Raw genomic sequence first — 53883 nt, forward strand, 5'->3', positions numbered from 1 at the left:
GCCGGGGGCGAAAGCTTCCTGTGCCAAGGCAATAGCTTTCGACCTCTGCCATATTGCCGAGGTCGAGATTACGCGTGTTGCAAGCGCATCATAACACGAAAAATTCATCTGCGGGTCGCCCGTTTCGCGAGCCGTCTCGAGCGCCGCGGAACAGTGGGTCGCCTCATCCGTGGGGCGACGCAGCGGCGAAACCGATTTTTCCTCCAGACGGGCGTCCTTGGTCGACTTGGGCCCTTGCGCTTTTTAGAGGCGCAGCGAATGGCGCGACTGCGCGCATTGCGTGGTCCACTTCATCAGATGCGGCGCAAGTCAGTATCAGGTGCGGAACGCGATCTTGCGCTGTTCAATCTTGCCATCGACAGCAAGCTGCGGGGTTGCGACCTGGTCACGATCACCGTCGGAGACGTCGCCCTTTCCGGCAGCGTGCGTGATCAGGCGATGATCGCGCAGAAGACAGGGAGCGGCGCTTTCACAAGGCGTCGCTCCGTGACCCGATTACAGACAACCAGACGGGTATCCTGGACATCCGCTCTTGCCCACATAACCAACAGATCATTCGGCAGGCACAGTCGTTCGGTCTGGTGCGGCTTCGCGGTATTCGCTCCAGGCCTGCCGCAGGATTTGCACCGATGAGGTTAGAAAGATACCGGCCATAAGTGCGGCGACGGCCAGATCCGGCCATGCGCTTGACGTACTCCAGACGCCGAGAGCTGCGGCCATCACCACCATGTTGCCGATCGCGTCGTTGCGCGAGCACAGCCAAACCGAGCGGACATTCGCGTCACCATCCTTGTAGGGCATCAGAAAACCAACGGAAGCAAGATTGGCGGCAAGGGCCAGAAAGCCGATGATGCCCATGACTTCCGCGCTGGGTACGCCGAGGATCAGCGTCTGATAGACGGTCGAGCCGGAAACCCAAAGCGCCATCAGGCTGAGCGACAGACCCTTGAGCAGCGCAGCCGTTGCGCGCGTCCTCAAGCTCGCGCCGATGACCGCAAGGCTCAGCCCATAGGTGAGGGTGTCGGCGAGGAAATCCAGCGCGTCGGCCTTCAGCGCCTGAGAACCGGCAAGTGAGCCGGCAGTCATTTCGGTCAGGAACATGGCCGCATTAATAGCGATGACCGTCCACAGCACACGCCTGTAGCGCGGGTTCATGCCGTCAAAGACCGGCACGCCGCCCGAACAGCATGAGGCTTCCGCTGCACGATCATGCGAATGACCGTGCAGCTTCGCCGGCAGAACCAGCGGCGGCGGTCCCGCACAGCTTTTGGTTTTATGATCGCAGCAAGCTTCAGACATGGGGCGACTCCTCAGTGAAGACACTGTAGGATCTCTAGTGGCTAGAGGTTCAAGAGGCTTTTTATGGATTTGTCGATCGGTGAATTGTCTCGTCGCGCGGAGGTGAAAATACCGACGATCCGCTACTACGAGCAAATTGGGCTGTTGCCCGAAACGGGTCGAACCGAAGGAAAGCAGCGACGCTATGGAAGGAGGGCAGTAGCGCGGCTTGCCTTCATCCGGCACGCGCGAGAACTCGGCTTCGAGGTTGATGCGATCCGTACGCTGCTTTCGCTGCAGGATGATCCGGATCAATCATGCGCCCGCGCCGACGAGATCGCGAAGGCGCGGCTGGTCGAGGTGGAGAAGCGCATCGCCGGTCTTAAGGCTCCGCGCAGGGAATTGCGGAAGATGGTCGAGGAATGCGCCTGCGGGCGGGTCGGCGAGTGTCGCGTGATCGAAACGCTCGCCGACCGAACGCATGCGCATGGGAAGTTGGCGGCAAGTTGATCGGAGAACCGGCGCACCTTCACAGAATGTCAACCCCGACTCGAAGCATTCAGGCGTCAGCTAGAAGCGATAACGCACTCCGACTTGCGCGAGCACAGGCCAATTTAGACAGCGCGCGGCAGGCTCACCGGGAAGCTGGGTCCGGGGGGCAGGGCGTTGCCGGGCAATGTTCGATCGCGGCGACATGGCGTTGCCTGTGGATTCTTGTATACGAGCATCCCAGTATAGCCGGCTGCCGGCTGTCCGCGGAAGGGAACTGCTCGCCACTTGCATCGATCACGGCGGCTGCGAGGACTTGCATGAAAACAGCCGTTCGCCTTTGCCTGCTGCTCGCCTTTCTGCCGACGTCGCTGGCGCATGCCGGCTGGCAGGCGGTCGAGAAGGTCGAGACCTACGCCATCTCGGGGCAGTCCGGCCCGGAGCTCTATGCCTCGATCGGCGGGCGCGGGCCGCTGCTCGGCGAGCGCCGCGTCATCGCGCATACCAATTTCAAGTTGACCTGGGTGAGGGACTACCAGCCGCAAGGCGACGCCTGCGTACTGGTGTCGGCGCGGCCGAAGCTGATCATCACCTACACCTTGCCGAAACCGGCCGCGCGGCTGCCGGGCGCAATCCAGAAGAACTGGGAGATCTTCTCAGCCGGCCTTGCCGCCCACGAGAAGGTGCATGGCGCCAGCATCATCGACATGGTGCATAAGATCGAGGCGGCCACCATCGGCCTGACCGTCGCCGATGACCGTGGCTGCAGCAAGATCAGGACCGAAGTTACGAGACGTCTCGCCGGAATTTCGCAGGCACAGCGGCAGGCGAGCCGCGATTTCGACCGGGTCGAATTCGGCCCGGGCGGCAAGCTGCGGCAGCTTGTGTTCACGCTGATGACCGGCGGATGATACTGCAGGGCTGCGGGGGGCGGCAGGGTACCACCTTTGCGGCCCTCACGCCTGCTCGGTCGGATAGAGGGTCAGGATGTTGACGTTGACCCGTGGCGGCTGGGTCACCGCGTATAAGATGGCGGCGGCGATGTCCTCGCTTTCTAGTTGCTGCATGTCGCCCAGCCTTTGCTCGACCGCCTGGCGCACATCCGCGCGCATATTCTGGGTGAACTCGGTCTTGACGGCGCCGGGCTCGATGCAGGTGACGCGGATACCGTCCTTGCCGATCTCGCGGCGCAGCGATTCCGCCATCGCGCTCACCGCGTGCTTGGTGCCGGAATAGACCACCGAAGGGTGGATATAACGGCCGGTGCCGGATGAGACGACGACGATGTGGCCGGCGCCTTGCCGCTGCATCGAGGGCAGTGCCGCATGGATCGGATAAAGCAGCCCGAGAATGTTGACGTCGACCATCCGGCGGTACTCTTCCGGCGTCGTGTTGCGGAACGGCGCGGCGACGCCGACGCCTGCAACCGCAAGCAGAATGTCGAGCCGGCCGTACTCCTGCTGGACCCGTTCGACCATCGCCGTGGCTTGCGTTTCGTCGGTGACGTCGACGACAATCGGCAGCGCCGCACTGCCGGTCTCACGGATCCGCCTCGCCAGATTGTCCAGGCGCTCGGCGCGCCGCGCAGCAATCACCAGCGTGGCGCCCTCGGCCGCCAGCGCCAAGGCGGTGGCCTCGCCAATGCCTGAGGAGGCACCAGTCACCAAGGCGATCTTGCCGCTCAGTTTTCCTGTCTGCATCTTTTTCTCCCGAGGTTTTGGATACGCCCTGAAGCTAGGTGCGGATGCTCTGAAAGCAATGCTTATGGGCGACTGAAGGACCGGACGGCTTGCGGGACAGAAGGGCCGGGACAGCGCCCTCCGGCAAGCCCATGTCTGCGCAATTTTCTTTGGGCGAACGAGCGGGCCTTGACGTGACTGGAGCTGTTGCGTCTTGATACGGGCTGCGGGGCTTCGCATGAAAACAGCTGATCGACTATGTCTGCGGGTGGCTTGTTTGCATGCGACGCGCCTGCAGGCACCACCGCGATCCTCTCGTGACCGACCGGGCTGAGCGCAAGATGAAGGTCCTCGTCGTCTATTGCCATCCCTGCACGGACAGCTTCAATGGCGCCGTCCGCGATATGGTGCTGGAGACGCTTGCCGATCGCGGCCATCAGGTCCACCTGCTCGACCTCTATGCGACCGGCTTCGATCCAGTCATGCGCACGCAGGAGTGGCGCGGCTACCACGACAAGGCGGCGAACCTGCAACCCGTGCACGAACATGCGCAGGAGCTGCTCTGGGCGGAGGCGGTCGTCTTCATTTACCCGACCTGGTGGTATGGCGTGCCGGCGATGCTGAAAGGCTGGCTGGAGCGCGTGCTGGTGCCGGGCTTCGCTTTCGAGATGCCGACCGCACGACGCGGTCCGCGGCCCAAATTGCGGCACATACGCCGGGTGATGGCGATGACCACATGCGGTGCCACGCCGCTGATGTCGTGGATCATGGGGCAGCCCGGCCGGCGAACCCTGCTGCGCGGCTTCCGCTCCGTCTGCCATCCGCTGTGCCGGACCAAATTCCTGGCGCTCTACCGGATGGACAGCGTCTCGGCCGCCGGTCGCCAGGCGCATCTGCAGCGGGTCAGGAAAGCGGTTGCAAGCCTTGGTCGCGCTGATGCGGTCGCCGCCACAGTGCCTGGCTGATAAGCTAGGCGAGCCGCCACCGGAACAGGCGCGTTGACTCTATTCCCCATTTCTGGAAATCTGGAAATATGGACAAGACGCTCGCCCTTTCCGCACTTGCCGCGCTCGGCCAGGAGACCCGGCTGGACGTTTTTCGCCTTTTGGTGCGGGCCGGCGCCGAGGGCGTAGCTGCGGGCGAGATCGCCTCACGGCTCGCCGCGTTGCCGAATACGATGTCGGCCCATCTCAAGATACTGTCCCATGCCGGCCTGGTGCGGACCGAACGAGAGGGCCGCAGCGTGCGCTACTTCGCCGATATGACCGGCTTTCGCGATCTGCTGGCCTACCTCATGGAGGATTGCTGCAATGGCGCGCCGGAACTTTGCCAACCTGTCATCCAGGCTGTGACCTGCAACTGCTAGGGGGAGGAGGTTCGTCTTGGTCAATCTTTCCCGCCGCCTTGCCGCCGAAGCCCTCGGCACAGCTCTGCTGGTCGCCACCGTGGTCGGTTCCGGCATCATGGCTGACAGGCTGAGCAATGATGTCGCCGTCTCCCTGCTCGGCAACACCTTGCCGACCGGGGCGATCCTGGTCGTGCTCATCACCATATTCGGGCCGATATCCGGAGCGCACTTCAACCCGGCGGTGACGCTGGTATTTGCGCTTCGACGCGAGATCGAAACGAACGCGGCGCTTGCTTACGTCGCCGCCCAGATTGCCGGCGGCATCGCCGGAACGTTGCTCGCGCATGCGATGTTCGAACTGCCGATCCTGCAAGTGTCGGCGACGGTGCGAACCGGAAGCGGGCAATGGATTGCGGAGCTGGTTGCCGCCTTCGGGCTGGTCTTCACCATCCTCGCCGGCCTGCGCTCACGTCCGGATTCGATCCCCTGGCTGGTCGGGCTCTATATCACCGCCGCCTATTGGTTCACCGCGTCGACATCCTTCGCCAATCCGGCCGTCGCCATCGCCCGTGCGTTCTCCAACACGTTTGCCGGGATCCGCCCCGCCGATCTGGCGGGGTTCATCGCCGCCGAGCTTTTGGGCGCGTTGCTGGCCATGGCATTGGCAGGGTGGCTGCTCGTCCAACCGAAACCAGTCCGACAGATGAAAGCTGCGCAATGACCATCACCATCTACCACAACCCCGATTGCGGCACCTCGCGCAACACGCTGGCCATGATCAGGCAGTCCGGCGAGGAGCCGGAGGTGATCGAATATCTGAAGAACCCGCCATCGCGGCAAAAACTCGTCGAGCTGATCGCGGCGATGGGCATGACGCCGCGCCAATTGCTACGAGAGAAGGGCACGCCCTATGGCGAACTCGGCCTGGGCGACCCCAAGTGGAGCGACGACGAGATCCTCGATTTCATGCTGGCGCATCCGATCCTGATCAACCGGCCTATCGTGGTGACGCCGCTCGGCACCATGCTCGCCCGACCCTCCGAAGCGGTGCTCGATATCCTGCCCAATCCGGATATCGGCCCGTTCACCAAGGAGGACGGCGAGGTCGTCATCGACGCCAGCGGTAAGCGCGTCGGCTAGATATCGTCTTATTTCGATCTTTGTCGAAATTCTCTTGACGTGCAGCGATTCTGGAAATAGCTTATTTCCATGAAACTCGAAAAAGCAGCCGCGCAACTTGAAGCCCTCGGCAACCCGACGCGGTTGCAGCTCTATCGGACGCTGGTGCGAGCCGGCGATGAGGGGCTGCCGGTCGGGCGCATCCAGGACAGGCTCGGCATCGCCGCCTCGACGCTGTCGCATCACCTCAAGCGGCTGGTCGACACCGGCCTGGTAACGCAGGAGCGCCAGGCGACCACGCTGATCTGCCGGGCCAACTATCCCGCCATGAACGGGCTCATCGGATACCTCGCGGACGAATGCTGCGCCGACGGCACCTGTGCGCCGGCATCGGCGGAAGCGGTCGCCAAAACGGCGGCGTGATTTTTTTGGCATTATAATTCGAAATTACCGGAAGGATGGAAGATATGGATACGATCGAAAAACTCCCTGTGGCGGTGATCGGCGCCGGGCCGGTCGGTCTGGCGGCAGCGGTCCACCTCATCGCGCAGGGCGTTCCTGTCAAAGTCTATGAAGCCGGCAATGCGGTTGCATCCAATCTCAGGGATTGGGGCCATGTCCGGGTGTTCACGCCTTGGCGCTATTGCGTCGATCAGGCGGCCAGAGACCTGCTCGAGGCGCATGGCTGGCGGATGCCCGAGCCCGAGGCATTCCCGACCGCGGACGACCTCGTCGCGGACTATCTCGAGCCGCTTGCAAAGCTTCCGCAATTGTCGCCGTCGATCGAAACCGGCGTCCGCGTCTTCGGCATTTCGCGCTGGGGCGCCGACAAGGTGCTGAGCAAGGGACGCGGGAACCGGCCATTCATGCTGGTGGTCGAAACCGCCACCGGCACCAGGCGCGACAGCGCCCGCGCCGTCATCGATGCGTCGGGAACCTGGCAGATGCCGAACCCGCTCGGCGCCGGCGGAATTCCTGCAGAAGGCGAAGCCGAATTTGCCGACCGCATCGCCTACGGCATACCCGATATTCTCGGCCGCGACCGCAGCCTTTATGCGGGGAAGACGACGCTGGTCGCCGGCTCCGGCCATTCGGCCGCCAATGCGGTGCTGGATCTCGCCAGCCTGGCAAATGTGGAGGCCGGCACGGCTTTCATCTGGACAACGCGCGGCACCGATCTGGTGCGCATCTATGGCGGCGGCGATGCCGACCAATTGCCGGCACGGGGCGAACTCGGCGCCGAAGTGCGCGAACTCGCCGAGAGCGGCGGCGTCAGGCTGGTGACGGGCTTTGCGGCTGTTTCGATCCGCGATGCCGACGGACGGCTGGTCGTCGAAGGCCAGACCAGGGACGGCTTGCAGGCGCTTGGCCCGGTCGACCGCATCATCGCCGCGACCGGACAACGCCCGGATCTGTCGCTGACGCGCGAGCTTCGGCTCGAGCTCGATCCGTGGCTGGAAAGCGTCAAGGCACTGGGGCCGCTGATCGATCCCAACGAGCACTCCTGCGGCGACGTGCCGCCGCACGGCCACCGCGAGCTCAGCCATCCAGAGCAACGGTTCTATACGGTCGGCATCAAGAGCTATGGCCGCGCGCCGACCTTCCTGCTGCTGACCGGCTATGAGCAGGTCCGCTCCGTCGCCGCAGCGATCGCCGGCGACATGGTGGCGGCCGACAATGTACAGCTCGTGCTGCCGGAGACCGGCGTCTGCACCGTGCCGACCATCGGTACTGCCGACAAGGGGTGCTGCGGCGGTCCGGCGCCCGCCGCTTCGGATGCCTGCTGTGTCGCCGATGTCGAGGCGAAGACGATCGGCAAAAGCGGTTGCGGCTGCAGCGTCGCGGCATGAGCCTTTCGCCGCCTTCGACGGCCATCCTGCGCAGCCGCGGCGTGATCATAACCACGCTTGGCCTGACGCAGATCATGGCGTGGGGATCGTCCTACTATCTTCCCGCGGTCATTGCACCGGCGGTCTCCTCCGATACCGGCTGGCCGCTGGCATGGGTTGTCGGCGGGCTGTCTCTCGGCTTGCTCATGGCGGGATTGATTTCTCCGCGCGTCGGTTCATCGATCGAGCGGGATGGCGGCCGCAACGTCCTGGCATTCAGCGCCGGATGCATCGGGGTCGGCCAGATCGGGCTAGCCCTTGCTCCCAACCTTGCGGCCTATATCGCTGCCTGGCTGATCATCGGACTGGGCATGGGTGCGGGGCTCTACGATGCCGCTTTCGCCACGCTTGGCCGCCACTACGGCCACGGCGCGCGCTCCGCAATCACCGCGCTGACGCTGTTCGGCGGTCTTGCGAGCACGATCTGCTGGCCGATCTCAGCCTTGCTGCTGGGGGAGGTCGGCTGGCGCGGCACCTGCCTGGTTTACGCCGCCTTTCAGCTGGCAATTGCGCTTCCGCTCTATCTGGTGATCCTGCCCCGCGCGGCGCCGCAACCGGCAGTCAAACCAGAATTGAAGGAGGCGGCACCGGTCCTGGAAAACAATATGGATCCGTCGATCATGATCGTTCTGGCCGCGACCCTCACGCTTGCGGCGGTAATCTCCTCGACGCTGTCGGTGCATCTGCTCACCATCCTGCAGGGCAGCGGCATGGCGCTGGCCGCAGCCGTCGGGCTCGGCGCTCTGGTCGGCCCGTCCCAGGTGGCGGCGCGCGCGATCGAGATGATGATTGCGCGCTACCACCATCCGATCCTGACCAAGTTCGCCTCAGTTGCCTTTGTGGCGATCGGCGTTTCGGCGCTCTGGGCCGGCATGCCAATCATCCCGGTGGCGCTCGGTTTCTATGGCGCGGGCATCGGCCTCGAATCCATCGCACGGGGAACGCTGCCGCTCGCGCTGTTCGGCTCGAACGGCTATGCGAGACTAATGGGTCGCCTCGCCATGCCGAGCCTGATCGCCCAGGCGGCGGCACCCTCGGCCGGCGCATTGCTGCTGGAGCGCTTCGGCCCGCATGGGACGTTGGCCGCGCTTTCCGGTCTGGCGCTGGCCAACGTCCTCTTGGCATGCGGCTTGGGCTGGCGGATGCTCCGCCGGCGGGAATCGCAGGTTCAATCCCGATAGGATTTGACCAGCGTTCACCCCCTTCACCTGGGTAGCGGGAGATCTTCTAAGGGGTCGGCAAGGAAGGATGCGGCGATCAGATCGTCGGCATCCAGCCGCAGGGAGCCTTCGGCGCCTCCCATGATGGCGGCAACTTTCTGAAACGTCTTCATCTCGTGCTCGGTGATCTGGGCGCTTCGCATTCTGGCTTTGAGGTCAGCAACGCGCAGCCCCAAACTGTGGGACATTCCGATTTTACGGTTCGACATGGTAAGATGCTCCTCCCCGGCCCATGTTTGTTTTGCCACCCGCCCTTATTCGCATTTCCTCCGCCTGCCTAAATATGAGGCATCGCGAATACAGCGCCCGAACGCCCGATGCAAGGGAAGGTTCCGGCGCGCAGAGGTCACGAAATAATAATGCGAAGGAAGCACGGCCGATGGTCCGGCCGGAGGTAGGACTTAGGTACGACGCCCCGCCAGACAGAGGGTTCCGGAGGCTTATCGGCTGGCGAGGACCATGCGGTTGCCTTCGCTGTCGCGAAACTCCGCCACCGTGCGGCCCGGCTGCCACGGCGCCTCATGAGGTTCGGTGACGGTCTCGACGCCGCCCGCTTTCAACGCCGCGGTCATTGCTCCGACATTTTCGTCGACCAGCACCAATACCGGCTCCGCGGCGGGGGTGTCGTCGGCGCGCCTGATGAAATGCAGGTTCGTCACGGCATGCGGAAACGCCAGCTCGATCCAGCGCCAGCCGCCATCGCCCATCTTCTGGTCGGCCAGCACCTGACAGGCGAGATGCCTGGTGTAGAACGCCTTGGCACGGTCCTGGTCGAACACTGGAAGCTCGGCAAACTGGATATGCATGATCGTCTCTCCTGCTTGATGGCTGCCGCGCAGCCGCCCACGCGGAAAAGACGATGCGGGCAACCGAAAAGATTCTTCGGTAGTGAGAATCTTTTCGGCGCGGCCGGTCGTCCTTCGTTCATACCAACCAGTCAGGAGACGACGATGAACTATGCGCTTATTCGATATGGTGTGAACCAAGCCGACCTGGACAATAACCGCGCGCTGGTCGAAAAAGTGTTCGAAGCGCTGGGCGAGGCGGCACCGCCGACGGTGCGCTATCTCGTGCTCGAGCTGGACGATGGTTCGTTCGTCCACATCGTCGGTCAGGACGGCGATTCGTCGACGCTGACCGGGCTTGCGGCCTTCAAGGCGTTTACGGAAAACCACGCCCAGCGCCGCTCGACCCCGGCAATGCGATCGCCTGTCAAAGTCATCGGCAACTACCGTATGCTGGCGGATCAAAACGCCGGGTAGCGCCTGCCATGCCGCTCGCGCAGAAATGGGAAGCTACGCCGAAAATGAACAGGGCGACTTTGGAGGCGATGCTCGTCGGGTTGCGGCCAAGGCTGCATCGTTACTGCGCGCGCATGGCCGGCTCGGTGATCGACGGCGAGGATATCGTCCAGGAGGTGCTGATCAAGGCGCTGCAGGCGATCGACGGCGGCGCGATGGTCGAACGGCCGGAGCAATGGCTGTTTCGCATCGCCCACAATGCCGCGCAGGATCATCTGCGGCGGCGCAATCGGGAAAGGTCGCGCATGACCGAGGCCGACATGAGCGTCATCGAGGATCCCTCCGGCAGCGCCGACAGCCGGCTCGCCGCCCAGACCGGCCTGCGCTCCTTCATGCAGCTTTCGGTGCCGCAGCGCAGCGCCGTGATCCTGGTCGACGTGCTCGGCCTCAGCCTGCACGAGACCTGCGAAGTCACCGGCGCGACGCTCGCCGCCACCAAGGCCGCGCTGCATCGCGGGCGGGCGCAGCTCAAGCTGCTGGCGCTGCAGCCCGAGCAGGCGCTCGCGCCGAGGCTCGACGCCGATGACGAGCGCCGGCTGCGGCGCTATGTCGACCTGTTCAACGCGCGCGACTTCGACGCGGTCAGGGCTCTGATCGCCGAGGACGTCCGGCTCGATGTCGTCAACCGCGTCCGCCTGCGCGGCAAGGCCGAAGTGTCGACCTATTTCGGCAATTACGACCGCGCGACCGATTGGGCGCTGTCGCTGGGCTTTGTCGACGGCCGGCCGGCGATCCTCATCCGCAACCCTGGGGACCCGGACGGCGCCGTGCGCGGCTTCATGCTGGTCGAATGGGCGGGCGAGGAGGTCATCCAGATCCGGGATTTCCGCTACGCACCCTGGTGCTTGCCCGATGCGGAGATCAGTACGATAGAGCGGTGAGGGGCTTGCCGCGATGGCGCGCGGAGGCGACGGGGCCAAGGTTGCGCCACCGGACAAGTCTGCCATCGCCTCGGTCACCAAGCTGAAGGGTTCCGCTTCCGATTTCGGGGAGCGGTATCGTCGCGAAGAGGATCTACGGCCCACAGCCGTCATGCTCGATATAGAGCGGCGCCAGCTTTCGGATCAGGCAGCCTCTTCCTAGTTGACCCAAACGCAATTGCCAGATGGCCGCAAGTTCTTAGAGCGGTTCCGGCTCTCCTGGAACCGGTAACCCACTCTAACTATTTGTTTTGCCGCATTTATGCGGACGCAAAATGATTCCATTTGGCTGCAAAATGCTCTAGCCGACACGCACGCGGCGCGTCACCTGGCCATTGCTCTCCCAGTATGTGTGTTTCTTGGCAATCAAGGGATCGTCCATCGCCGGTTGAATTTGTCCCGTGGTGCTGACCGCGCGCGAGGTCACCGTGTGTTCTCCAGGAGAGGGATTTGCCCAAGCCAGGGACCAAATTTTCCAGGCGTGCTCTGCCTCCTCACTGTGGTCAATGGTCGCTGGTGCCCAAGGCCCCTGGTCGATTTGAACTTCGACCCGGTCGATCGGCGCCCCCCAGGCTGCGCCAACGATGCGGTAATCCGAGTCTTTCCGGGTAACCTTCGCAGGCGCGGACTTTATCAGCGCTCGCCCGACTGACGTCTCGGCCCATACGGTCTCGCCGTTGTGGTCCTCCTCCCGGATGGTGACATAGTCACGGGCCATCAGAAGGCTCATGAACCGCGTATCGCGAACCTCGATGCGCTTTAGCCACTTGACGTTGGCGATCCCGTACCAGCCTGGCGCAATGAGCCGTACCGGGAAGCCATTGGGCGCCGGCAAGACGGCTCCCATTCATTTCATAGCAGAGGAGATTATCGGGGTTCATCGCGTGGGCGAGCGACATGCTGCGAGCGAAGTTCTGCTGCATCTTGACGTCGCGTATTGCGACCTCGCCTTTGTCAGTACCGAAAAAGACGACCTCGATGCCCTTCTCCAGAACGCCGGCTTCCTCGAGGATCGGGGCGAGCGGCGTCCCAGCCCAGCGGGCATTGCCGATGCCGCCGGTGAAGAAGGGAAACCCGTGGTTGCCCGAGCATTCCACTGTGAAAACGACCTCCTGCCGCGGTCGTGCCCTGATGTCGGCGAGCGTCAATTTTAAGGGCTTGTTGACCAGGCCTCCGATCTCCATCGACCATGTCTTCTCGTCGATCGTTGGTCGGTTGAAATGCGAGATGCTGAAGAACTTGTCGTTTGGCGTTATCCAGCTATCCAAATCTTCCCAGACAAGCTGTTTCTGGATACCTACCGGATCGGGATTTTCGGTCGGCTGATCCAGCCATGGAATAACTTCCTCGCTCGGCCGTGTTGGAAAAGCGTAAGCCCGACGCGAGGTATAGAGAGCAGCAATTGCGGCAAGAGCCGCGCTTCCTTGAACAAGAAGTTCTCTGCGCTGAAAATCAGGCATGTTGTTTACCTCCCAGTTGATCGTTGATCCGGAACGGGCTGCAACGTGCCTTCGGCCGTAGCCTGATCACGGATAGGCGACACAATGTGAAGTCTGCCCATTCGGAAGTATCCGGATGGCTCAGACAATCACCGACGCAAGTCAGGCATGTGAAGCGTTGGACGAAACTCTGGCTCGCGTTTCGCATGCCAAGAGTGCGCCTTTGAGAAGGACGTGTCCACAACTTGGACGGGACATGATGATGATTGCGACATTCCATGCCGATTTTCGGTCCTGCCAAATCGTTGCTGCTCGGATCGCTGCCGAACGCCCGCTTCTGGGTCATTTCGGGACCTTCGTGGGTTCTCGTCGAACCGGTGTTTCCTGCCGGCCAGTGGGTTGGTCGGCCGGCCGGCATCGCCCTGGTCGCCTGGGGCGGCGCAACGCTTTGGTCTGACGACCAGGGCTGCCTCGAATGTCGCATTTGCAGGAAACGATCCCTCCTGACGCAAAGTGCATCGCACCGCCCAGCCAGGCCGGCTCACAACGCGTCGGGGCGGACCGGCGGTGACGTCAAGCTTACGCAGGCATTCAGGCGTCGAGGAACTTTGAATCTTGGCGTCCGTTTATCCGAATGTCGGGTATGAAGGGCTCCGCCAATGAATGTCAGCGATGAAAGGACTGTATCGCTTTGGGCGGCAACCGAAGTCGCGCCTGAGGCGGTTCCGCTCGAGCGGAGTGAACAGGTCGATGTCGTGGTCGTCGGATCTGGCATTGCCGGACTGTCGGTCGCCTACCAACTGGCCGTCGCCGGGCAAAAGGTGGCGGTGCTCGATCGCGGCCGGATCGGAAGCGGCATGACGGCACGCACCACCGCGCATCTGTCGTCGATCTGCGACGACTATTTTTCGGAACTGATCAAATTGCGCGGCGAGGAACTGGCGCGGATTTACTACCAAAGCCAGTCGGCGGCTATCGACCGTGTCCAATCGATCCAGGAAGCAGAGGGTATCGCGTGTGATTTCCGCCGCCTCGACGGCTTTCTGTTTCCGGCGTCAGGCAGAAGGGAATCCGTCATCGAGCGCGAACTGGGCGCCGCTCTGAAGATTGGTGTCGACGTCGAGAAAACCGCAGGCGTGTCGTTTGCAGGCTTTTCGGATACGCCCGTCCTTCGCTACGCCAATCAGGCGACATTTCACCCCCTCGAATATCTCCGCGGGCTGGCTGCGGGCATTCGCGCGCGCGGCGGCATGCTTTATGCGCAGACCATCGTCGACAAGGTCGCGGAGACCGACGGCGGCGTCCGCGTAAGCACGGTCTCGGGCTTTACCGTGTCTGCCAGATCGGCCGTTGTCGCCACTAATTCGCCGATCAACGATCGGGTCGCGCTCCACACCAAGCAAGCGCCGTATCGGACCTACGCGATGTCGTTCGAGATCGCGCGCGACGTTTTGCCGGATGCACTCTATTGGGACACGCTGGATCCCTATCACTACGTTCGCCTGCAGCCTGGTGAAGGCAAAACCGACTTTCTGATCGTCGGTGGTGAGGACCACAAGACAGGGCAGGCCGACGATGCCGACAACCGCTTCGCGGGCCTGGCGGACTGGATCAAAAAATTGGTGCCCGATATCGGCGCGGAAACCAATCGATGGTCCGGGCAGGTGATGGAGACCGTCGACTATGCCGGGTTCATCGGCCGCAATCCCGGCAACCGGCATGTCTTCGTGGTCACCGGCGATTCCGGTCAGGGCATCACCCATGGGGTTGTTGCCGGCCAATTGGTTTCCGACCTGATCCTGAAGGGGGAAAGCCCTTGGCGGGAACTTTACGAACCCTCCCGCAAGACGGTACGGGCGATCGGCGACTATTTGGCGGAGAATGCGACAGCGATCAGGAGTTTTGCCGAGTATGTCGCGCCTGGCGAAATCGATTCCGCCGATAAGCTGCGGCCGGGAGAGGGCGCCATCGTGCGCGAAGGGCTTACCAAAGTCGCGGCTTTTCGCGATGAGGACGGCACGCTCCACAAGCGCTCGGCCGCATGCACCCATGTCGGCTGCCACGTCCATTGGAACTCATTGGAACGCTGCTGGGACTGCCCCTGCCACGGCTCGCATTTTGCCGTCGACGGCACGGCTTTGAACGGGCCGGCCGTATCGCCCCTGGCTCCTGTCGGATAATTTTTTTTTCGCCCCCGCCGCGCAACTCACAATTCCTTCTCGGCCAGCTCCCGAAATGCGTCGGGAACCGACCGCTGTAGTCCGAGCGCGACCGAGGCGTAGCCGACCGCCTCCCAGCCGAAGCGGTCGCGGATCTTGTCGATGGCGCGATCCGCGATCCAGCGCGCCGCGTCCTTCCGGGTGCCGGGGCGGCGGCGGTCGTCGAGCCCGAGCGGCAGCTCCAGTTGCAGCCCGGCATGCTGCTCCAGATGCGATACGGCGATCGCCAGCAGCGAGATGGTCTTTTCGTGCGGATGGTCGATGAGCACCTTGCGCACCAGCGCCTCGGCGATTTCGGCCAGCATGGCGGTTGCCGAAATCGGCTGGTCGAGCGTGACCGAGCGCGTCACCGAGCGCAAATCGGCAAAGCGGACACGAACCGTCACCGTGCGGCCGGGCCGGGATTTCGCACGCAACCTGGTGGCGACCCTGTCGGCCAGATGCAGCAAAGCGGGGACGAAGACCTGCTCGTCGGCCGGTTTTCGGCCGAGCGCCGATTGCGCGCCGGCCGAGCGCGCCCGGCGCTGCGTCTCAAGCTTGCGCGGATCGCGGTTCCACGCCAGCGCATTCAGTTTCTCTCCCGCCGCCGGCCCGAGCAGGCGCTCCAGCGCGCCACTGTTGGTCTTCGCCAACTCGCCGATGGTGTTGACGCCGATACCGGCCAGCCGCTCCCTGGTGACGGGGCCGACGCCCCACATCAGCTCGACCGGCAGCTCATGGAGGAATTCCAGCTCGTGGCGCGGATCGACCACCACGAGCCCGTCGGGCTTGGCCACTTGTGAGGCGATCTTGGCCAGATGCTTGGTGCGGGCCACTCCGACCGAGATCGGCAGGCCGAGCTCGGCCCGCACGCGGCGGCGTATCTTGCCGGCGATCTCGGCCGGCGAGCCGAACAAATGGGTGCAGCCGGCGACGTCGGCAAAGGCCTCGTCGATCGAAATCCGCTCGACCACCGGCGTGAAATCGCCGAGCACCTTGATTGCCGCATCGCCCAGCCGCTGATAGTCCTTGAAATGGCCGCCGACGAAAATGAGTTGCGGGCAGAGTTCCCGCGCCCGCCGTCCCGGCATGCCGCCGCGCACGCCGAACGCCTTGGCCTCATAGGATGCGGCAAGCACTACCCCGCCGCCGACGGCAATCGGCTTGCCGCGCAAGGCCGGGTCGAGCAATTGTTCGACCGAGGCATAGAAGGCATCCAGATCCGCGTGGAGGATGTTGGCTTCCATCCGGCCCGTTCGCTCGCGGCGGCTCGAACGCCGCATTGTCTCGCGTTATGATAGGAACATAAAGAGAACATTGCGGGTGAATTGTCAAGCAGCGCGGAGGCCGCCGCCGCAACCTACAGCGCCATCTTGTAGCCGAGATGACTGGCGGTGAAACCGAGGCGCTCGTAAAAATCGTGCGCCTCCCGTCGACCTTTGTCCGTGGTGAGTTGGACGAAGTTGCAATTGCGCGAACGGCACGTTTCAATCGCCCATTCGACCATCAGTTTGCCGACGCCGCGCGAGCGCCATTGCCGGGCGACGCGAACGCCTTCGATCTGGCCGCGCCAGGCACCCTTCCTGGAGATACCCGGAAGGAAGGTGAGTTGCAGGGTCCCGACCACTTGCCCGGCCTCGACAGCCACGGCCAGCAACTGGTTGGGATCGGCATCGATTGCGCTGAAGGCATCGAGATAGGATGGCGCAAGCGGCGTGGATAGGTCTTCCCGGTCTGCGCCGAGCACATCGTCGGCAAGCATTGCAACGATCGCCGGCAGGTCGGGCGCCTGCGCGCGACGGAATTCGATCTCGCTCATCGCGCGAAGACATACGGTGCGACGTCGGCGATCGCAATATCCGTTTTGACTTGCAAGGGAAGGCCCGCGCCTTCAGGTGATCTCGAACGCCCAGAGGCGGTGGCCGTAGCGGCGGAAGAAGCGGGCGAAGAGGCGCTGCTGTCTGGCACGGGCGAGGTCGGCGGCGCGCCTTTCCTGCCGCCAGCGCGGCATGTTGCGGAACATCGCCAGGAAGCGGGCGGCGTCCTCGAGTGCCTCCTCGGCTGTCTGCGCCGGGCGGATCGCCGCCAGGAACAGAACGCGGCTCGGCTTCATCTGGTCAATCGCCACCTTGCGCTGGCGATGGCCCTGGCGTGCCTTGCGGATGCCGTCCTGGCGGATGGCCGCGAAAGCGGCAAGCATGGCCGGGCTGTCGCCGCTATAGCCGCAGGCATGGGCGAACTGGGCTGGGTTCATCGTCGCTCCCTTGCTGCCGGCCGGCCGCGGTTCCGTGGCTCGCGCCGATTCCAGCCCGCATGAGATATAAGCATAACTCAAATAATTGAACAAGTGAAACTTTCACGTTGATGTAAGCGGAACCGACTCGACTCCGCTCCAAAAACCGATAATGATGTGAACAAAGCAGGAACAACGATGGGGTGGCCATGGCATTGGCGGGCAAGGAAGCGACGATCGCCGATGTCGTCTCGATTGCCGTCGAGTGCATCGATTGCGGCCGCAACAGGTGGTGGAAGCCGGCCGAGCTCAAGCGGCATGGGGTGAGGCCGGAGACGCCGCTATCAGCGCTTTCGGGGCGCCTCATCTGCAAGGCCTGCCGTGCCGATGGCCTGCCGGGCGCCGCCGTTTCGATCCAGGCCGCCTTCATCGACGACCGGCAACGGGTGCGCGCCGAGGCGCGCCTGCTCAACGGTCGAGAGCCGGAGCAGTCGAGGCGGGCTTGAGGGGGGAACTTCCTTCTCCCCTTGTGGGAGAAGGTGGATCGGCGCGTAGCGCCGAGCCGGATGAGGGGTGCTGGAAGAAACTCGGCGTTAAAATATGGAACGATTTTAAAGCCTTACGTAGCGATCCGTCCGGCACCCCTCATCCGACCGAGCTTCGCTCGGCCACCTTCTCCCACAAGGGGAGAAGGGAAAACCCTCCTCAATACCCCAGCAGTTCCTTGAGCGGGATGACGCGGAAGACGTTTTTGATGGCGTAGCGGTTGAAGGTCAGCGTCTTGGGCGGATTGTACTGCTCGACGATCAACTCGGCGGCGGTGCGCTTGACCAGCTTCTTGATGAAGGCCTTGCCGTTTTGCTCGTTCTCTTCGGGCAGCGTCTCGATCACCACATGGTCGCCGGGCACGGCGTCGCGGCCGCCGCAATAGATCATCTCGCCGGGCTCGTAGCGCGGCACCATCGAATCGCTCAGCACGTGCAGCGCAAACACATTGCGCAGATGCCGGATCCCCGGCGGCCGCTGGACATAGCCGGCCGGTTGGCCGTTGAAGGTGAAGTCGCCATCGTCGCCGCCGACGGCGGTGCCGAGAAGCTGGATGTCCATCGGTCCGGCGGGCAGGGGGCCGGGATCGGTGACGATCTCGGCATCGGCGACCGGTCCAGCATCTTCGAGGAAGACGACCTCGCCCTTGCCGAGCGCCACCGGATCGACGCGCAGGAAAGCGGCGGTCTTCAAAAGGTTCTCGGTCTTGGGCAGGTTGCGCCCGGTCTCCCAATTGCCGACGGCAGCGACGTCGGTGTCGTTGTGCTCGGCAATGTGACGCATCACCAGGCCGCGCTGCTTGCGCGCCCGGCGGATCGCCGCTCCGACCTTGATCGACAGTGCAGTTTTCGCCATGGCTCCCATCTGAGACATAAGATTCGGTTTCGTCTATGCAAGAATCGCTTGCATTATGATTTGAGTTATGCTCTTATGCGGGCATGCACAAGTCGCTTCACCAGCTTTCGGTCCTTAAATCCGCCGTTCAGCGCGCCGGCGGCGCTGGCCTGGAGGCGGTACCGCAAACGATCGCCAAGGCCATGCATGTGCCAACCGTTTCCCCTTCGTCGCGGCTGTCCTCCTCCCCGGCCGGGCCGATGCCCGAGGCTCGCGCCTCGGTTCCGGCAGCGCAAGCGGCCGGAACGGCCGGAGCCGTTCCCCTCACGGCTCCGGCCACGAATTACCCGTCGACCGGCAACGCGGGTGCCGCGGTTTCCTGGATCCGTACCGAAGACGGCACGGTCATCGCCTTCGACAAGCGGATGGGCAAGGCAGTCTCCGGCGCAACCAGGCAGGCGGCCGAGATGAAGCTCGATCGTAGCAGGCCACGCGAAGGCTGATCGGCTTTCCAGCCTGAGAGCCGGCGAAGCCGGCGCCACACACAACCACCCTTGCAGGGAATAAAACATCATGGCCGCCCGCTATTCCGCCTCTGAATTGGAACAAATCGAGAACTTATTGATGAGCGGGCTGTCGGCCGCGAAGATCGCCACCCGGTTGACCGCGCTGGGCGGCCGCCCGGCCTCGCGCGCGGCCATCATCGGCATCGTCCACCGCACCGCCCGTTTGCGCACCATCGGCCTTGCCAGATCCAAGGGCCGGTGTGGCGGACGCTCGGGCGGCCGGCTCGGAGATTCGGCGCCTGAGCCATCAAATGCCGCAAGCCAAGCGGAGGCCGATCCGAAGGCCGAGCCACGCTGCCGCCCCGCCAGGCTGTCGGCCAGGCTGGCGCCGCCGGCCTGGCAGCCGGGTCCGGCTCGGATCACCGGGTCCGATGGCGAGCGGCTCGAAATGCCGGCGCCGCGCCCGATCGCCGCCGGCGGCCGCCAGCCACATTTCGCCGCCATGCGCTTCATCGATTGCCTTTTCGACCGTTGCCGCGCGCCGCTCGACACGACGCTGCAGGAGGATGCCGAAAACGATGCCACCGGCAGTCGCCCCGGTTTGGACATGCTGTGCTGCGGGCTGCGCACAAAGCCTTCGAAAAGTTACTGCGCCTATCACGCGGCGCGCTTCCTGCGCACGCTGCCGGCCGAAACGATTTGAGCCCAGTGGATGACGGAAATTCGCCAGAGCCCGACGACAAAAAACCAGGAGGACCGAGCCGATGAGCAGCAAAATCGCCCAGAAGACCAAAGCCAGGCCGACGCGATTGCCGAAGGGCGAGGCCGAGCAGGTGCGCATCCGCAAGGAGATCGGCCATGATTTCGCGCTGAAAGACGACAGGTTCGGCCGCAAGCGGCTGGCCAAAGGAACACAGGAGGCGGCGCGCCTCTATGAGGTCTCCAATGACGGCCACACTGCGACCGGCGGCATCGTGCGGGTGCGCAATGTCGACCCGCTGAGCGGCCTCACCTCGCTGTCGCGCCAGCAGCGCGAGGCGGGGATGCGCTACCGCCAGGATTTCCGCAGTTCGTCGGAGGCAACCGCCAAGCCGATGGCTTGGGCCGAGCGTGTCGACGGCGGCCGCACCGGCAGCGGCGTCGCAGAACACATCCTGTCCGCCGGCCGCGACCATGCCGAGGCCACCAGGGCGCTTGTCCATTGGGAGATCGCCGGCATCGTGCAAAAGGTCTGCTGTGCCGACGCAACGGTCAAGAGCCTGGCCGAACAGGCGGGCGAACCGCGCGACGTGGTGGTGAAACTACTCAAGATCGGGCTCGACATATTGGCCGTGCATTACGGCATGATGCTGATGCGCAAGCCGAGATGAGGAGCCCCGCCGATCCGGCCGGCACTACCGGCCGGATCGATCCGTCAACGACGGCAGACACGGATTCTTTCGATGATCCGGTGGTGATGACGCCAGTGCCTGATGACTTCGGTATGGCAGCGCCGGTGGTACCGGTACCGGTAGCGCGGCGCGTAGTCCTCGTTATAGACATCATAGCGGTAACGGGGGACGTACTCATCGTCGTAATCGGAATACCGATGGTGGCGATAATAATAGTCGTCGTCATAGCCGTTGCCGATGCCGATCGTGACGCTGCCGCCGGCATTGGCCGGGCCAATCACGGAAGCCGCCGAGGCGATGGCGATCACCGAGGCAAGCAGGAGCTTCTTCATAGCTACCTCCTTCATTAACGTCCCTCTAATAGAAAAACCCGCGAGGGGCAGGCTCGTTCCACAAATTAGCAAGATGCCCCCAACTGAGAGCCCCAATTAGCGCCGCGTGGGCGAAAATGCCTCTGGCTGTGCGGCAGGGTGGCCGTCGACGCAAGCCTCGAGCTGGTTGTGGTCCGCGCCGTATGTATCCCGGTGTCCCGTCAAAACAGCGACAATCGGGCGGTGCCAGTCCCGTCACCTTGCCGATCTATTGGACATGCCCCAGTTCCAGCAAAACGAAAGCGGTCGCACCCAGCACAGCGAGGGCGTAGGCCGCATAAAGAACAAGCAGCATCACCTCAAAGTCCCGGACGAAACTAGCGGCAATCCTGGTCTCCCTAGGCTCCGCCTTCTCGATGCGGTCGGCTTCCAGCTGCTCCGTTGCCACGACGAGGCAGACTATCCTGTCGTTGTCGGCCGCCTGCAATATCCGTTCGGTCAAATCGACTGCAATCACTGGATCATCGGCCAACTGATCCCGCGATAGCCGGCTTTCAGTGACGGTCTGGATTTCACGCTTTCTCACGCACGCATAATTGCGTCGACTAAATTAGGTTCCACTGAAATACCTAGTAAAATACATAGATTGCGCCCACCCGATCGCGATGGGTGAGGCGTGAGCCCAACTGCGCGGAACCCCGCCTGAGGCCCGCATTTGTCGACCGTCGAGGCGAATCTCGATCCGCATCCTCCGATCAAAGGGCGCCGGCTTCTTCATAGGCTGCTACGGTGCGCCAGTGCTGGTAGGTTGCAATGCTAAAGCCGCCAAACCTTCATATCGCGAACGCAGCGCCGACGTCTTCGGTTCTGACCGGTTATGACGAAGATCGCATGCTTACTTATATCCGGCTGCTCGACGCTTCGGCGGAAGGGACCGATTGGCGTGAGGTCGCCCGCATCGTTCTGCATATCGATCCGGAGCGGGAGCCGGAGAGGGCTTTCCGGGCGTGGGCGACACATTTGGCGCGTGCACGATGGATGACCAGGAAGCGGAACGAACTGCGCCAATTGCGTGATGAGTGGTGGGGATGAGCACCATCTAGGAACTGCCGTCCCGGTCTGGCCGTTGAGAGAGAAGGCCAACATGGAAAAGCGACCAATGACTTCTTGGCGAGCCAATACTTTCGAGCTGTGCTGCCTTCTTGCAGTTCCGCTGTCGCTTATCCTTACCGTTTTACTGGCTGGTCTCATCCTTAGCTGACCTGGCGTGGGTTGCTCGCCAAGGGCTGGTCGGTCGTGATCCGACAAGATCCCGCACTGTTACTTCACAGCCGCCGCCATCACATTCGAAAACAGCGCCCGTTCCACCGCCGGCTCCAGCGTTTCGGCGAAGGGCGTTGCCAGGTGGTGGCGGTCGCGGAAGGCTAGTTTGCCGTCGATGAAGACGTGGCAGGTGGTCTGGTCGCAAAACCGGTCGGTCATGTCGATGTAAGTGGCGTTCGGCGTCGAGCGCACGATGTCGCGCTCGACTGTGGCGATGTCGTCGTTTGCCGCCATGATCCTCGGCGTGTCGCATGTCGCGGGCGTCTGGCCCCGCCACAGCGCGCGCGCCACGCATTTGTCGGCGTAGCTTGCATTGTAGGGAACGTCCCTGATGACCGCGACCTTGATGCCGGCCTGGCTGAAGGCCTGAAGCGTCCAGGTGAGGCCCGTCCGCCACTGCGCTTGCCAATCGGCGTGCTTCAACTCCTCGGGCGATTCCTTCATCACATTGCCGATCGAGAATTCCGAAATCACCACCAGTTGCGGGTGCAGCGCGATGATGTCCTTGACCGACTGCTCGCGCCACTGGTCGCATTCGGTGTAGTCGCGCTTCAGCCGCCAGTTCCAGGTCGTCACCCGCGAAGCCCGGCAGGAGGATTTGAGAAAGGTGACGACGCGAAAATTGTTCTTCTCGGCCGCCTTGATCAGCGGCGTCGACCAATGGTCGGCATGCGAGTCGCCGAACAGCACGACCGAGCGTTGGGCATCCTTGCGGCCGAACATGCAGGGCTTCGGCTTGACGGTCTCGAAATCGAGCACGCAGCCGCCATTGGTCGCGCGCACGGTGGAGAGTTGGGCGGCGCTGTCGGCGATGACGTGCTGTTCGGGGCTGAGATTGTGCTCGGCAAAGCGCGCATTGCCATAGGCCGCCACCACGCCGGCGCCGGTCAGCGCGACGGCGGGCACCAGCGCCCGCGCTGCTCCGGCCATCAGCCAGCCATTGCGGCGGATCGGGTTCTCGACGAAATGATAGGTGAACATCGACAGAAGCAGCGTCAGCGCCGCGCAGGCAAAGCGGTCCAGGATGGACAGGTTGGGAACCACCATTGCCGCGTAGACGATGACTGGCCAGTGCCAGAGATAGAGCGAATACGACAGCCGGCCCAGCCATTGCATGGGCGGCAGCGCCAGCACTGCGCTCGGCAGATTGCGGCCGCCGCTGCCGCTGAGCAGCAGCAGCACGGTGCCGGCGACAGGCGCCAGCGCATTCACCCCGGGAAACGGTGAGTCTTCGTCCAGCATCAGATAGGCCCAGGCAATCAGCACCAGACCGAGGCATGCCTGGAACGTGGCGAGCAGCGGCCGGTCGCGCCAGATCTTTGCCGGCGCCATGGTCGCGAGCCCGCCGGCGGCGAATTCCCAGGCCCTGAGCGGCGAGAAGTAGAAGGCCCAGGGCTGCGACACTTCCGTCAGCCAGGCGCAGGCGGCGAAGGAGGCTAGGCCGGCGAGGCCAATGACGATTATAGCGGTGCGCTTGCCCGGGCGCAGCCATGCGGCCATCAAAAGCAGCGCCGGCCATGCCAAATAGAATTGTTCTTCGACCGACAGCGACCAGAAGTGGATGAAGGGGTTGTTGGTGGCGTCGGCGGCGAAATAGTCGAACGACCAGCGGATCAGCCAGAGGTTGATCATGTAGGCGGAGGCGAACATAGCGCCTTTCGAATAGAGCGCCTGTTCCTCCGGCGACAGGATGAAGTAACCAGCAAACAGCGTGGCGAGAATGACGAACAGTGCCGCCGGCAGCAGGCGCCGGGCGCGCCGGGCGTAGAAGCGCCAGAGGTTCAGCCGCCCGGTTTCGGTTATTTCCGTAACCAGGTGTTTTGTAATCAGGTAGCCGGAGATGACGAAGAAGATGTCGACGCCAGCAAAGCCGCCGGGCAGGCCGGAGAGACCAAAATGGAAGGCGATGACACCCGCCACCGCCAGTGCGCGCAGCCCTTCGATGTCAGGCCGAAATGATGCCGACACAATCACCTCGTGCAAGGAATGCCCACCTCGCAGAGGCTCGACCCGATGCGCCGATATTGCAATGCAACAAATCTAACGCAGTGCAACATAGGGCGAGGGGACAGGCTCCTCCCACTCGTCGCATGGGCGATTCGCTCACATTGGCGGTTCAGTCATGAGGCGATTGAGATGGAAGCGAAGGGTGCCGAGGCGATCAGGCCTTTTTCAAAAACTCGGTCTTCAGCACCAGGCCCTTCAGCTGCCTGGTTCTGCATGCGATCTCGCCTGGATCGCCGGTGCCGGCAATGCCATGCGGAGGCTAACCGGCGGGCTGCGAGCAGACGGGACCGCTCGGGGTGGCATTGCCACTCCGCGACATGCGTTCCGACCAGGCCATGCCGATGGCGCCACGGCAATCGAACAAAAGCCGTGGCCTTCATTGCGCGGATATTCCGGCGTAGCGACGTCAAATGGCTAAGCCGCCGTGCAGACTGGAAGGTCGCGCAATGACGGACCTGCCCGCCCTTTCGCTTGGTCCGTTATTGCGATCGGCAAGACGCCGGCGGTCACTTGTTACCGAGCTGGTTGGCCATCTTGCAGAAGTCGGCATGCGTCTTGGCAATGCCGGCGTCGCTGCATTCCTTCAACACCATGGCCCGGTCGCTCGTGGACATGGCCATCCATGCGGTCTTGAATTCGGCTTCCGACTTCATGCTCTTCATGCCGGCGTCGGTGAAGAAGGGTGACATTTTCTGCGGATCGTCGAGCGCCGAAGTGCCAGTGGCACCGGCGGCAAGCGCTGCGCCGGTCATCATCGAAAGCGCCATCGCGCCCATGCAAAGCATCTTGATGTTCATGATCATTCCTCCTGAGCTGCTGCTTTGAGGTTGTCCATCAGCGATCTACGAAGGAACGGTGTTTTGACCCAAAAGTTCCGCGTTCCGGCGCAGACATGGAACAGGATTGCCCGTGACGCCATTTATGCAAAAAATTCTACCGTGACTGAAAAATTCTACCGTGACTGAATAGCCGCGCTGCCGATCTGAAGCCCGACAAAGCCAATTAAGGTCCAGGGCAATCGGTGTCCAGTTGGGGGAGACGCTGCGAAGTTGCACGCCGGCTCAATATGCCCGATCATGGCGACGGCGGGGCGGAGGTATCAAGTGGCGGCAAATCGTCGAAACGGCGCGCACCTGTCGGAGCCCCGGCGGGCGGGCATTGTTGCCGCTGCCAGGGCGCTTCCGCGCACATCGTTGCCCAGCGTAGCGTCGGTCGTGACGGCCGTCGCGGCGCTCTATTTCGGGCGCGAGGTCTTTCTGCCAATCGCAATCGCCCTGCTGCTTACCTTTGCGCTTGTACCGATGGTGTCGGCACTCAAGCGCGCTGGCATTCCGCGTCTTCCTGCCGTGATCGCGAGCGTGCTCGGCGCATTCACGGTGCTGGCGCTGTTCTCCTTCATCGTCGCCACGCAGGTCAGTGAACTGGCGCAGAACATCCCGCTTTACCAGGCTAATATCCTGACCAAGGTCCGGTCCCTCAAGGACACCGGCGTCGGCGGCGGTATCGTTTCCAGATTGAGCCGGGTGATCGAACGCGTCGGCCAGGAACTCGACAGACCCGGACCTGTGCAACCCGCCGCCGATCAGCCTCCGCGGGAGCCGATCCCGGTCGAAATCGTCGCGCGCGAACGACCGCTCGAGGTTCTCCAGAATCTGATCGGCCCGCTGCTGAGCCCGCTGGGATCGGCCGGGCTGATCGTCGTGGTCGTCATATTCATGCTGCTCGAGCGGGAAGACCTGCGCGATCGTTTCATACGTCTCGTCGGCTACGGCGATCTGCATCGAACCACCGAGGCGCTGCAGGATGCCGGCAAGCGGGTCGGCCGCTACCTGCTCATGCAATTGGTCGTGAACATCGTCTATGCCGTGCCGATTACGTTCGGGCTTTGGGTTCTGGGCATACCCAATCCATTGCTGTGGGGCTTGCTGGCGCTGGCGCTGCGCTTCGTTCCCTATATCGGCCCGGTCATCGCGACGCTGCTGCCTCTGTTCCTGGCGCTGGCCGTGGCGCCCGGCTGGTCGCTCGTGCTATGGACCGCCGGGCTTTTCGTGGTCGTGGAACTGATCACCGGCAACGTGATCGAACCCTGGCTCTACGGCTCGCGCACCGGGCTGTCGCCATTGGCCATCATCGTTGCGGCGATCTTCTGGACCTGGCTCTGGGGGCCATTGGGCCTGGTTCTGTCGACGCCGCTCACGGTCTGCCTCGTCGTGCTCGGCCGCCATGTGCCGCAGTTCGAATTCCTCGACGTTCTGTTCGGCAACGAACCCGTGCTCGAACCGCACGCCCGGCTTTACCAACGGCTGCTGGCCGGCGATCCCGAGGAAGCGACAGACCATGCCGAGGAGATGCTGGAGGAAAACTATCTAGTCGAGTTCTACGACAAGGTCGCGATTCCCGCACTTCTGCTCGGCGAGCAGGACCGTGTGCGTGGTGTGTTGAGCGATGAGCAAAGACAGCAGGTCGCCGGCAGCGCGCTGACGATGGTGGCGAACCTCGACGACAGCGCGCAGGAGGAGGCGGAAGCGGACGATACGGCCGCGGCCGAGGACAATGGTGTACGCGAGGACAAGCAGATTCAGGGGGAGGACGAGGACGACACCGAACTGCCGGATGGCACGGGCATGTCGGTGCTGTGCGCCGGAGGGCGCGGCGAACTCGACGACGCCGCTGCCGCCATGCTGGCGCAGGTGCTCGAAGTCCAGGGCGCTACGGTGTTGAGGGCGAGCTTCGCCGATCTGGAACCGGGAAGCATTCGCCGCCTTGAACTCGACGCCGTCGATACCGTCGTCGTCGGATTTTTGAACCGCGATTCCGTCAAGCACGGCCGGTTCCTGGTCCGTCGGCTGAAACGCGCCAAACCAAGGTTGCGGGTGGGTATCGTGTTGTGGTCGGAACCCGACAGCGACAACCAGGAGGCAGACGCCAGATTGGCCAACGAGATCAATGCCGATTTCGTCGCACACGGCATGGTCGGCGCGGTGCTCGGCGCGTTGTCCAGCGCTCCGCCGGTGGCGCTGAAGGCTACCGCCAAACGCCGCATGCGCCGCTTGACGCCGGCGCGCAAGAAAGAGCCGCTCGCCGCGGCAAAATGAACGCGGCCGACGACGGCGGCAGGTCGGGTTATTACCGCTTTCGCGAAAGTGGTAATAACCAAACGGATCAGGTTATCCTCGCAAGGTCGCGCTGAACCGTCCGCCCCGGCAAACGGCGCCAACCTTCATACAGTCCAGAAATAGCGCACCGTATGGAAGAAGACCGGGGCGGCGAAGACCAGGCTGTCAGCACGGTCCATCATGCCGCCATGGCCTTCGATCAGATGGCCCCAGTCCTTGACGCCCTGATCGCGCTTGATGGCGGAGGCGACCAGCCCGCCGAGGAAGCCCATCAGGCAGGCGATGAAGGCGACGCCGGCTGCCTGCAGCGGCGAAAACGGCGTCAGAAACGACAGCAGCACGCCGAGCAGGCTCGATGCCGCCAGCCCGCCGACCAGCCCCTCCCAAGTCTTCGACGGCGAGACCGTCGGCGCCAGGAGATGCCGGCCGAACAGCTTGCCGAAGATATATTGCAGCACGTCGCTGCCTTGCACGGTGATGATCAGGAAAGCGATCAGCAACAGGTTGCGGCCTTCGAAGCCAGGCACATCGAGCGTCAGCAGCGCCGGCACGTGGCTGACGCAGTAGACCGAAATCATGACCGCCCATTGCTGCGCCGAGACGCGCTCGAGAAAGCGCTCGGTGTCGCCGTGCAGCGCGGTGATCGCCGGCATCAGCAGGAAGCAGTAGACCGGGATGAAGATGGTGAACAGGCCATACCAGGCGGTCCACACCAGCCAGTACTGGAACGGGATGACGATGCCGAACATGCCGAGCAGCACCCAGTGGTCGCTGCGGCGGCTGTGCGTCAGCGTCACGAATTCGCGCAACGCGGCGAACGAAATCAGCGCGAACAGGATGGTCATGCCGGGGCGGCCGAAGAAGAAGGCAACGGTGATCGCCACCACCATCACCCACCAGGCATTGATGCGCTGGGTGAGGTTGACCAGCGTCGGCGACAACGGCTTCGGCGCGCGCCACGACAAAACGCCGGCGACGACGCTGGCGCTGATCAGCACCGCCAGCAGGCCGACAATCAGAATGAGGGTTTCGTGCATCATCGGCAGCATTTTGCCTTGATCCTCAATCGTCTCGCTCCGGCCGGGGGTTCAGCGCCAGCAGCGTTTCGCGGGCGCGGTCGAGAAAGGCGCGGCGTTCCTCACCAGGTTGAATGGCGATCGGCGCGCCGAAGACGACGCGGCAGAGCAGCGGCACCGGCACGAATTGCCCCTTGGGCAGCACCCGCGACATGTTCTCGATCCAGCACGGGATGAGCTCGACATCGGGTCGCGCCATCGACAGATTGTAGAGGCCGGAGCGAAACGGCAGGAGCGGTTCGTCGGTCATGTTGCGCGTGCCTTCGGGAAACAGGATCAGCGAATGGCCCTGGTCGAGCACCGACAGCATGATCGAGATCGGGTGCTGCGTTTCATCCGTCCACTGCCGGTGGATCAGCACGGAAGACAGCATGTCCTCGGCGATGAACCGGCGCAGCCGCGTCTTGCCCCAATAATCGGCGGCCGCCACCGCATGGGTACGGGCGCGTTCCTTCTCGCTGAGGCAGGCCGACAGCAGGATGAAATCGCCGTGGCTGGCATGGTTGGCGAAGTAGATGCGCTGCCGGTCCGATGGCTGGCTGCCGTTCCAGATCGGCCGCACGCCGGTGACCGCCCAGGCCAGCGCCGACAGGCCGACCGAGGTCACCGTCTGCAGCAGGGTATAGGTGCTGACGCGAAGCTTTGTCATGGACGGGCTCAAAAGAATGCCGCGACGACCGAGGCCGCCGCGAACAGGCCGAACGCGATACGCTGCTTGGCGAGCAGGCGGCGCGTGCCGGCCATCCGCTGCTCGAGTGAGCGGCCGCCGGCAGTGGACTTCAGCCGCATGCGCGCCAGCACGTCGTCGATCGCCGCGCCGCCGCCTGCCTCGCTGGCGTGGCTGGCCATCAACCGAAACAGCAGCGCGTCGAACAAAAGCAGGGCCGAGAGAATGATTGTGGCTATGGCACTTGCGGCGGCGATCAGCCAGGCTACCGCGGACAGCGACGATGTTTGCGGCGCAGCCGCCAGGCCGATGACCGGCGCCGCCAGGAAGGCAGCAGCAATCAGCAGCAGCGGCCATGCCACCTGCACCATCAGCCCGGCAGCGAACGCTTCGGCCCTGTCACGATAGGCGGTCATGCCGGTGCGTCCGTGCAAAGATGCACCGGCCGGCCCGCGGCGGCGAGCTTGCCTCGCGCCTGATCGGGCGTGGCGGCCCGGCCGCTGGCGACCAGCCATTCGGCGACCACGGCGGCGCTGCGTTGGAAGCCGAGCGCACAGCAGACCAGCACCGCGCCCTGCTTCTGCGCCGCCTCGATCGCCGCCACCGCTTGCGCACGCGCCTCGCGAGACGGCGGCAAAAGGTCGACCATGGGCAGGCTCACCCAGCGGATCGAGGCGCCACGCGGCCTTTCCAGTTCGCCGGCAAGGTCGATCACCGTGCCGAAAGGGTCGGCTTCGGCGGCGGTCGGAAAACGGCCAAGGGAAACACCGTCGGCAATGACGATATGCGCCGGAAGCTTTCGCGTCCACGCCCACACATTGGCCTTGGCGCCAAGGCGGTAGGGCCAAAGCAGTAGACGGCTGGCCAGCGACACGCGGCCATCGGCTGTTTTCTGGACCACTTTGGCGCCGGCGCCGGCATAGGCGAAAGCGACTATGGCCAGCGCCAGTGCCGGCCACAACAGGATGAGCCACAGCGCCGAGACCAACGCGCCGGCAGCGGCGCCGGCCAGTGCAAGGCTTGCGCCGAGCGCATAGAACAGCGCCAACCGCCGTGCCTTCGGGTCAGCGCTCAGGCGGAAGCCGGTGAACGGCAGCTCGCTGTCGCGCGGAAACAGCCACAGGGCGAAAAGGCCGAGCAGCGCGCCGGTCGGAATGTCGATGAAATGGTGCTGCCACGTCGTCAGCACCGAGGCGCCGATCAGGAAACACCAGACATGCCAAGCGAAGCCGGCGATGCCGGTCAATCTGTAACGCCAATGGTCCCAGATGATGACCAGCAGCGCGATATGCAGCGACGGCGCCTGGTTGAAGGGTTTGTCGAAGCCGCCGAGCACGGCGAACATGAAGCCGGGCAGGCCGCTCGTCTGCGGGCGCACGAAGGTCGCAGTCAGCGGGAACAGGATGAAGCAGGCGACGGCGACGAGCTGCGCCGTCAGATAGCGGCCGGCAAGGCGGTCGACGCCGCTCTTCGAATTGTTCAACAGCAACGACAAGCCATAGAACAGGTTGATCGACCAGTAGGGCACGATCGTCCAGGCAAGGAACGGGATGCCATGCTCCCAGCCGTAGACGATGCTGCCGACATCGTCGCGCCGCGACGCCAGCCAATTGGCGAAGCCGTAGGTGGCGTAGAAGAACGGCGCCAGAAATGCCAGCCACAATGCGGCGCGCAGGACGATCCCGGGATACGGCTCGCGCGGCAAGGCCGGAAGGGCATCGCGAGGTAAGGCAGAGGCAGGCAAGTCCATGTTCAGACGCGCCGCGCGACCGAAACGGTGAAGATGCCCCACTGGTCGATGCGCTGGTCGAGCTTCTCAAAGCCGGCGGCCGCCACCAGCTGGTCCATCTCGGCCTGCGTGCGGCGGCGCATCACCCAGGCCTGGCCGCCGCGATGCGAGGTCAGGCTGCGCGCGATCATCTCGAGCTGCGGATGCCAGGGCTGGTTGGTATAGACGAGCAGGCTTCCCGGCTGCATGGCGCTGGCCAGTCCACCGAGCGAGCGGGCGATCACGGCATTGTCGGCAAACAATTCGTAGAGCCCCGAGACGATGGCGAGATCCGGCGCCGGGTCGAGCCCGGCCAGCATCGTGGCGTCGAAGGCGTCACCTTGATGGAAAGTGACGCTCGCCGGCAGCTGGCGCTCGGCGATCAGCTTGCGGCCGAGCGAGACGTTGAGCTCGGAGAAATCCTGCAGCCGTACGCTTGCCGGCGGCTCGGCGCATTTCTGCACGGCATCGAGCACGTAGCGGCCATGGCCGGCGGCGATATCGACGATATGGACCGGCCGGCCGGCGGCCTTGAACGAGGCGGCGGCGCTGCCGATCAGTTCTTCCAGATGCAGCTTGCGCTGGCGGATGCCGCGCCAGCCGATGGCATCGAGAAAGGTGCGGTCGATCATGCGGCCGATGGGGCTGATGCCCCGCGCCTCGTTCTCGTAGACATAGTCGAGCGTCGAGCCCGAATCGAAGCCGGTGGCAATCCCCGTCTTCATACCGGACGACAGCCAGGCGCCCATGCGGATCGAAGCGCGGCTCATTGCCCAGTAGAGGCCCCTTAGCGACAGCAGCGGCAGCGGCGAGGCAAGCCGGTCGGCCTCGTCGCGCGTGTAGCCGGCGCGGTCGGCCTCGGTCAGGTCGACCGGCTTTTCCGGCGCCGCGAATTGCTTTTCAAGGAAAGGCCTGATCAGGTCGAGTGCCTTGTGGCGGTCGCGCTCGCCCAGCGTGTCGTGGAAGAAGCCGGCCAAAACATGCCGCTCCTTGGCCGGGCTCGCCAGATTGACGAAAAACTCGTGCTGCGGTTCATGCCGCACCACCCAGTCACTGCCGGAGATCAGAAGCTGTGTCGGCACCGTGATGGCGCGTCCGTCGGCGACGATGCGCGCAGCATGGTCGTAGAGCTCGACCAGGATGTTGGAGGCGATCGGCCGGGTGATCAGCGGGTCGGCGTCGAAGGAGGCGATACGCTCGGGGTCATGCGTCAGGAATTTCGCCTTGACGTAGGAATTCACGAAGAAGCGGCCCTTCAGCTTCTGCCACAACGCGATGCCTTGCTTGGCGAGGGGCACGTAGAGCTTGACCGAGAAGGCTGGCGAGGCCAGCACCAGGGCGCGAATGTCGGGCGCGTAATCGTGCACCCAGGCGGCGGCAAGCACGGCGGCGAAGGATTGCGCGATCAGCGCGATGTCGCGCCGGGCAAAGCCGTCGCTGTCGATCTCGCGCACAAAACAATCGATGTCGCGCACCAGCGCGGCAAATGACGGCGCATAGCCGCGTTCGCCGGCGGAGCGGCCATTGCCGCGCGCGTCCCAGGCATAGAAGGCGTGGTCGGGCATCTGGAACTCGTCGACCAGATGCGCCATACGGCCGCCATGCTCGTGGCCGCGGTGGAACAGCAGGATGGCGCCCTTGGGGTTTTCCGACAGCGCCGGCCAATAGCGATAGAAGATCTCTGTGCCATCGTGGCTCTTGAAGCTGCGCTCCTGCGCCACCCGCTCGATATTGACTGAAGCCACGGCGGCAACCGTCTGTTGGTGAAGCATGTTGTTCTCCCTGGCGAGACCGGAATTCAGCTACCGCTCCCGTTAAGGCCGCTGCGTATCCGGTTGATGGCGGTCGCCAGCGAGAGTGTAGCCATGGCCGGAAACACGAGCGGCGTGAGCGCCGGGACCCACAGGCCGGACGCGATAAGCACCGCGAGGATGCCAAGCGCCAGCGCCCGGTCGCTTTTGCCGAACGGGCCGGCATAGTTGCGCCCAGCTCCGGCCGCGATGCCGAGCACGCCGGCGAATTCCGCGATCATAGCCGCGATAGCGAATGCAACGACGCCCCAGGCAGGAAAAATGACAGTAAAGGCCAGGATCAAAGCGAGATCGGAGACGACATCACAAAGCTCGTTGAGATACATGCCGAGCGTCGAGGCCTGGCCATGTTCCCTTGCGAGCATGCCGTCAATGGCGTTTAGCGCCATTCGCGTAAACAGCACGAGCGGCATCAGCAGAAAGACCGCGCGGCGGCCTGCAAGGGCTGCCACCGCAAGGCCGGCAGCGAGCGAGAGGGCAGCGGCCAACAGTGTGATCTGGTTGGCGGTGACGCCGGCCTTGGCCAGGCCGTCGGCAAGCGGCCGCAGCCTGGCCTGGAAGGCCGGTTTCAGCGCATAAAGCGTCGGCATGTGCGAACCCCCCGGCCGCGGTGCAAATGATGTTGGCGAGGATGGTCAATTGGCGCGCAAGACGCAAGGGCGGCGCCCTGCCATTTTTCGACATCCGGATATGTCGGCGCTAGCTTTTCCTGTCATTGTCGACCGGGAACCGTGCTGGCAAGCTTTCTTCGGCCGTGGCCCAGGCGCGACTATGATAACGCCGCAGGACGAGAATGCATGTCGCGAAGACCGCCAGCCCGCAAATCACGCCGGGCGACATGCCTCCGCCGAAAGCGGACTTAACAACGATGCCGGTGAAGGCGCCGGCGATGGCGCCGTTGATCGTGCCCACCATCCCAGCGGTGGTCATGAAATATTGCAGCGGCGAGGGGCGGAGGCCCTTGTCGACCAGCACCGCCGAGAGGTCGTCATGCGTGGAGTTGACAAGGTATCTTTGCAGGACCGGCGCCAGCTCGACGAAATAGTGGCGGATCCTGGCCATGCCGCGGGCATGCACCATGTCCTCGATGGCAACCTGCACAGCGCGCACGAAGGTGACCAGGCCGATGAAGAAAAGGCAAGGTAGCAAGATAAGGCTGAACAACACGAACGGCCTGCCCATCTCCGTGACCTGGGCGACGAAGGACAAGGCAATCGTTGCGCTCGAGACCGACGTCAGGAACAGATTGGCTCGCTGGTTCGCTTCCTGAATGGTCGCGGCGCGAGCGTTTTGCAGCACGAAATGCTCGGTCGTCAGGCACTGCAAGACTTGCTGCGCCTGGTCAGGCGGAACCGGAGCGTCGGGAGAACGGGTCATCGACATTCCCCGCTTCTGCCCGCCGGAACCGGCAGGGCAGAAGCGGGCGTCGTCCTGCTGCGAGCCATCAGGACTTGCCGTTGCCGCCGTTGATGGCGATACGCTTGGCCTTGGCCTGAGCGCGCTCCGGCTTCGGCAGCGTCACGCTTAGCACGCCGTTCCGGAACGCGGCGTTGATCTTGTCTTCGTCGACTTCGTAGCCGAGCGGGATACGCCGCTCGAAACGGCCATAGAAGCGTTCGGAGAACTGCCTGTCCTTGTCCTCGGTCTCTTCACGCTTCTCGCCGCGCAGCGTCAGCACACCGTCATCGAGCAGCAGCTCGACGTCTTTCTCGTCCATTCCGGGGATCTCGGCGGTGACGCGGATCTCCTTTTCGCTATCGGAGATTTCGACGCTCGGCCAGCTGGCGCCGGCAGCGGAGAAGCCACCGAGCGACGGCAGCCTCGTGTCGAAGCCGCGGAACGCCTCGTCGAACAGGCGGTTCATTTCGCGATGCAGCGTCAGGAAGGGATCGCGATCGCCGCTGCGGAACAGGCTGGGGGCCTGATTATTCTCCCGGCCCCAGGGAATGAGATCACGAATAGCCATTGCATAGTCTCCTTTCTCGACTGGTTCGTTCAGGCAGCCTGCTTGTTTGCTTCGACCTGCGCGGCCTTCGGCCCGGTCTTCGGCGAGGCGACATCGGTCGCGATGGCGATGCGCCGAGGCTTCATCTCCTCGGGCACCTCACGTACCAGATCGATGCTGAGCAGGCCGTTGTCGAGCGAGGCGCCTGCGACCTTGACGTGATCGGCAAGCTCGAAACGGCGGGTAAAGGGCCGTGTGGCGAGGCCATGATGCAGATACTCCGCGTTGTCCGGCTCCTTATGCTGGCCGGAGACAATCAGGAGGTTGGGTTCATGAATGATTTCGAGGTCGTCCTCGGAAAAGCCAGCGACGGCGATAGTGACGCGGTAGTTGTTCTCGCTGCTGCGCGCGATGTCATAGGGCGGCCAGGCGTCGAAAGCCTGCGGCGCATTTTCCAGCAGGTTGAAGACGCGGTCGAAGCCGATGCTCGACCGATAGAGCGGGGAAAAGTCGAATGCGGTTCTCATAGCTACATCCTCCATCGAGCAACATAGATACGAGGAGCGCCAAAGAGCTGGCGCTCCCTGGTTTCGCCGGCCCCATTTCGGCGACCGGTGCCATCGATTTGGTTATTGTCCGCCGCAAGTCAAGACCCCGATGGCTCTCGCGTTGCCGGTTTTCGGGCCGGTTTTTGGTCGGTTCGGCGAGGCTGCCAATCTACTTGTGAGAGATGTCCGGCAGGAGATTGCCTGTTTGGCTTCAATCGCCAACGCCGAGTTCCCCGGCCGGTTATTGTCTGCCGCAGGTCAAGACCCAGATTCTTGTGTTGCCGGGCCCATTCCCGGCACTCGCAGATGGAGCTGACCATGACACGCGACGAGATCATTTCCGTGCTGGGCCCGGTCGACGACGCCGTTATCGCCGACATTGCGGCGACGGACGGGACGGTCCAGGAATTGCGTGAGGCCCTGGCCTGGATCGCCGCCGACGAGGCGCTGGTGAACGAAGGCCGACCGCTGCCGACGGCAAGAGTAGCGACGCTGATCGAACTGCTGCAAGGGCCGGACGAGGAGGAATAACCGCTGTTGCCGCGATGCTCTTGAACCGCGCAAAGGGACGAACCATGTCCTTCAGCGGCGCCGGCTGGTCGCCGGTGCCGCCAGCATGACGTTGCTTGCTCAAACAAGAAGACGATCAGAAAACAAGGAGGAAGTGATGGACGACGTCCGCTTCGCCGAGCCGATCACGTTGAAATTCCAATCCAGCGAGCGCAAGGTCGCCAGTAGTTGGGAAGCCATCGAATGCATGCGTCAGCAGTGGCCGGACCGTGCCCGCGGCCGGAGTTGGCGCGCCGCCTATCGGGCCTGCCGCGACGCGCTCGACGGCTGGCGCACCGCGCGAGATGCGCGCAAGGCCTTCGTCAGGGCGGCGCGCAACGCCGGATTGCTCGCCTGCGAGCCTGTCGACCACGCCGGCTAGCCCGGACCCTCCGATATTTGAACTCCAAAACAAGTTGGGGAAAAGGCAACTGCCTTTCCCCCACCGCGAGAGACTTTGCCCGCTGTCTAGCGGCAGATCGGCTTGCTCCTCAGTGGACGGTGATAATGCCGTTTACGGCCCGCCATTCGGAGGGCTGGATCAGGTGATGATGGGCGACGCGCACCGAATGCAGCGGGCCTTCGATTTCGCGCTCCCAGAAATCGAGGAAATGCTTCAGCGTCGGGAAATCGGGGGCAATATCGTATTCCTGCCAGATATAGAGTTGCAGCAGGCTCCGATGATCGGGCAGGCGATAGTGGATCTCCGCCGTGGTAAGACCAAACCCTTGCATCTGGAGCTGAAAGTCCCTGCTGGTCATGCGATCGTCCTTTCCGTTGAAATCTCGGTCCGTTGAAATCTCGGTCTGCAAAACGCCTCGCCTTCCACATAGGTTCCCGCCGCCACGAGCGGCTCCGGACCGGCGGCATTTTGAAATATCGCGCCAAAATTTGAGCCGCACTTTAGCTGAGAGCGGCTAATGTGCGAACGATTACAGTGCATTGGCACTCTCATGCGTCGAGTGCTAAAATTTTTGCGTGACCCTCTTGAAAGCAGAAAAAAGCGCGACTAGTTCGTATGCGCGCGATGCCTGATGAAGGGGTCGCGCACCCCGTGCCGGGCCGATATTGCCGGTTCGGTCAGGAGGATCTTCGAAAATCTGTTTGTCCCGAGAGGAGAACGACATGACGTTCCGTCCATTGCACGACCGTATCCTGGTCCGCCGTATCGAGGTCGACGAGAAGACCGCCGGCGGCATCATCATCCCCGACACCGCCAAGGAGAAGCCGCAGGAGGGCGAGGTCATTGCCGCCGGTCCGGGCGCGCGCGACGACAGCGGCCAATTGCAGCCGCTCGACGTCAAGGTCGGCGACCGCATCCTGTTCGGCAAATGGTCCGGCACCGAGATCAAGCTCAATGGCGAGGATCTGCTCATCATGAAAGAGAGCGACGTGCTGGGCGTTATCGAGGGCGCCGGCGAGATGAAGAAGGCTGCCTGAGTGGGCCTGAACAAGCATTCCAGTCAACGAAGCTGCCTATCGAAGGAGTGATCCAATGGCTGCCAAAGATGTGAAATTTCATACCGAAGCCCGCGAGAAGATGCTGCGCGGCGTCAACATCCTCGCCGACGCGGTGAGGGTGACGCTCGGTCCCAAGGGCCGCAACGTCGTCCTCGACAAGTCGTTCGGCGCCCCGCGCATCACCAAGGACGGCGTCACCGTGGCGAAGGAGATCGAGCTCGAGGACAAGTTCGAGAACATGGGCGCACAGATGGTCCGCGAGGTGGCTTCGAAGACCAGTGACGTCGCCGGCGACGGCACCACGACCGCGACCGTTCTGGCGCAGTCGATCGTCCAGGAAGGCGCTAAGGCGGTTGCCGCCGGCATGAACCCGATGGACCTGAAGCGCGGTATCGACAAGGCGGTCGAAGCCGTCGTCGCCGAACTCAAGGCCAATGCCCGCAAGGTGACCAGGAACGACGAAATCGCCCAGGTCGGCACCATCTCGGCCAATGGCGACGCCGAGATCGGCCGCTTCCTCGCCGAAGCGATGGAAAAGGTCGGCAATGAGGGCGTCATTACCGTCGAAGAAGCCAAGACCGCCGAGACGGAGCTCGAAGTCGTCGAAGGCATGCAGTTCGACCGCGGCTATCTCAGCCCCTATTTCATCACCAATCAGGACAAGATGCGCGTCGAGCTCGACGAGCCCTATGTGCTGATCCACGAGAAGAAGCTGTCCAACCTGCAGGCGCTGCTTCCGGTGCTGGAGGCGGTGGTGCAGTCGTCCAAGCCGCTGCTGATCATCGCCGAGGACGTCGAGGGCGAGGCGCTGGCGACGCTGGTCGTCAACAAGCTGCGCGGCGGCCTGAAGGTCGCGGCCGTCAAGGCACCGGGCTTCGGCGATCGCCGCAAGGCCATGCTGGAGGATATTGCCATCCTGACCGGCGGCACGGCAATCAGCGAGGATCTCGGCATCAAGCTCGAGAACGTCACGCTCAACATGCTCGGCCGCGCCAAGAAGGTGGTGGTCGAGAAGGAAAACACCACGATCGTCGACGGTGCCGGCTCGAAGAGCGAAATCCAGGGCCGGGTCTCCCAGATCAAGGCGCAGATCGAGGAGACCACCTCCGACTATGATCGCGAGAAGCTGCAGGAGCGGCTGGCCAAGCTCGCCGGTGGCGTCGCCGTCATCCGCGTCGGTGGCTCGACCGAGATAGAGGTCAAGGAGCGCAAGGATAGGGTCGACGACGCCATGCATGCCACCCGTGCCGCGGTCGAGGAGGGCATCCTGCCCGGCGGTGGCGTGGCGCTGCTGCGGGCGGCAAAGGCGCTCGACAATATTCAGGTCGACAATCCCGACCAGAAGACCGGTGTCGAAATCGTGCGGCGCGCGATCGAGGCTCCGGTGCGCCAGATTGCCGAAAATGCCGGCGCCGAAGGCTCGATTATCGTCGGCAAGCTGCGCGAAAAGCAGGAGTTCTCGTTCGGCTGGAACGCGCAGACCGGCGACTATGGCGATCTCTTCGGCCAGGGCGTCATCGATCCGGCCAAGGTGGTGCGCACCGCTCTGCAGGATGCCGCTTCCGTCGCCGGCCTGCTGGTGACGACCGAGGCGATGGTGGCCGAGAAGCCGAAGAAGGAAGCTGGCGCGCCGGCAATGCCCGGCGGTGGCGGCATGGACTTCTAAAGCCAGGCTTCCAAAGCGCGACTTCGAAACGGCAGATGGACCGTGTCCGCCAAAAGCGGGCACGGTCTTGCCGGTCCGGGACTAATGCTGAGCAGGTGTTGCCATGGATATGATGGACAGTTTTGGAAAGATCGCGGCGCCGACCCGCCCGAAAAACGATTTCAACTATGAAGCCGACTGCAGGGCGGCGCTGGCGCCTTTGGTCGACGGCTTGCTGGATATGGCCGAGTCGGCCGGCTGGGACCGCCGCAAGGCGGCCTACACGCTGATGTTTCTATCGGCTCAACGCGTGGGGGCCGGCACGGAGGAGCGCAAATGATCGCGGCGCGGATGCGCGAATGCCTGCGCCTGCTGCGGTGGTCGGAAAACGATTTCGCCGAAGAGGCGGGATACCCGCTCGCCAAGGCAAAGGCGTGGCTCTACGGGCGCGAACATCCGCCGCTGGGCGTGGCGGCCTGGCTCGAAGCGCTGGTCAAGGTGCATCGGCTGCTGCCGCGGCCGGGCATGCCCCCGATTGCGTCCAACTCGCAGATCGGTGGCATCGTTCTGCAGGCGGCCCTCGAGGATCGAAGCGCCCGCGCGGTGGAGTTCCGAAAGGAGCCGATTGAGCCAGGAAAGGAGAGTGTCATGGATCGTGCTTCGTTCGACAAGCCGGTTAATATCCTCACCGGCCTCGGTACACCGACGAAGATAGAAAGCGCGGCTGAGGCCTATGCACTTTTGGCTGAATGGCCGGCAACGAGCCGGACGGCCGCGCATGACATCGCCGCAAAAGCGTGCCGTGCAGCACTGGAAGGAGAGATCGACGCCGAAACGGCGCGCGCCACCTTCGTTGCCTTCGCCCGCCGCAACGACCTGCTTGCGCCGCAGACGAACGGGATGGTTGCCGGCGAGAGCGTTGCTGGCGCGACCGTTGCCGACTGGGCAACGCGCCCACAGCGCGTCAACGCCCCGGCCTGAGCGAGTGCCAATCTCCCTCCTTGAGGGGGAGATGTCGCCGAAGGCGACAGAGGGGGTCGGTACGTCCTGGCGCGACGCCATATTGGACGAAAGAGAAAGTTGGCGCCTCACGCGCGGCGCCCCCCTCTGTCCTGTCGGACATCTCCCCCTCAAGGGGGGAGATTACGCGCTCAGCCGCTTTCGCTTGCTAAGCCATCGGCAGCAGCCGGCGCATGATCAGCGAGGCGTGGCCGCCCACGCCGTGTGCAGCCGGCCGGCGCTCGACGACCTCGAAGCCGTGCTTGCGATAGAAGGCGATTGCGCGGTCGTTGCCCTCGATCACTTCCAGGGCGATGCTGGGAATACCCGCATGCGCGGCAAGAACGGCATGCAGCAGGTCGGCGGCAAGGCCGGTGCCGTACTCGCTTTTGTCTATATGGAGCCGCTCGAGCATGACCTCGCCCTTGTCGTCCATCGCTGCCATCGCATAACCGGCGAGCGAGCTGTCAGCCCGCTCGGCGACGAAGGACATCTTGTTGTCGTCCCCGAGCTCGGACGCCAGCCGCTCCGGCGCGTGCCTCTCATCCGACAGCCGTGCCGTGGTCGCGGCACCCAGGATCGGCGAATAGGTCTGTCGCCAGGACCCTCCAAGCAGCCGCGACACCGCCGGAACATCCTGTTCGGTCATGGTTCTTATTTGAGGCATCGCCACCTGCCGTGCAGTTTATGGCACCGCAGCGTTCGCTCGGCCATCACCGCATTACCCGCGATTTCAGCCAGCGGTCGAAGGCCACGGCGAGGATGAGGATCAGGCCGATGACGATGCTTTGCGTGTAGGACGAGACGTTGTTGAACTGCAGCCCATTCTGCAAGACGCCGATCAGTCCTGCACCGACCACCGTGCCGCCGACGCTGCCGATGCCGCCGAACAGCGAGGTGCCGCCGATAACGACCGCCGAGATCACCGTCAGCTCGTAGCCGATGCCGGCGACGGCTTCGGAGGAGTTGAGCCGCGCCGACAAAACGAAGGCGGCAAGGCCGGCGAAGAAGCCGACGATGATGTAGACCGAGATCAGGATGCGGTCGACGCGCAGGCCGGAGAGGCGCGCGGCCTCGGCATTGCCGCCGACTGCGTAGACCGCGCGGCCGTAGCGCGTGTAGCGCAGCACGATGTGGCAAAGGATGGCGGCAATCGCGAAGATGATCGCCGGCACCGGTACCGGGCCGATCAGGCCGGTACCGAACCAGCGCATCGAGGCGTCGAAGCCGGAGATCGGGCCACCATTGGAGATGGTCAAGGTCAGGCCGCGAAACACGGTTAGGCCGCCGAGCGTGACGACGAAGGGCGGCACTTTCAGCCTGGTGATGGCAAAGCCCTGGACGCCGCCGGCCACGGCGCCGACGACGACGGCGGCGAGAAGGGCGGCGAACCAGCCATAGCCCTGCGTGCCCGTTGTCGACAGCGACAGCGTGTTGGCGGTGCCGCCTTTGGCCACCACCGCCGCGACCATGCCGCAGAAGGCGAGCAGCGAGCCGACCGACAGGTCGATGCCGGCGGTGAGGATGACGAAGGTCATGCCGAGCGCGATCAGGCCGGTGATCGAGATCTGGCGCATGATGTTGAACAGGTTGATCGGGTCGATGAAGCTCGGCTTCAGCACAGTGAAGACGACGATCAGCAACGCCAGGAACATCAGCGGGCCGAAGCTCATCAGCAGGCGCGCAATATTGACGCCACCGCGCTGGCTCCGTTCGGTCGTACTGGTCATTGCGTTGCTTCCTGCTTCTGGTCGAGCGCCATCAGTTCCATCAGTTTCTCCTCGGTCGCCTCGACGCCGGGCATCTCGCCGGTAATGCGCCCGCGCCGCATGGTGACGATCCTGTCCGACACTGCAAGCACCTCGGGCAGCTCCGAAGAGATCATCATGATGGCGATGCCGCGCGCGGCGAGTTCCACCAGGATCTGGTGCACTTCCGCCTTGGCGCCGACATCGACGCCGCGCGTCGGTTCATCGACGATCAGCACCTTGGGATCGCGCGCCAGCCAGCGGGCAAGGATCACCTTCTGCTGGTTACCGCCGGACAGGCCCTCGATCGCCTGCTCGGGCGAAGCCATGCGGATCGACAGCATCTTCCTGTAGTTCGCCAGCGCCTCGCGTTCGCGCCGCTCGGCCATGAAACCGACACTGGAGTAGCGGTCGAGCGCGGCGATCGAGAAATTGGTGAGGATGGCGAGTGCTGCGAAGATTGCCTGGTGCTTGCGGTCCTCCGGCACCAGGCCGATGCCGAGCTCGATGGCGTCGGCGGGTGATGCCGGCGCGATCGGCTTGCCGTCGAGCATGATGGTGCCGGCGGCAATGCGGTCGGCACCGAAGATGGCGCGGGCGAGCTCGGTGCGGCCGGAACCGACGAGCCCGGCGACGCCGAGGATTTCGCCCGCCTTGAGGTCGAGATCGACGCCTTCGAGTACGATGGCGTGCGGCGCCTGCGGATCGCGCACCGTGCGCAGGCCGCGCACAGAGAGCCGGACGTCGCCGGCGACATCGCGCTGCGTCGGCCTGGCATAGAGCTCGGAAGCGGCACGGCCGACCATCTTCTCGATGATCTTCGGCAGCCTGATCGGCCCGCCTTCGCGGTCGAGATGGCCGGCCAGCCTGCCGTCGCGCAGCACGGTCATACGGTCGCAGATCGCCGATGCCTCCTCCAGCCGGTGGGTGACGAACATGATGGCGACGCCATCCTTGCGCAGCCGGTCCATGATCGACATCAGCCTGTGCACTTCGGTCTCGGTCAGCGCCGAGGTCGGCTCGTCCATGATGATCAAGCGGCTCTTCAGCGATAGCGCGCGGGCGATCTCGACCAGCTGCTGCTCGGCCACCGACAGTGCGGAAACCGGCGTCGCCGGGTCGAGATTGAGCCCGACGCGAGCGATGATCGTGCGGGAATCTTCCTCCATTCGCCGCCAACTGACCAGCCCGAACCGGCCGAGCGGCGCGCGGCCGATGAAGATATTCTCCGCCACGGTCAGCGTCGGGATCAGGCTCAGCTCCTGGTAGATTGTTACGATGCCGTGGCGCTTGGCATCCTGCGGATTGTGCGGGCTGAATTCGACACCGTCGAAGACGATGCGGCCGCTGGACGGCGGCATCACGCCGGACAGGATCTTGAGCAGCGTCGATTTGCCCGCTCCGTTCTCGCCGAGCAGGCCGAGGATCTCGCCGGGGCGGACTTCAAGCGAAACGTCGTTCAGCGCGGTGACGCCGGCAAAGCGCTTGGTCACGCCCTCGACGGCGAGCAGGGCGGGCGATGGCGCAATGGCTTCGACTGGCAAAGGATGCTCCTTGAATTGTGGTCCACCCGAAAGGCCACGGGACAGCGCCCCTCTCTGTCGTGCCGGACATCTCCCCCTCCAGGGGGGAGATCGGATGTCACCCAGGCTTTCGCTACTCCGGCGTTGAAGAGAAGGCGACGCGTTGAAACTGCCAATCTCCCCCCTTGAGCGGGAGATGCCCGGCAGGGCAGAGGGGGCGCGACAGAACGCTGCTTTTGGCGCTGTGCGCCCTCGGCGCTTACTTCGTCTCGCCCAGCCTCTCCGCCTTGTCGAGATTGTCCTTGCCGATGACGATCGGCGTCAAAAGCACCAGCTTTTCCTTCGGCTCGGTCTTGTCCCTGGCGTAGGCGACCGCGATCTGCACCGCAGTGCGCGATTGTTCGCCGGGGAATTGCTCGACCGTTCCGGCCAGCTTGCCGTCGCGCACGGCGACCAGCGCTTCGGGAAGCGCGTCGAAGCCGTAGATCTTGACGTCGGTGAAGTTGCGCGCCGCGCAGGCTTCAACCGCGCCAAGCGCCATGTCGTCATTGGCGCAGATGATCGCGTCGGGCTTGCCGTTGGCCGCAAGGCCGGCCTCGGTGACGGACAGCGCCTCGGCGCGGGCGAAGTTGGCGGTCTGCTCGAAGATGATCTGGTACTTGTCCTTCATCGGATCGAGGACATTGTGCACACCCTTGTTGCGGTCGATCGCCGGGCCGGCACCGGGCTGGCCCTGCAGATGGAAGATCTTGGCGCCGTTCGGGAACGCCGCCACCATGGCCTGCGCTTCGGCCTCGCCGCCTTTGACATTGTCGGCGCCGACATGGGCGAGGATGCCCTCGACGCCGTCGACGCGGCGGTCGATGGTGACGACGGGAACGCCGGCCTTGACCGCTTCTTCGATGGCTGGGGCCAGCGCGTTGACGTCGAGCGGCGAGATGACGATGGCGTTGACCTTCTGCACGAGTGCCGCCTCGATGTCGGCGGTCTGCTTGGGCGCCGAGTTCTGGCCGTCGCTCTCGATCAGGTTGACGCCCTGCGCCTGGGCTTCCGCCTTGATCTGGTTCAGCATGTGCACGAAGAACGGAAAGCCGAGGCTCGGCACCGAGCCGAGGATGGTCAGCTTGTCCTGGGCAAAAGCCAGTTGCGGAGCGGCCACCGCCAGGGCGCCCATCGCCGCGGTCGACAGCAGGAATTCACGTCTGTTGATCAATTTAGTCTCCTCCCAGATGAGCGCACGACCCCGGAACCGGAATGGGTTTTCCGGAAGGTTCCTTGCGTCGATTCAAAAATGGAGTGTCCTTCGAGCGCCCAACTCGTGTTTGAAGGGACGCAACGGCGCTCCAGCCGGTCCACCGCGACGTTCTCCTCCGCTCGGTGCCTGCCCAAGGATGCTAACCAAGGCCGGAGCTTTGCGCAAGAACGGGAGAAGGCAAGACCTACCGATCGATCATCACCATGGTGCGCTCGCCGTAGCGCGGACCGGCGACCTTGCCCGGCGCCAATGCGTCGTCGAGCACCTGCATCTCGGCTGTGTCGAGCTTGATCGAAGCCGCGGCGACGTTCTCCTCGAGGTACTTTCGGCGCTTGGTGCCGGGGATCGGCACGATGTCGATGCCGAAGCCGCTCCCCTTGTGGAGCAGCCAGGCCAGAGCAATCTGGCCTGGCTTGACGCGCTTGGCCGCGGCGATGTCGAGTACCATGGCTGCCGCCTGCATGTTGGCGTCATAGTTGGCGCCCTGGTAGCGCGGGTCGCCGCGCCGGTAATCGCCCTCTGGATAGTCTTCGGCGCGCCTGACGTCGCCGGTGAGAAAGCCGCGGCCGAGCGGCGAGAACGGCACCAGGCCGATGCCGAGCTCCTTCAGCAGCGGAATGATTTCCGGTTCCAGATTGCGCTCCCATAGCGAGTATTCGCTCTGCACTGCCGACACCGGATGAACGGCATGCGCCCGGCGGATGTTGGCGGCACCGGCTTCCGACAGGCCGAAGAAGCGAACCTTGCCCTGAGCGATCAGCTCGCCGACAGCACCCGCCACATCCTCGAGCGGCACCGCCGGATCGACGCGGTGCTGATAGAGGAGGTCGACATGGTCGGTGGCAAGCCTTCTCAGCGAACCTTCCAAAGCCTCGCGGATATGTTCGGGCCGGCTGTCGCGCCCGGTGCCGACTTGCTTGCCGTTTTCGATGCGGAAACCGAACTTCGTCGCGATCGTCACTTCATCGCGCCGGCCCTTCAGCGCGCGGCCGAGCAGCTCCTCGTTAGCGTACGGCCCGTAGACTTCCGCGGTGTCGAGGAAGGTGCAGCCGAGTTCGATGGCGCGGTGCAGCGTGGCGGTCGATTCCGCCTCGTCGGCCGGGCCGTAGGACTGGCTCATGCCCATGCAGCCGAGACCGATTGCCGAGACTTGCAGGCCCTGGCTGCCGAGTTTGCGCATCGTCAATGTCATGTGAAGCTCTCCGGATCAGCATCGCGTTCCAAGCCGCCAGGGCAATATAGCGCACCGGCTCGGTTTCCACAGATCGGGAGGCGCCACCGCGCGCGGCTCGCAGCGACCGCCAAATTGACAGCCGACACGCTCTCGGCCATCCTTAAGGCACGCCGCCTTGCGGCTTGTGCGTGAGTGACCAGCATGGCCAGTTCCGTCGCCAGTCAGAAATCCAAGCGCGCCGCGGTGCGGAACGCGCTCGACCGCCACAAGGTGTACATCACTGCGCAGCGTTTTTCGGCCGGCAGCTACAGCGCGCGCGTGCTGGTCGATGGCGAGGCCTATTGGGTCGACGAATTCCGGCTCTGCCAGCTGCAGCAGGGCCTGTCGCCGGCCGAACTCGAATTGACACCGGCCACCGACGATTGAGCGGCGTGACCTCCCATCCTTCGTCATCCCAGGGCGGAGCAGGAGCGAAGCTGCGTCGCGGAGACCCTGGGATCGATGCCGTGACATTGGAGCGCCGCTGCGATGGGATTTTGATGCTGCGCTCGTTGCTTTTGCCCGCCACCTACGTCTAGTCCATGCCAGCTCCTTCGAAGCTCAAGGCCTATCGCGCGAAGCGCGAGTTCACGAGGACGCCGGAACCCGCCGGCGGGCTGGTTGCCGGGGAAGGCAACCGCTTCGTCGTTCACAAGCACCACGCCACCGCCGACCACTACGACCTTCGCCTCCAGGTCGGCGACGTGCTGAAGAGCTGGGCGGTGCCGCGCGGCCCCTCGCTCAATCCGGCCGATAAAAGGCTGGCGGTCGAGACCGAGGACCATCCGCTCGAATATATCGACTTCGAAGGTGTCATTCCCGAAGGCGAATATGGCGGCGGGCCGATGATCGTCTGGGATACCGGCGTCTGGGCGCCGATGGACGACGTCGAGAAGAGCCTGCGCACCGGCTCCTTCAAGTTCCGCCTCGCCGGCGAGAAGCTGAATGGCGGCTGGATGCTGACGCGGCTGAAACCGAAGCCCGGCGAGGATGAGGGCAAGAAGAACTGGCTGCTGCTCAAGGAGCGTGATCTGGCCGCCGACGCCAAGCTCGACATATTGGAAGCCCGGCCGGAAAGCGTCAAATCCGGACGCCGCATCGAGGAACTGGTGGCAACGCCGAAGCCGGCCGCCAAGCCTGCCAAGCCGGTGGTGCTGAAGCCAGGTGCATTGCCGGGCGCCGTCAAGGCGCCGCCGCCCACCCGCATCGAGCCGCAACTGGCGACGCAGGTTTCGAAACCGCCGGGCGGCGAAGGTCCCGCGGAAAAAACGCGCGAAGCCTGGCTGCACGAGATCAAGTTCGACGGCTACCGCACCATGGCGCATGTTTCCTACGGGAAGGTCAGGCTGATCACCCGCGCCGGCCTCGACTGGACGAAGCGCTATGGCGACCTGCCGCTTGCCTTCGCCAGGCTGCCCTGCCGCGAGGCGATCATCGACGGCGAGGTCGTCGCGCTCGACGCCAAGGGCATCAGCCGCTTTGCCCTTTTGCAGGATGCGCTGGCCGAAGGCGCCGGCAACAAGCTCCACTTCTATGCCTTCGACCTCCTCTATCTCGACGGCTGGGACCTGAGGCAAGTGCCGCTCCGCCGGCGCAAGACGCTGCTTTCGCAGCTGCTGTCCGGTCTTGGCGCCAACTCCGCCATCCAGTACAGCGATCACGCCGAGGGCGACGGCCAGGCGCTTTATGACCAGGCATCGGAAATGGGGCTGGAGGGCGTCGTCTCGAAACGTGCTACGGCGGTCTACCAGAGCGGCCGCACCAAGACCTGGACCAAGACCAAGGCGCTTCAGACCGGCGATTTCGTTATCGCCGGCTACACTGTCTCCGACGCGGCCGAGGGGCTGGCCGCACTCGGTCTCGGCGAATTCGAGGATGGCGAGCTGCACTATCGCGGCAAGGTCGGCACCGGCTTCGACGCCGCCACCGCCGGCGAGTTGCTGGCGCGGCTGGAGCCGTTGCGCGCCGGGGCGTCCGCGCCGGAAGGTGTTCCGCGCGAAATCATGCGCGAGATGAAGTGGGTGCGGCCGCTGCTTTCGGCGCATATCCACTACGCCAACCGGACCACCGACAATGCGCTGCGCCATGCCGTGTTCCGCGGCCTGCGCGACGTCGGCCTGTCGACGCCGGTTTCGGCCAAGCGCAAGCGGCTGATCGCCGAGGCCGACCTCGCAACCATCTGGGTGACCAACCCGACGCGGCGGCTGTTCGGCAAGACCGGCCCGACCAAGCTCGACATTGCCGTCTATTACGCGCTGGTCGGCGATTTCATGCTGCCGCACATTCTCGGCCGGCCGGTGTCGCTGGTGCGCTGCCCGACCGGCAGACCGCAGGACTGTTTCTTCCAGCGCCATGCCTTCACCGGCATGCCGTCATCCGTGGCGACCTTCGAGGCGACCAACTCCGAGGGCGAGACCAAATCCTATCTCTCGGTGGAAGACGCCAAGGGCTATCTGGCGCTGGCGCAGTTCGGCGTCGTCGAGTTCCACACCTGGGGCACCCATCGCACGCGGCTCGACAAGCCTGACTTGATCGTTTTCGATCTCGACCCGGGCGAGGGGATCGCCTGGCGCGACGTGGTGGAGGCGGCGGTGCATATTCGCAGCGAGCTCGAAGCGCTAGGGCTGGTGCCGTTCGCCAAGACCTCCGGGGGCCACGGCATCCACATCACCGTGCCGGTGACACAAAAGCAGAACTGGAAGAAACTGCATCAGGCGACCAGCGCCATCTCCACGCATCTTGCCGCCACCGCGCCCGACACTTTCACCACCACCATGGGCAAGGATAACCGCAAGCGGCGCATCTTCATCGACTATCACCGCAATGCGCGCGGCCACACCTCGGCGGCTCCCTATTCGCTGCGCGCCCGCACCAATTTGCCGGCCTCGACACCGGTGAGCTGGAGCGACCTGGAATCCGTCGACGCCCCGCAGGACCTGAATTATTCGTCACTGCCGGGCCTGCTGGCGACGTCAGGCGACCCTTGGGCCGACATGGAAGATTTCGCCCGGGATTTGCCGTTGATAGCCACCGCGAGGTAGTTCTGCGGGCCCCAGACTCCATCGACGCTCCGGAAAATTTGAATTATTCTTCGCCATGGACCTCTTGCGTGCAGGCGGCTCTCAGCGGAGGAAGATTTCGCTAGGGATTTGCCGGTATTGTAAGGGCCCGGTATTGTAAGGGCAATGTAGGATTTCGGCAGTCCCGTTCGTCCTCCGGACGAATGAACGCTGCGAACTGTTCGACAGCACAAGGCCGCGTAGGAGTATTTCATGGCGCTCAGGGCAAGTTGGAAAGGTTACCTCAAGCTCAGTCTGGTCAGCTGTCCGGTCCGGCTCCATCCGGCGACCAGCGCCAGCGAACGCATCAGCTTCAACCAGCTGCACAAGAAGACGCACAACCGCATCAACATGAAGCCGGTCGACCCCGAGCTCGGGCTGGTCGAGCGTTCGGACCTGGTCAAGGGCTACGAATACGAGGACAAGCAGTACATCATCATCGAGGACTCCGATCTCGATGCGGTGCGCATCGAATCCAACCATACGATGAACATCGAGGCTTTTGTCGACGAGCATTCGGTCGACGTCATCTATCAGGACGCGCCCTATTACCTGGCGCCGGATGGCGCAATGGCCGAGGAGACCTTTGCCGTGCTGCGCGAAGCGATGCGCAAATCGGGCAAGCTGGCGATCGCCCGCCTTGTGCTGTCCAGTCGCGAGCGCGTCGTGACGATCGGCGCGCGCGAGAACGGCATGTTCGTCTGCACCTTGAGGAATCCGAACGAAGTGCGTGGCACGGCTGAATATTTCGGCAATATCCCGGCCGGAAACCCCGATCCCGAAATGCTGCAATTGGCCGAAGCGCTGATCAAGCAGAAGGAAACCACCTTCGATCCAAAGAATTACGAGGACCGCTACGAGATCGCGCTGATGGCGATGATCCGCGAGAAGCTCAAGGGCCACAAGCCTATCATCGCGGCGGCGCCTGAGCGCGGCAATGTCATCAACCTCATGGATGCGCTGAAGGCGAGCCTGTCGCAATCGGCCAAGCCGCCGGCCAAGTCCAAGAGCAAGGCCGATGAAACGGCCAAGCCCGCGGCGAAATCCGCCAAGGCCGGCGCCGCCGCGGCCAAGGAAAACCCGCTCAAGGCGAACCTTCTCAAAGCCGTCGGCAAGAGCAAGGCGTGACGGCTCTCGCCGGCACGGTCTTCGGCATCGTCGGCGCGCTGGCGGCCTTCCCGCTCAGGCTGGCGGCGCGTGAGGTCGAGCGCCGGCACGGCCAGTTGCGGCGCGGCGTCACTCGGCGCACCACACATGTCGTGTTGGGCCGCATGTTGCTCGCCAGGGCCGGCGATACCGAGATTGAACGCCGCGTCGTCACCGAGCGCGCGGCCGGGCGCAAGCTGGTCAGCGAGAACGGCTTCCTGCGCCTGCTCGGGCTGATGAAAGCGCCGGAGGCTTCGGCGCTGTCGCGGCAGTCCCTGATCGACCAGTCGCGGCTGACCGGCGCGGATCTCGACCTTTTGTCGCTGTTCGATGCCTTCGAGCATGATTGCGAACCGTATTCCTTTCGCGACCTGATCCTCGCCCGCAAATATGCCGGGCTGGTTGCCGGCGGCGCCTCATGGGGGGCGATCGCGCGCTCTGTGCATCGCTCGGGCCCGGTCGCCTCGCTCACCGCCAAGTCGCTCGCCGTCGGCTCGCAGCATGGGCGGGCCAACGCGATCTATCTCGAGGGAGGCCAGAGCGAACTTGACGGCCAGCTGCTGTTCGATCTGGGAACGCAGGATGACGACACGCTGGAAGAGCTGTTCGCCGATGCCGAGGCGGCGGAAGAGGCTGAAGACCACGAGCAGGCGGCGGCACTCTACCAGCGCTGCCTGGCCATCGACCCGAGCGATGCCATCGCCGCCTTCAACCGCGCCAACTGCCTGCGCGCGGCCGGCCACGCGGCCGAGGCGGCGCACGACTATGCCCGCGCGATAAAGCTCGATCCCGGCTTCGTCGAGGCCTGGTTCAATCTTGCCGGGCTGATGAGCGAAGAGGGGCGGGTAGCCTCGGCGCGCCGCCATTTGCTGAAGGCTATCGCACTCGATCCCAATTATGCCGACGCGGTGTTCAACCTTGCGAGGCTGGAGTTCGACGCCGGCAATCTCGCCGAGGCGCGGCGTCGCTGGGTGCGCTATCTCGAGCTCGACGCCAATTCCGAATGGGCGCGTATGGCGGCCAAGGGGATACAGTTCGTGGATTTGCAGCTGGCGCGGAAATCGGCGGGATAGGTGGTTCAATGACCGCGCTTGAACACCCCCCTCTGTCCTGCCGGACATCTCCCCCTCAAGGGGGGAGATCGGCAGCTCCGGCGCCCCGCGTGCCTTTCAGCTTTGGTGGTTGGCGAAAACGCCGACGCCATCCAATCTCCCCCCTTGAGGGGGAGATGTCCGGCAGGACAGAGGGGGGTGCGAAGGATCTCGGCCTTCATCTGCGGGCCACCCCATGACCACCTTCCTCTTCGACGGCCCCGACACCGCCGCCATCACCATCCTGCTCGCGCATGGCGCAGGCGCTCCTATGGACTCGCCCTCGCTGACAGCCACGGCAAAAGCGCTCGCCGCGGCCGGTTTCCGCGTCGCGCGCTTTGAATTCCACTACATGGCCGCCCGCCGCTACGGCCATCGCAAGCCGCCGCCGCGCGCCGAGACGGTTAACCCGGAATACGTCAAGGCGATCGCCGACCTCCGGGCGAAGGGCGTGGAGGGTCCGCTCATCATCGGCGGCAAGTCGATGGGCGGACGCGTCGCTTCGATGATCGCCGACGAGATGTTTTCGAAGGGCGAGATCTCGGGCCTGCTTTGCCTCGGCTACCCCTTCCATCCGCCGGACAAACCGACGCAGCTTCGGACAAAGCACCTCGCCGATCTCAAGACGCCGACATTGATCCTCCAGGGCACGCGCGACGAGTTCGGGACCAAAGACGAGGTCGCGACCTATGCTCTGTCCGAGGCGATCGAGATCCTCTGGCTGGAAGATGGCGACCATGATCTGAAGCCGCGCAAAAACATCTCCGGCTTCTCCACCGCCGATCATCTGAAGACGCTCGCTGATGCAGTGAAGGCGTGGACCGAACGCATCGTGCGCTGAAGCAGGCCGATGAAGATCGCCACCTTCAACGTCAACAACATCAACAGCCGGCTGCCGAACCTGCTCGCATGGCTGGCCGCCGCCAAACCCGACATCGCCTGCCTGCAGGAGCTCAAGGCGAGACAGACGCAGTTTCCGCGCACTGCGCTGGCGGCCGCCGGCTACGGCGCGGTTTGGGTCGGGCAGCCGACCTGGAACGGCGTCGCCATCCTTTCGCGTGGCGCAGAACCCGTTCTGACCCGCGAGGCGCTGCCCGGCGACGATAGCGACCAGCAGGCGCGCTACATCGAGGCGGCGGTCAACGGTATCGTCGTCGCCTGCCTCTACGCGCCGAACGGCAACCCGCAGCCCGGCCCGAAATTCCAGTACAAGCTCAACTGGCACGAAAGGCTGGAGGCGCATGCGGCGCAGTTGCTCGACACCGGCCTGCCCGTGGTGCTGGCCGGCGACTACAACATCGTGCCCGAGGCGCGCGACATCTACCCGACCCGCTCCTATGACGACAACGCGCTGGTGCAGCCGGAAAGTCGCGCATCGTTCCAGCGGCTGCTCGACCAGGGCTGGCTTGACGCGCTGCGCAAGAAGTACCCGACGGAGACGCTCTACACATTCTGGGACTATCGCCGCAATCGCTGGCCGCGCGATGCCGGCCTGCGGCTCGACCACATCTTGCTCAGCAAGAAGCTGTCGCGCCGGCTGGTAGCGGCGGGCATCGACCGCGACGTGCGCGGCGAGACCGGCGCCAGCGATCACGCGCCGGTCTGGGTGGAGTTGAAGTGAGGCACGGAGGCTGGCGCCGCCTTTCCGGGCGGCAACCAGTCAGGTTGGCCGCGCCGCTTCGCGGGCGAACGCCTCGGCATGCCGGCAACCCTCGACGATCTCGAAGGCCATCTGATGGTCGGCTTCCGCTCGTCGCGGACCGGCGAGGTCATGCCGCTCGAATTCACCGTCGGCGGCGCGTTGCGCTATGTCAGCCTGCCCAACCGGGTGACGGTCAACGGCTCCGACACGATGGCGGAGCTGGCGCGTCTCGGCTTCGGCCTGGTGCAGGCGCCGCATTACCGCTTCGCCGGGGATTTCGCACGCGACACGCTTGTCGAAGTGCTGCCGGATTACCCGCCGTCGCCGACACCGCTGTCGGCGCTCTACCCACAGAACCGCCAGCTCGCGCCACGGGTACGCCTGTTCATCGACTGGGTGACCGGGATTTTTGGCGAGGATGGGACATCGGGCCGGGTGTGATCGTGCACCGGGGGCCGCCGGCTACTTTGCGAAGGGCCCGTTCCTTCGGGCCCGAGGGACCCCAAGGGGGAATTGAACTGCCCCTCCACTTTCGCCAACCTCCAAACCGCAAGAAGGGCACCATCGTGCGGCTTTAGGACGGGCGCGCCGCCGGCGCCTATGAGCTGACAGGTGGGATTGGATGAGGACAGACGCTGCGATCTCCCCGCGTTCATCATCCTCGGCCGGCAAACTGTAGGAGTTCACCGACATCGTTGCGCTGATCGAAGCGAGGGAAACCGAAAAGCCGATGGTTGCGGAAGGTACAAAAACGGACCGCCTCACCTTCACGATGGAAAATTCGGACAGTTAGCCGACAACTCGGCCCATGCTCGATCCAATTCGAGTTTCGATTGGGTCTTTTCAATGCTTTTCGCGGTAGAGTTGTCGATGAAGTTGCTTTCGACCCGCATGACTCGAAAATTTCCACCTGACGGCCGCTGATAGAGGACAATATAGCCGCAGTAACGATCGATGTTTTCAAACTTCGCCGCTATGTCGACTGCGGCATAGACGCCAGGAAAGGCAGCGTTCTCTGGGTCCTTCAACCACGTGAATTTGAGTAGCCGGCGCTCGCGCACAGCGCCGGCCTGAGAATGAAAATGTTTACTTTGCTCCACGAAGGCGTTCGATGGGATCGAAGCTTTGGCGGTATCAGTTATCATTTCGTATGCCCGCCCATACTCTTGGCTATCGAGCGAAAGGAAATAGCGACCAACCGTTTCCGTTGCATCTCGAACCGCGTCCTCCGAGGGCGTCCACTCTTGCGATTGTGCGGGTAGGATCGCAACCAACACCGAAGTCACGATCGCAAGGAAAGCTACGGCTGCATGTGTCATGGGAATTTCTTCGCAGGAGCTTGCCACGAATGCAATCCGGTCACGGCCGATAGCCGGAATTTCGAACTGACCCACATCCCAATGGCGCGCTATGTTAGCGCCGCTGCAAGCGGATTGTCACATATCTCGAACTCCAGCCACTTGCGGTTGCCCGTGCGCGCCATCGCGGCCCTGATCCTTGATCAGCTCCGCCCTCGTGCTATAAAAAACCATGTCAGGGACCAGCCCCGCGGCCACGGCGCCGCTCATCGTGATCGACCTTCAGACCGGC

The 53883-nt window shown here is 63.9% G+C and carries 60 protein-coding genes and 3 pseudogenes (1 of these 63 only partly in view); 34 read left to right on the top strand and 29 right to left on the bottom strand.

What is annotated here, in order from left to right:
• Positions 1–297: 297 nt before the first annotated feature.
• A pseudogene (locus tag NKH42_RS27275) lies at positions 298–453 on the top strand (tyrosine-type recombinase/integrase); the annotation flags it as partial.
• 99 nt (positions 454–552) lie between these two features.
• On the opposite strand, the gene NKH42_RS27280 reads toward NKH42_RS27275, so the two are convergent.
• Positions 553–1299 carry a cation efflux transmembrane domain-containing protein gene (locus tag NKH42_RS27280; protein ID WP_352691728.1) on the bottom strand — a complete coding sequence of 249 codons (747 nt, stop codon included), beginning with the start codon at positions 1297–1299 and terminating at the stop codon, positions 553–555.
• Between the two features lie 63 nt (positions 1300–1362).
• On the opposite strand from NKH42_RS27280, the gene NKH42_RS27285 reads away from it, so the two are divergent.
• Both NKH42_RS27285 and NKH42_RS27290 read left to right on the top strand, forming a co-directional pair.
• Positions 1363–1788, top strand: a complete 426-nt coding sequence (locus NKH42_RS27285; RefSeq protein WP_352691729.1) for a MerR family transcriptional regulator — start codon at positions 1363–1365, stop codon at positions 1786–1788.
• A 299-nt stretch (positions 1789–2087) separates the two neighbouring features.
• Positions 2088–2678, top strand: a complete 591-nt coding sequence (locus NKH42_RS27290; RefSeq protein ID WP_352507823.1) for a DUF922 domain-containing Zn-dependent protease — start codon at positions 2088–2090, stop codon at positions 2676–2678.
• 45 nt (positions 2679–2723) lie between these two features.
• Here NKH42_RS27290 and NKH42_RS27295 read toward each other — a convergent pair whose 3' ends face one another.
• Positions 2724–3467, bottom strand: a complete 744-nt coding sequence (locus NKH42_RS27295; protein ID WP_352507822.1) for an SDR family oxidoreductase — start codon at positions 3465–3467, stop codon at positions 2724–2726.
• A 320-nt stretch (positions 3468–3787) separates the two neighbouring features.
• Between NKH42_RS27295 and NKH42_RS27300 the strand changes: the two genes are divergently transcribed.
• The 7 genes from NKH42_RS27300 (at position 3788) to NKH42_RS27330 (ending at position 8983) form a co-directional block, all read left to right on the top strand.
• Positions 3788–4411 carry an NAD(P)H-dependent oxidoreductase gene (locus tag NKH42_RS27300; RefSeq protein ID WP_352507837.1) on the top strand — a complete coding sequence of 208 codons (624 nt, stop codon included), beginning with the start codon at positions 3788–3790 and terminating at the stop codon, positions 4409–4411.
• A 68-nt stretch (positions 4412–4479) separates the two neighbouring features.
• Positions 4480–4812 (top strand): ArsR/SmtB family transcription factor, encoded by a 333-nt coding sequence (locus tag NKH42_RS27305; RefSeq protein WP_352475581.1) that lies wholly within the window; start codon positions 4480–4482, stop codon positions 4810–4812.
• 16 nt (positions 4813–4828) lie between these two features.
• A complete protein-coding gene (locus NKH42_RS27310; protein ID WP_352507821.1) occupies positions 4829–5515 on the top strand; it encodes an aquaporin in 687 nt (228 codons plus the stop codon).
• Positions 5512–5934: an arsenate reductase (glutaredoxin) gene (gene arsC, locus NKH42_RS27315; protein WP_254819694.1), complete on the top strand. Its 423-nt coding sequence runs from the start codon at positions 5512–5514 to the stop codon at positions 5932–5934. The genes NKH42_RS27310 and arsC overlap by 4 nt, the downstream gene beginning before the upstream one ends.
• 69 nt (positions 5935–6003) lie before the next feature.
• The gene (locus NKH42_RS27320; protein WP_254819693.1) at positions 6004–6336 is read left to right on the top strand and encodes an ArsR/SmtB family transcription factor; all 333 of its coding nucleotides are present in this window, start codon (positions 6004–6006) and stop codon (positions 6334–6336) included.
• A 44-nt stretch (positions 6337–6380) separates the two neighbouring features.
• Positions 6381–7763 (top strand): NAD(P)/FAD-dependent oxidoreductase, encoded by a 1383-nt coding sequence (locus NKH42_RS27325; RefSeq protein WP_352691731.1) that lies wholly within the window; start codon positions 6381–6383, stop codon positions 7761–7763.
• Positions 7760–8983 carry an MFS transporter gene (locus NKH42_RS27330; protein WP_352691732.1) on the top strand — a complete coding sequence of 408 codons (1224 nt, stop codon included), beginning with the start codon at positions 7760–7762 and terminating at the stop codon, positions 8981–8983. The genes NKH42_RS27325 and NKH42_RS27330 overlap by 4 nt, the downstream gene beginning before the upstream one ends.
• A gap of 23 nt (positions 8984–9006) precedes the next feature.
• On the opposite strand, the gene NKH42_RS27335 is transcribed toward NKH42_RS27330, so the two are convergent.
• Entirely contained in the window at positions 9007–9231 is a 225-nt protein-coding gene (locus NKH42_RS27335; protein WP_254819690.1) for a hypothetical protein, read from the bottom strand.
• A gap of 231 nt (positions 9232–9462) precedes the next feature.
• A complete protein-coding gene (locus tag NKH42_RS27340) occupies positions 9463–9828 on the bottom strand; it encodes a VOC family protein (RefSeq protein WP_352691733.1) in 366 nt (121 codons plus the stop codon).
• A 144-nt stretch (positions 9829–9972) separates the two neighbouring features.
• Between NKH42_RS27340 and NKH42_RS27345 the strand changes: the two genes are divergently transcribed.
• The 3 genes from NKH42_RS27345 to NKH42_RS27355 are packed head-to-tail and all read left to right on the top strand — an operon-like array spanning position 9973 to position 11406.
• Positions 9973–10284, top strand: a complete 312-nt coding sequence (locus NKH42_RS27345; RefSeq protein WP_352691735.1) for a hypothetical protein — start codon at positions 9973–9975, stop codon at positions 10282–10284.
• A gap of 44 nt (positions 10285–10328) precedes the next feature.
• A complete protein-coding gene (locus NKH42_RS27350; protein ID WP_352691736.1) occupies positions 10329–11204 on the top strand; it encodes a sigma-70 family RNA polymerase sigma factor in 876 nt (291 codons plus the stop codon).
• A gap of 13 nt (positions 11205–11217) precedes the next feature.
• Positions 11218–11406 (top strand): hypothetical protein, encoded by a 189-nt coding sequence (locus NKH42_RS27355; protein WP_352691738.1) that lies wholly within the window; start codon positions 11218–11220, stop codon positions 11404–11406.
• Between the two features lie 138 nt (positions 11407–11544).
• On the opposite strand, the pseudogene NKH42_RS27360 reads toward NKH42_RS27355, so the two are convergent.
• Positions 11545–12703 (bottom strand): annotated as a pseudogene (locus NKH42_RS27360) (sulfite oxidase).
• Between the two features lie 638 nt (positions 12704–13341).
• On the opposite strand from NKH42_RS27360, the gene NKH42_RS27365 reads away from it, so the two are divergent.
• Positions 13342–14862 carry an FAD-dependent oxidoreductase gene (locus NKH42_RS27365; protein WP_352974658.1) on the top strand — a complete coding sequence of 507 codons (1521 nt, stop codon included), beginning with the start codon at positions 13342–13344 and terminating at the stop codon, positions 14860–14862.
• 26 nt (positions 14863–14888) lie between these two features.
• Here the strand turns inward: NKH42_RS27365 and dinB are convergent, their stop codons facing one another.
• From dinB to NKH42_RS27380, 3 genes are all read right to left on the bottom strand, one after another.
• Positions 14889–16127 (bottom strand): DNA polymerase IV, encoded by a 1239-nt coding sequence (gene dinB / locus NKH42_RS27370; protein ID WP_352691741.1) that lies wholly within the window; start codon positions 16125–16127, stop codon positions 14889–14891.
• Positions 16128–16240: 113 nt separating this feature from the next.
• Complete coding sequence (locus NKH42_RS27375; protein ID WP_352691742.1) at positions 16241–16699, bottom strand: GNAT family N-acetyltransferase; 459 nt, start codon at positions 16697–16699, stop codon at positions 16241–16243.
• A gap of 72 nt (positions 16700–16771) precedes the next feature.
• On the bottom strand, positions 16772–17134 hold the full coding sequence (locus tag NKH42_RS27380) for a hypothetical protein (protein WP_352691743.1): 363 nt from the start codon (positions 17132–17134) through the stop codon (positions 16772–16774).
• 188 nt (positions 17135–17322) lie between these two features.
• On the opposite strand from NKH42_RS27380, the gene NKH42_RS27385 reads away from it, so the two are divergent.
• Positions 17323–17619: a hypothetical protein gene (locus NKH42_RS27385; protein WP_352507809.1), complete on the top strand. Its 297-nt coding sequence runs from the start codon at positions 17323–17325 to the stop codon at positions 17617–17619.
• Between the two features lie 199 nt (positions 17620–17818).
• On the opposite strand, the gene NKH42_RS27390 is transcribed toward NKH42_RS27385, so the two are convergent.
• A complete protein-coding gene (locus NKH42_RS27390; protein WP_352691796.1) occupies positions 17819–18523 on the bottom strand; it encodes an XRE family transcriptional regulator in 705 nt (234 codons plus the stop codon).
• 74 nt (positions 18524–18597) lie between these two features.
• Here NKH42_RS27390 and NKH42_RS27395 point away from each other — a divergent pair, with 74 nt between their 5' ends.
• The 3 genes from NKH42_RS27395 (at position 18598) to NKH42_RS27405 (ending at position 20369) form a co-directional block, all read left to right on the top strand.
• Positions 18598–18996, top strand: a complete 399-nt coding sequence (locus NKH42_RS27395; RefSeq protein ID WP_352691794.1) for a hypothetical protein — start codon at positions 18598–18600, stop codon at positions 18994–18996.
• Between the two features lie 121 nt (positions 18997–19117).
• Positions 19118–19702, top strand: a complete 585-nt coding sequence (locus NKH42_RS27400) for a GcrA cell cycle regulator (protein ID WP_352475567.1) — start codon at positions 19118–19120, stop codon at positions 19700–19702.
• Positions 19703–19763: 61 nt separating this feature from the next.
• The gene (locus NKH42_RS27405; RefSeq protein WP_352475566.1) at positions 19764–20369 is read left to right on the top strand and encodes a DUF6456 domain-containing protein; all 606 of its coding nucleotides are present in this window, start codon (positions 19764–19766) and stop codon (positions 20367–20369) included.
• 44 nt (positions 20370–20413) lie between these two features.
• Here NKH42_RS27405 and NKH42_RS27410 read toward each other — a convergent pair whose 3' ends face one another.
• Positions 20414–20722, bottom strand: a complete 309-nt coding sequence (locus tag NKH42_RS27410) for a hypothetical protein (protein ID WP_292664589.1) — start codon at positions 20720–20722, stop codon at positions 20414–20416.
• A gap of 247 nt (positions 20723–20969) precedes the next feature.
• Positions 20970–21218: a hypothetical protein gene (locus NKH42_RS27415; RefSeq protein WP_352974660.1), complete on the bottom strand. Its 249-nt coding sequence runs from the start codon at positions 21216–21218 to the stop codon at positions 20970–20972.
• Positions 21219–21514: 296 nt separating this feature from the next.
• On the opposite strand from NKH42_RS27415, the gene NKH42_RS27420 reads away from it, so the two are divergent.
• Positions 21515–21793 carry a DUF2285 domain-containing protein gene (locus NKH42_RS27420; protein ID WP_352475563.1) on the top strand — a complete coding sequence of 93 codons (279 nt, stop codon included), beginning with the start codon at positions 21515–21517 and terminating at the stop codon, positions 21791–21793.
• 228 nt (positions 21794–22021) lie between these two features.
• Here the strand turns inward: NKH42_RS27420 and NKH42_RS27425 are convergent, their stop codons facing one another.
• Both NKH42_RS27425 and NKH42_RS27430 read right to left on the bottom strand, forming a co-directional pair.
• Positions 22022–23992, bottom strand: a complete 1971-nt coding sequence (locus NKH42_RS27425; protein WP_352691792.1) for an acyltransferase family protein — start codon at positions 23990–23992, stop codon at positions 22022–22024.
• Positions 23993–24537: 545 nt separating this feature from the next.
• Entirely contained in the window at positions 24538–24828 is a 291-nt protein-coding gene (locus NKH42_RS27430) for a hypothetical protein (RefSeq protein WP_254819668.1), read from the bottom strand.
• 306 nt (positions 24829–25134) lie between these two features.
• On the opposite strand from NKH42_RS27430, the gene NKH42_RS27435 reads away from it, so the two are divergent.
• Positions 25135–27126 carry an AI-2E family transporter gene (locus NKH42_RS27435; RefSeq protein WP_352507803.1) on the top strand — a complete coding sequence of 664 codons (1992 nt, stop codon included), beginning with the start codon at positions 25135–25137 and terminating at the stop codon, positions 27124–27126.
• A gap of 125 nt (positions 27127–27251) precedes the next feature.
• Here NKH42_RS27435 and NKH42_RS27440 read toward each other — a convergent pair whose 3' ends face one another.
• From NKH42_RS27440 to NKH42_RS27480, 9 genes are all read right to left on the bottom strand, one after another.
• Positions 27252–28187 carry a phosphatidate cytidylyltransferase gene (locus tag NKH42_RS27440; protein WP_254819727.1) on the bottom strand — a complete coding sequence of 312 codons (936 nt, stop codon included), beginning with the start codon at positions 28185–28187 and terminating at the stop codon, positions 27252–27254.
• Between the two features lie 22 nt (positions 28188–28209).
• Positions 28210–28872 (bottom strand): lysophospholipid acyltransferase family protein, encoded by a 663-nt coding sequence (locus NKH42_RS27445; protein ID WP_254819667.1) that lies wholly within the window; start codon positions 28870–28872, stop codon positions 28210–28212.
• 8 nt (positions 28873–28880) lie between these two features.
• Positions 28881–29306, bottom strand: a complete 426-nt coding sequence (locus tag NKH42_RS27450) for a hypothetical protein (RefSeq protein WP_352691790.1) — start codon at positions 29304–29306, stop codon at positions 28881–28883.
• Positions 29303–30640 (bottom strand): phosphatase PAP2/dual specificity phosphatase family protein, encoded by a 1338-nt coding sequence (locus NKH42_RS27455; RefSeq protein WP_352974662.1) that lies wholly within the window; start codon positions 30638–30640, stop codon positions 29303–29305. Before NKH42_RS27455 ends, NKH42_RS27450 begins: the two co-directional genes overlap by 4 nt.
• A gap of 2 nt (positions 30641–30642) precedes the next feature.
• Complete coding sequence (locus NKH42_RS27460) at positions 30643–32430, bottom strand: bifunctional alpha/beta hydrolase/class I SAM-dependent methyltransferase (protein WP_352705279.1); 1788 nt, start codon at positions 32428–32430, stop codon at positions 30643–30645.
• 26 nt (positions 32431–32456) lie between these two features.
• Entirely contained in the window at positions 32457–33059 is a 603-nt protein-coding gene (locus NKH42_RS27465) for a CDP-alcohol phosphatidyltransferase family protein (protein ID WP_254819663.1), read from the bottom strand.
• Positions 33060–33168: 109 nt separating this feature from the next.
• Complete coding sequence (locus NKH42_RS27470) at positions 33169–33846, bottom strand: hypothetical protein (protein WP_352507800.1); 678 nt, start codon at positions 33844–33846, stop codon at positions 33169–33171.
• A 67-nt stretch (positions 33847–33913) separates the two neighbouring features.
• Positions 33914–34435, bottom strand: coding sequence for an Hsp20/alpha crystallin family protein (locus NKH42_RS27475; RefSeq protein WP_352974664.1), 522 nt, complete (start codon positions 34433–34435; stop codon positions 33914–33916).
• Between the two features lie 29 nt (positions 34436–34464).
• Positions 34465–34941, bottom strand: coding sequence for an Hsp20 family protein (locus NKH42_RS27480; RefSeq protein ID WP_254819660.1), 477 nt, complete (start codon positions 34939–34941; stop codon positions 34465–34467).
• Between the two features lie 339 nt (positions 34942–35280).
• On the opposite strand from NKH42_RS27480, the gene NKH42_RS27485 reads away from it, so the two are divergent.
• On the top strand, positions 35281–35493 hold the full coding sequence (locus NKH42_RS27485) for a hypothetical protein (protein WP_352475551.1): 213 nt from the start codon (positions 35281–35283) through the stop codon (positions 35491–35493).
• A gap of 136 nt (positions 35494–35629) precedes the next feature.
• On the top strand, positions 35630–35893 hold the full coding sequence (locus NKH42_RS27490; RefSeq protein ID WP_254819658.1) for a DUF982 domain-containing protein: 264 nt from the start codon (positions 35630–35632) through the stop codon (positions 35891–35893).
• Between the two features lie 109 nt (positions 35894–36002).
• On the opposite strand, the gene NKH42_RS27495 is transcribed toward NKH42_RS27490, so the two are convergent.
• On the bottom strand, positions 36003–36272 hold the full coding sequence (locus tag NKH42_RS27495) for an usg protein (protein WP_023718102.1): 270 nt from the start codon (positions 36270–36272) through the stop codon (positions 36003–36005).
• Between the two features lie 364 nt (positions 36273–36636).
• Here NKH42_RS27495 and NKH42_RS27500 point away from each other — a divergent pair, with 364 nt between their 5' ends.
• The 4 genes from NKH42_RS27500 to NKH42_RS31320 all read left to right on the top strand — a co-directional run bounded on the left by NKH42_RS27500 (position 36637) and on the right by NKH42_RS31320 (position 39598).
• Positions 36637–36951 carry a co-chaperone GroES gene (locus tag NKH42_RS27500; protein WP_254819656.1) on the top strand — a complete coding sequence of 105 codons (315 nt, stop codon included), beginning with the start codon at positions 36637–36639 and terminating at the stop codon, positions 36949–36951.
• 55 nt (positions 36952–37006) lie between these two features.
• Positions 37007–38638 (top strand): chaperonin GroEL, encoded by a 1632-nt coding sequence (gene groL, locus NKH42_RS27505; RefSeq protein ID WP_352507798.1) that lies wholly within the window; start codon positions 37007–37009, stop codon positions 38636–38638.
• A gap of 103 nt (positions 38639–38741) precedes the next feature.
• Entirely contained in the window at positions 38742–38957 is a 216-nt protein-coding gene (locus NKH42_RS27510; protein WP_254819654.1) for a hypothetical protein, read from the top strand.
• Complete coding sequence (locus tag NKH42_RS31320) at positions 38954–39598, top strand: DUF982 domain-containing protein (RefSeq protein WP_502896260.1); 645 nt, start codon at positions 38954–38956, stop codon at positions 39596–39598. Before NKH42_RS27510 ends, NKH42_RS31320 begins: the two co-directional genes overlap by 4 nt.
• Positions 39599–39785: 187 nt before the next feature.
• On the opposite strand, the gene NKH42_RS27520 is transcribed toward NKH42_RS31320, so the two are convergent.
• The 5 genes from NKH42_RS27520 to NKH42_RS27540 form a co-directional block, all read right to left on the bottom strand.
• Entirely contained in the window at positions 39786–40265 is a 480-nt protein-coding gene (locus NKH42_RS27520; RefSeq protein WP_352823705.1) for a GNAT family N-acetyltransferase, read from the bottom strand.
• A 64-nt stretch (positions 40266–40329) separates the two neighbouring features.
• The gene (locus NKH42_RS27525; protein ID WP_352507796.1) at positions 40330–41346 is read right to left on the bottom strand and encodes an ABC transporter permease; all 1017 of its coding nucleotides are present in this window, start codon (positions 41344–41346) and stop codon (positions 40330–40332) included.
• On the bottom strand, positions 41343–42908 hold the full coding sequence (locus NKH42_RS27530) for a sugar ABC transporter ATP-binding protein (RefSeq protein ID WP_352507795.1): 1566 nt from the start codon (positions 42906–42908) through the stop codon (positions 41343–41345). The genes NKH42_RS27525 and NKH42_RS27530 overlap by 4 nt, the downstream gene beginning before the upstream one ends.
• 238 nt (positions 42909–43146) lie before the next feature.
• A complete protein-coding gene (locus NKH42_RS27535) occupies positions 43147–44097 on the bottom strand; it encodes a substrate-binding domain-containing protein (RefSeq protein WP_352507835.1) in 951 nt (316 codons plus the stop codon).
• Between the two features lie 229 nt (positions 44098–44326).
• Entirely contained in the window at positions 44327–45334 is a 1008-nt protein-coding gene (locus NKH42_RS27540; RefSeq protein ID WP_352752602.1) for an aldo/keto reductase, read from the bottom strand.
• A gap of 183 nt (positions 45335–45517) precedes the next feature.
• Between NKH42_RS27540 and NKH42_RS27545 the strand changes: the two genes are divergently transcribed.
• The 7 genes and pseudogenes from NKH42_RS27545 to NKH42_RS27575 all read left to right on the top strand — a co-directional run.
• Entirely contained in the window at positions 45518–45742 is a 225-nt protein-coding gene (locus NKH42_RS27545) for a hypothetical protein (RefSeq protein ID WP_352507793.1), read from the top strand.
• 155 nt (positions 45743–45897) lie between these two features.
• Positions 45898–48396 carry a DNA ligase D gene (gene ligD / locus NKH42_RS27550; RefSeq protein WP_352752600.1) on the top strand — a complete coding sequence of 833 codons (2499 nt, stop codon included), beginning with the start codon at positions 45898–45900 and terminating at the stop codon, positions 48394–48396.
• Positions 48397–48627: 231 nt separating this feature from the next.
• Positions 48628–49542, top strand: coding sequence for a non-homologous end joining protein Ku (gene ku, locus NKH42_RS27555; protein ID WP_352752598.1), 915 nt, complete (start codon positions 48628–48630; stop codon positions 49540–49542).
• A complete protein-coding gene (locus NKH42_RS27560; protein WP_352507790.1) occupies positions 49539–50633 on the top strand; it encodes a tetratricopeptide repeat protein in 1095 nt (364 codons plus the stop codon). Before ku ends, NKH42_RS27560 begins: the two co-directional genes overlap by 4 nt.
• 214 nt (positions 50634–50847) lie before the next feature.
• A complete protein-coding gene (locus tag NKH42_RS27565; RefSeq protein ID WP_352507789.1) occupies positions 50848–51492 on the top strand; it encodes an alpha/beta hydrolase family protein in 645 nt (214 codons plus the stop codon).
• A gap of 9 nt (positions 51493–51501) precedes the next feature.
• Positions 51502–52272, top strand: a complete 771-nt coding sequence (locus NKH42_RS27570) for an exodeoxyribonuclease III (RefSeq protein WP_352507788.1) — start codon at positions 51502–51504, stop codon at positions 52270–52272.
• Positions 52273–52338: 66 nt separating this feature from the next.
• Positions 52339–52734: pseudogene (locus NKH42_RS27575) on the top strand (LysR substrate-binding domain-containing protein); the annotation flags it as partial.
• A 326-nt stretch (positions 52735–53060) separates the two neighbouring features.
• On the opposite strand, the gene NKH42_RS27580 reads toward NKH42_RS27575, so the two are convergent.
• A complete protein-coding gene (locus tag NKH42_RS27580; RefSeq protein ID WP_352507786.1) occupies positions 53061–53612 on the bottom strand; it encodes a DUF4019 domain-containing protein in 552 nt (183 codons plus the stop codon).
• A 211-nt stretch (positions 53613–53823) separates the two neighbouring features.
• Between NKH42_RS27580 and NKH42_RS27585 the strand changes: the two genes are divergently transcribed.
• A protein-coding gene (locus NKH42_RS27585; RefSeq protein ID WP_502896258.1) for an isochorismatase family protein crosses the window boundary here: on the top strand, positions 53824–53883 show its beginning. The gene runs 468 nt beyond the window's last position; the window shows 60 of its 528 coding nt (coding positions 1–60); the start codon lies at positions 53824–53826; its stop codon lies beyond the right edge, outside the window.

Source organism: Mesorhizobium sp. M1142 (assembly GCF_040318565.1).
In the GTDB taxonomy this organism is placed as follows: domain Bacteria; phylum Pseudomonadota; class Alphaproteobacteria; order Rhizobiales; family Rhizobiaceae; genus Mesorhizobium.

Excerpts from the sequence above, each read along its gene's own strand:
- NKH42_RS27280 (WP_352691728.1), bottom strand. The coding sequence starts at position 1,299 with ATGTCTGAAGCTTGCTGCGATCATAAAACCAAAAGCTGTGCGGGACCG.
- NKH42_RS27285 (WP_352691729.1), top strand. The coding sequence starts at position 1,363 with ATGGATTTGTCGATCGGTGAATTGTCTCGTCGCGCGGAGGTGAAAATA.
- NKH42_RS27290 (WP_352507823.1), top strand. The coding sequence starts at position 2,088 with ATGAAAACAGCCGTTCGCCTTTGCCTGCTGCTCGCCTTTCTGCCGACG.
- NKH42_RS27295 (WP_352507822.1), bottom strand. The coding sequence starts at position 3,467 with ATGCAGACAGGAAAACTGAGCGGCAAGATCGCCTTGGTGACTGGTGCC.
- NKH42_RS27300 (WP_352507837.1), top strand. The coding sequence starts at position 3,788 with ATGAAGGTCCTCGTCGTCTATTGCCATCCCTGCACGGACAGCTTCAAT.
- NKH42_RS27305 (WP_352475581.1), top strand. The coding sequence starts at position 4,480 with ATGGACAAGACGCTCGCCCTTTCCGCACTTGCCGCGCTCGGCCAGGAG.
- arsC (WP_254819694.1), top strand. The coding sequence starts at position 5,512 with ATGACCATCACCATCTACCACAACCCCGATTGCGGCACCTCGCGCAAC.
- NKH42_RS27320 (WP_254819693.1), top strand. The coding sequence starts at position 6,004 with ATGAAACTCGAAAAAGCAGCCGCGCAACTTGAAGCCCTCGGCAACCCG.
- NKH42_RS27325 (WP_352691731.1), top strand. The coding sequence starts at position 6,381 with ATGGATACGATCGAAAAACTCCCTGTGGCGGTGATCGGCGCCGGGCCG.
- NKH42_RS27330 (WP_352691732.1), top strand. The coding sequence starts at position 7,760 with ATGAGCCTTTCGCCGCCTTCGACGGCCATCCTGCGCAGCCGCGGCGTG.
- NKH42_RS27335 (WP_254819690.1), bottom strand. The coding sequence starts at position 9,231 with ATGTCGAACCGTAAAATCGGAATGTCCCACAGTTTGGGGCTGCGCGTT.
- NKH42_RS27340 (WP_352691733.1), bottom strand. The coding sequence starts at position 9,828 with ATGCATATCCAGTTTGCCGAGCTTCCAGTGTTCGACCAGGACCGTGCC.
- NKH42_RS27345 (WP_352691735.1), top strand. The coding sequence starts at position 9,973 with ATGAACTATGCGCTTATTCGATATGGTGTGAACCAAGCCGACCTGGAC.
- NKH42_RS27350 (WP_352691736.1), top strand. The coding sequence starts at position 10,329 with ATGAACAGGGCGACTTTGGAGGCGATGCTCGTCGGGTTGCGGCCAAGG.
- NKH42_RS27355 (WP_352691738.1), top strand. The coding sequence starts at position 11,218 with ATGGCGCGCGGAGGCGACGGGGCCAAGGTTGCGCCACCGGACAAGTCT.
- NKH42_RS27365 (WP_352974658.1), top strand. The coding sequence starts at position 13,342 with ATGAATGTCAGCGATGAAAGGACTGTATCGCTTTGGGCGGCAACCGAA.
- dinB (WP_352691741.1), bottom strand. The coding sequence starts at position 16,127 with ATGGAAGCCAACATCCTCCACGCGGATCTGGATGCCTTCTATGCCTCG.
- NKH42_RS27375 (WP_352691742.1), bottom strand. The coding sequence starts at position 16,699 with ATGAGCGAGATCGAATTCCGTCGCGCGCAGGCGCCCGACCTGCCGGCG.
- NKH42_RS27380 (WP_352691743.1), bottom strand. The coding sequence starts at position 17,134 with ATGAACCCAGCCCAGTTCGCCCATGCCTGCGGCTATAGCGGCGACAGC.
- NKH42_RS27385 (WP_352507809.1), top strand. The coding sequence starts at position 17,323 with ATGGCATTGGCGGGCAAGGAAGCGACGATCGCCGATGTCGTCTCGATT.
- NKH42_RS27390 (WP_352691796.1), bottom strand. The coding sequence starts at position 18,523 with ATGGGAGCCATGGCGAAAACTGCACTGTCGATCAAGGTCGGAGCGGCG.
- NKH42_RS27395 (WP_352691794.1), top strand. The coding sequence starts at position 18,598 with ATGCACAAGTCGCTTCACCAGCTTTCGGTCCTTAAATCCGCCGTTCAG.
- NKH42_RS27400 (WP_352475567.1), top strand. The coding sequence starts at position 19,118 with ATGAGCGGGCTGTCGGCCGCGAAGATCGCCACCCGGTTGACCGCGCTG.
- NKH42_RS27405 (WP_352475566.1), top strand. The coding sequence starts at position 19,764 with ATGAGCAGCAAAATCGCCCAGAAGACCAAAGCCAGGCCGACGCGATTG.
- NKH42_RS27410 (WP_292664589.1), bottom strand. The coding sequence starts at position 20,722 with ATGAAGAAGCTCCTGCTTGCCTCGGTGATCGCCATCGCCTCGGCGGCT.
- NKH42_RS27420 (WP_352475563.1), top strand. The coding sequence starts at position 21,515 with ATGCTAAAGCCGCCAAACCTTCATATCGCGAACGCAGCGCCGACGTCT.
- NKH42_RS27430 (WP_254819668.1), bottom strand. The coding sequence starts at position 24,828 with ATGAACATCAAGATGCTTTGCATGGGCGCGATGGCGCTTTCGATGATG.
- NKH42_RS27440 (WP_254819727.1), bottom strand. The coding sequence starts at position 28,187 with ATGATGCACGAAACCCTCATTCTGATTGTCGGCCTGCTGGCGGTGCTG.
- NKH42_RS27445 (WP_254819667.1), bottom strand. The coding sequence starts at position 28,872 with ATGACAAAGCTTCGCGTCAGCACCTATACCCTGCTGCAGACGGTGACC.
- NKH42_RS27450 (WP_352691790.1), bottom strand. The coding sequence starts at position 29,306 with ATGACCGCCTATCGTGACAGGGCCGAAGCGTTCGCTGCCGGGCTGATG.
- NKH42_RS27455 (WP_352974662.1), bottom strand. The coding sequence starts at position 30,640 with ATGGACTTGCCTGCCTCTGCCTTACCTCGCGATGCCCTTCCGGCCTTG.
- NKH42_RS27460 (WP_352705279.1), bottom strand. The coding sequence starts at position 32,430 with ATGCTTCACCAACAGACGGTTGCCGCCGTGGCTTCAGTCAATATCGAG.
- NKH42_RS27465 (WP_254819663.1), bottom strand. The coding sequence starts at position 33,059 with ATGCCGACGCTTTATGCGCTGAAACCGGCCTTCCAGGCCAGGCTGCGG.
- NKH42_RS27470 (WP_352507800.1), bottom strand. The coding sequence starts at position 33,846 with ATGACCCGTTCTCCCGACGCTCCGGTTCCGCCTGACCAGGCGCAGCAA.
- NKH42_RS27475 (WP_352974664.1), bottom strand. The coding sequence starts at position 34,435 with ATGGCTATTCGTGATCTCATTCCCTGGGGCCGGGAGAATAATCAGGCC.
- NKH42_RS27480 (WP_254819660.1), bottom strand. The coding sequence starts at position 34,941 with ATGAGAACCGCATTCGACTTTTCCCCGCTCTATCGGTCGAGCATCGGC.
- NKH42_RS27485 (WP_352475551.1), top strand. The coding sequence starts at position 35,281 with ATGACACGCGACGAGATCATTTCCGTGCTGGGCCCGGTCGACGACGCC.
- NKH42_RS27490 (WP_254819658.1), top strand. The coding sequence starts at position 35,630 with ATGGACGACGTCCGCTTCGCCGAGCCGATCACGTTGAAATTCCAATCC.
- NKH42_RS27495 (WP_023718102.1), bottom strand. The coding sequence starts at position 36,272 with ATGACCAGCAGGGACTTTCAGCTCCAGATGCAAGGGTTTGGTCTTACC.
- NKH42_RS27500 (WP_254819656.1), top strand. The coding sequence starts at position 36,637 with ATGACGTTCCGTCCATTGCACGACCGTATCCTGGTCCGCCGTATCGAG.
- groL (WP_352507798.1), top strand. The coding sequence starts at position 37,007 with ATGGCTGCCAAAGATGTGAAATTTCATACCGAAGCCCGCGAGAAGATG.
- NKH42_RS27510 (WP_254819654.1), top strand. The coding sequence starts at position 38,742 with ATGGATATGATGGACAGTTTTGGAAAGATCGCGGCGCCGACCCGCCCG.
- NKH42_RS31320 (WP_502896260.1), top strand. The coding sequence starts at position 38,954 with ATGATCGCGGCGCGGATGCGCGAATGCCTGCGCCTGCTGCGGTGGTCG.
- NKH42_RS27520 (WP_352823705.1), bottom strand. The coding sequence starts at position 40,265 with ATGACCGAACAGGATGTTCCGGCGGTGTCGCGGCTGCTTGGAGGGTCC.
- NKH42_RS27525 (WP_352507796.1), bottom strand. The coding sequence starts at position 41,346 with ATGACCAGTACGACCGAACGGAGCCAGCGCGGTGGCGTCAATATTGCG.
- NKH42_RS27540 (WP_352752602.1), bottom strand. The coding sequence starts at position 45,334 with ATGACATTGACGATGCGCAAACTCGGCAGCCAGGGCCTGCAAGTCTCG.
- NKH42_RS27545 (WP_352507793.1), top strand. The coding sequence starts at position 45,518 with ATGGCCAGTTCCGTCGCCAGTCAGAAATCCAAGCGCGCCGCGGTGCGG.
- ligD (WP_352752600.1), top strand. The coding sequence starts at position 45,898 with ATGCCAGCTCCTTCGAAGCTCAAGGCCTATCGCGCGAAGCGCGAGTTC.
- ku (WP_352752598.1), top strand. The coding sequence starts at position 48,628 with ATGGCGCTCAGGGCAAGTTGGAAAGGTTACCTCAAGCTCAGTCTGGTC.
- NKH42_RS27565 (WP_352507789.1), top strand. The coding sequence starts at position 50,848 with ATGACCACCTTCCTCTTCGACGGCCCCGACACCGCCGCCATCACCATC.
- NKH42_RS27570 (WP_352507788.1), top strand. The coding sequence starts at position 51,502 with ATGAAGATCGCCACCTTCAACGTCAACAACATCAACAGCCGGCTGCCG.
- NKH42_RS27580 (WP_352507786.1), bottom strand. The coding sequence starts at position 53,612 with ATGACACATGCAGCCGTAGCTTTCCTTGCGATCGTGACTTCGGTGTTG.